This window comes from Polaromonas sp. (assembly GCF_029945925.1).
In the GTDB taxonomy this organism is placed as follows: Bacteria; Pseudomonadota; Gammaproteobacteria; order Burkholderiales; family Burkholderiaceae_C; genus Polaromonas.
Genome location: NZ_JAQSDN010000054.1, coordinates 119,138 through 166,708 on the forward strand (window position 1 = coordinate 119,138; position 47,571 = coordinate 166,708).

Genomic DNA, 47,571 nt, shown 5'->3' on the forward strand with positions numbered 1-47,571 from the left:
GCCTCCTGCCGAGCCGCCTCAAAGGAGGCATGCGCCCCCTCGGGGGGCAGCGAACCAAAGTGAGCGTGGGGGGTCATGATGTCTCCGGTTTTTGTGGGCTCGGCCCATGCAAAGATTATGGGTGTTGTGCCATGTCCTGTTGCAGTTACGGGTCAAGGGTTAACCCGGATCGCCGTGCGCTGACCGTCAACTGCTTTGTGCGCGCAAAGCAAAGCGCCCGGCCCGGTGTCTGCCTATCATGCGGGTTCCAACAGCCCTTCAGGGCGACTACACAGGAGACACCATGGTCCAGTCATCGAAGCGTCAATTGCTCAAAGGCGCCGCAGCCGCCGTCGGGGCCGCCGCCTTTGCCCCCTCCCTTTTTGCCCAGGCGGGCCCGGTGCGCATCGGCTATGCCATTGCCCGCACCGGCCCGTGGACCGGCGGCGCGCAGGTCAGCCAGGAGCCCAACTACCTGCTCTGGGCCGAGCAGGTCAACGCGGCCGGCGGGCTGGACGTCAAGGGCACCAAACGCCCGATCGAGCTGATCAGCTCCGACGACCGCAGCGACATCGAAACCTGCGTGCGGTCGTATGAAAAACTGATGGGCAGCGACAAGGTTGATTTGATCCTGCCGCCCTGGGGCAGCAATGCCAACTTCGCGATTGCGCCGCTGGCCAACCGCATGGGCTACCCGGTGCTGGCGCCGACCGCGCTGTCGCGCAAGCTGGTCGAGCTGAAGCTGCCGAACTTCTTTTTGCTGCTGCAGCAGCCCGACCGCATGGTTGGCGCGCTGGTGGACATGCTGGTGGCCAATGGCGTGAAGACGGTGGCCGTCATTTACGTGGACGACCTGTTCGGCCTGGAGAATTTCTCGGCGCTCAAGGTCGCGCTGCGCAGCACCGGCATCCAGGTGGTGGAAGAAAAAAGCTACCCCGGCGACATCAAGGATCTGTCGCCGGTGCTGCGCTCCATCAAGGACAAGAACCCGGAGGCCTTCATCGGCCTGAGCTACCCGCCCGACACCATCCTGGCCAGCAAGCAGTCCAAGGAAATCGGCTTCAACCCGCGCTTCTACTATGCCTCGGTCGGCACCGCCTTCCAGCTCTACCGCAACGTGATGACCCCGGCCGGCGCCGAAGGTGTGCTGGGCATGGGCTCGTGGAACAGCAAGACCAGCCCGGGCGCCAAGGCCTACTTCGATGCACACACCAAGAAGTTCGGCGGCAAGGAGCCGGACCGCTGGGCCAGCGGCCACTGCTGGGCCGGCCTGGAGATCCTGCAGGCGGCCGTGGCCAGGTCCGGTCTGGACCGCAAGGCGATCCGCGACTACATCGCCGGCAACACGCACAAGACCATCATCGGCGACGTCAAGTTCACCGGCAGTGAAAACACCGCCACGCCGGGCAGCGTCGGCCAGTGGCAGAACGGCGAGTTCGAGGTAGTGTGGCCGCAGAAGATGGCCACCGCCAAGCTCAGCCTCGTCAAGCCCGCCTGGAAATAACTACAAGAAAGTGTCATTGCGGGCCTGACCCGCAATCCATGCCTCATGCATCCATGGTGAGCGGGGCGCCATGGATGCCGGATCAAGCCCGGCATGACAGAACTGCGCCATCCCATGTCACTTTTTTCCTGGCTTGAACTGATTGCCTCCGGGCTGATTACCGGCGGCATCTACGCGCTGGTGGCACTCGGGCTGAACCTGCAGTACGGGTTGATGCGCATCCTGAACATCGCGCACGGCGAGTTCCTGATGCTGGGCGCCTACCTGACCTGGATGGCGCACACCACGCTGGGCATCTCGCCGCTGCTGATGGTGCCGGTGTCTTTTCTGGCGCTGATGGCGCTGGGCCTGGTGATCCACAAGCTGTGTTTCCGGCGGCTGACGGTCACGTCGCCGAACCTCGACATCTTCGAGGCGCGCGGCCTGATGGTGGCGTTCGGCCTGATGTTCCTGGTGCAGAACTTTGCCTCCTTCATGTGGGGCGGCGACCTGCGCGGCTACGACTACCTGGCCGAGCCGGTGAAAATCGGCGAGGCCCAGTTTGCCGGCAACAAGCTGCTGGTGTTCGGCCTGGCGCTGCTGTTCAGCGGCGCGCTGATTGCGCTCTTGCGTTTCACGCTGCTCGGCAAGGGTGTGCGTGCGCTGATGCAGTCGCCAACCGGCGCGCAGCTGGTGGGGATCGACACGCAGCGCCTGCACCCGCTGATGTTCGGCATTGGCCTGGGGCTGTCGGGTGTGGCCGGCTGCCTGCTGTCCATGGCCTACACCATCACGCCTTCGATGGGCGAGCCCTATACCGTCACTGCACTCATCGTCATCACGCTGGGTGGCTTCGGCAGCATGAGCGGCGCGCTGGCCGGTGGTCTGCTGCTGGGCGTGGTGGAAGCGCTGGGCATGCATTTCACGAATCCTTCGCTGAAAGCGCTGCTGTCCTACAGCGTGTTTATTGCGGTGTTGTTGTTGCGGCCGCGCGGCCTGTTTGCCAAATAGAAAAACACATGTCCACTACTCAGATCATTGCCGGCAACACGCGGTTCTTGCTCCCTCTCCCCCCGGGAGAGGGTGGGGGTGAGGGCGCGCAGCAGTCCACAACGTGCAACGGCCATTCCATGCACAGGCCGCAGCCCTCACCCCCACCCTCTCCCAAGGGGCGAGGGGGTCAAACCGACCCTTGCGACCTGTGGGTGCACCCGGCATGAAAGATCGCCAGATTCTTGTGCGCGACCTGTTGCTGCTGCTGGCCTTTGCCGGCTGGGCGCTGGCGCTGCCGCATTACGGCAGCGAGTTTGTCGTCTCGATGGCGCTGACCTGCCTGATGTACGTGGCGCTGTCCTCGAGCTGGGGCCTGTTTTGCGGCAGCACGCGTTACCTGTCGCTGGCGACCTCGGCCTTCTTCGGCATCGGCGCCTACACCAGTGCGATTGCGCTGGAAAAAATGGCCTGGCTCGAGTCGATTGCACTGGGCGCCGGCATTGCCACCGTGGTGGCCGTCGTCATGGGCGCGGCCGTGCTGCATTTGCGCGGCACCTACTTTGCGGTGCTGACCTTCGGCATGACCGAGCTGATCCGCCATGCGGTGACCTACTTTGAAAAGAAGGTCACCGGCACGGTGGGCCGGGTGCTGACCGTGGTGCCCGACCGCGACACGATTTACCTGACGGTGCTGGCACTCGCCGTGCTGGCGGTGCTGGTCTCCATCATCGTGCGGCGCAGCCGCTTCGGCTTGGCGCTGATGGGCATAGGCGCCGACGAGCAGCGCGCGCAGACGCTGGGCGTGAACACGCGGCTGATCAAGGTGGCCGGTTTTGCGATGACGGCGGCTTTTGCCGGCGCCGTGGGCGCGGCCATGGCCGTGCGCTGGACCTACATTGACCCGCACACGGTGTTCAACCCTTTCATCGGCTTCCAGACCGTGCTGATTGCGCTGATCGGTGGCGCGGTCACGCTGTGGGGCCCGCTGATTGCGGCCATTGTGTTCAGCGTGCTGGCCGAGACCCTGCGCCTGCAGGCGCCGCAGGTCTACATGATGTCGCTCGGGCTGCTGCTGATTTTGAGTGTGCTTTACCTGCCGGGTGGGCTGGCCTCGCTGCGCTGGGGCACGTTCATGCTCTGGTGGCAGGGCGGCCGCAGCTGGTTGCGTGGCTTGAGCCGCAAGGAGCGCAAGAATGGCTGAATTGCTGCTGCAGGCGCGTGACATCACGGTGCGTTTTGGCGGCCTGACGGCGGTCGATGCCGTCAGCGCCGACTTCCACGCTGGCGAACTCGTTGGCATCATCGGCCCGAACGGCGCCGGCAAGACCACGTTTTTCAATGCGATTTCGGGCGTGATCCCGCCGACCGGCGGACAGCTGCTGGCGGCCGGGCGCGACCTGGCCGGCCAGGGGCCGCACCGTTATGCCGCGGCCGGTGTGGCACGCACCTTCCAGACACCGCGCGTGTTTCCCGACATGAGCGTGGCCGCCAACATCGACTTCGGGCTGAAGTTTGCCGGGCGAACGCGCAAGGGCTCCTGGCATCTGCGCGACGAAACCAGCATTCTCGAGCTGATCGGCCTGCACGCCCAGGCGGCCTTGCCGGCGGGCGCCATCACCCCGTCGCAGCAGCGCCTGCTCGAAGTCGGCATGGCGCTGGCCACGCGGCCGCGTTTGCTGCTGCTGGACGAGGTGGCGGCCGGCCTGACCGAAGCCGAGATTGAAAACATGGCGCAGTTGATACGCCGCATGCGTGACGAACTGGACCTGACGGTGATCTGGATCGAACATGCGGTGACCACGCTGCTGCGCCACGTCGAACGCGTGATCGTGCTGCACCAGGGCCGCAAGATTGCCGACGGTACGCCGGCCGAGGTGGTGCGCAATGCCGAAGTGATTGAAGCCTATCTGGGAGATGAGATGGTGGAAGCCTCGGGAGTGCCGGCATGATGTGGTACGCCCCGTCTTTTGTGCTCGGCGCGTCAGGCCATGCACACCTCAAGGTCCAGGGCCTGAGCGCAGGATACGGCGCCTTCCTGGTGCTGCGCGATCTGACGCTGGAAATCAAACCCGGCCTGACGGTCATCCTCGGCCCCAACGGGGCCGGTAAGACCACCCTGCTCAAGGCGCTGTCCGGCCTGATTCCGCGTGGCGGCGAGGTGTTGCTCAACGGCCAGGCCCTGCCCGTCAAGACCAGCGAGATCGTGCAGCGTGGCATGGCCCTGGTGGCCGAGGGCCGGCAGCTGTTTCCGCAAATGACCGTGACGGAAAACCTGGAGCTTGGCGGCTGGTTGGTCGGCAAGGCCGAACGCACGCGGCGTCTCGAGCAGGCCTTCACCGATTTTCCCAAGCTGCGCGAACGCGCGCAGCAACTGGCCGGCACCATGAGCGGCGGCGAGCAGCAGATGGTGGCGGTGGCGCGCGCCATGATGAGTGCGCCGCGCCTCTTGATGCTGGACGAACCCTCGCTGGGCCTGGCGCCGCGCATGGTGGACGAGTTGCTCGCGATCACGCGGCGTATTGCCGACAGCGGCACCACGGTGCTGATGGTCGAGCAGAACGTGAAGAAGGCGCTGGCCGTGGCCGACCGCGGGTATGTGCTGGAGCGCGGCACGCTGGTGGCCAGCGGGCCGGCGGCGCTGCTGGCGCGGTCGACCGTCATTCGCGAAGCCTACCTGGGGGCGGCCCCGGCCCCGGTCTCATCCACCTCCAACTCCACCCCTTCTTCGCCCGTTCGTGCCTGATTTATTTTTCCATCAAGGAGTACCGCAATGTCTGACATGTCCATGCTGATCAACGGCCTGAAGGTCACCGCTGAAAAAGGCGCCACCTTCGAGCGCCGCAACCCGCTCGATGGCAGCGTCGCCACCCGCGCACCGGCCGCCTCCCCGGCCGACGCGGTGATGGCGGTGGAAGCCGCCGCCGAGGCCTTCAAGACCTGGAGCGAAACCGGCCCGAGCGCGCGCCGCGCCCTGCTGCTCAAGGCGGCCGATGCGCTGGAGGCGAAGACGCCGCAATTTATCGAAGCCGTGGCCGCCGAGACCGGCGCTTCCGGCATGTGGGCCGGCTTCAACGTGATGCTGGCCGCCGGCATGATCCGCGAGGCGGCCTCGCTGACCACGCAGATCAGCGGCGAGGTGATTCCGTCCGACGTGCCCGGCAGCCTGGCCATGGGCGTGCGCCAGCCGGCCGGTGTGGTGCTCGGCATTGCGCCATGGAACGCGCCGGTCATTCTCGGTGTGCGCGCGATTGCCACGCCGCTGGCCTGCGGCAACACGGTGATCTTCAAGGGCTCGGAAAACTGCCCGCGTACGCACCAGCTGATCGTGGAGGCTTTTGCCGATGCCGGCTTTCCGCCCGGTGTCGTCAACTACATCACCAACGCGCCGGCCGACGCGGGCGCCGTGGTCGAAGCCATGGTGGCGCACCCGGCGGTGCGGCGGGTCAACTTCACCGGTTCGACCAAGGTCGGCAAGATCATCGCGATGACCTGCGCGAAATACTTGAAGCCGGTGGTGCTGGAGCTGGGCGGCAAGGCGCCGCTGGTGATCCTCGACGACGCCAACATCGACGACGCGGTCAACGCCGCCGCCTTCGGCAGCTTTGCCAACAGCGGCCAGATCTGCATGTCCACCGAACGCATCATCGTGGACCAGAAGATCGCCGACGCGTTTGTCAAGAAGTTCGCGGCCAAGGCCAGCGCCTTGCCGCTTGGCGACCCGCGCAAGCCCGAGCCGGTGGTGCTGGGCTCGGTGATCGGCATGGGCACGGTCGAGCATTGCAATGCGCTGATCGACGACGCGCTGGCCAAGGGCGCGAAGCTGGCCTGCGGCGGCAAGGCCGAGAACACGCTGATGCCCGCGACCGTGCTGGACCATGTGACGCCCGCGATGCGCATCTACCACGAGGAGACCTTCGGCCCGGTCAAGTGTGTGGTGCGTGTGAGCGGCGTGGAGGAGGCTGTGGCCTGCGCGAATGACAACGCCTACGGCCTGTCGGCAGCAGTGTTCGGTGGCGACATCGCACGTGCCTTCAACGTGGCCAGACGCATCGACTCCGGCATCTGCCACGTCAACGGCCCGACCGTGCACGACGAGGCGCAGATGCCGTTTGGCGGCGTCAAGGGCAGCGGTATCGGGCGCTTCGGCGGCAAAGCGGGGGTGGCCGAGTTCACCGAGCTGCGCTGGATCACGATCCAGACGACGCCGCGGCACTATCCGTTCTGATCTGGCGTTCTCGCGCGCAGACGGGACCTTTGCATCACGCTGCGCCAGAGGTTCGCTCAGGACAGTGGGTGTAACTCCCCACTCCCACCCCTAGCCCCTCGCCCCGCTGGGCGATGGAGGGGGACTTCATGTGGCCGCGTGTGCTGCACCCGCGTGCAAACATGACGGCCGCTGGACTCCGACATGACGCGCTTTGCGCGTCATGTCTCCCCGCATTCGGCGAGGTTCTATGGTTCGCGTCAAGCAGGTTTTGCGTTAATTAGCAGTTTTGACGGCTCAAACGCCTGGCCTGACCTCCACACCGCAAAGCGCGAGTCAGCAAACATGGATCCCGTATCAGGTTCGGGATGACAGGCGGGGCGCCGTAGCCTGTTCGAGCAGGGTGAGCCAGGCCAGTGCCACAGGCGCACTGTCTCCACACATCTCCACCGACGGCATCAACTGCCCGCAGACGGCCGGGCGGTCCGGCTGTCCGAAGATGCGGCAGGCATTGGCCTCATCCAGCTGCACACAGCGCACGCCAGCCGGTTTGCCCTGCGGCATGCCGGGAATCGGCGAGCTGATGGACGGCGCGATGCAGCAGGCGCCGCAGCCGGGACGGCAGTTCATGCCAGGCCGCTATAAAAACAGGAGCTGTTTGCGCATGACTGGAGCTGGCTGGGGGCCGATTTAGTCATTCAATCGGCGGCTGGCGTCCAGCACCTGGGTGATCACCGCCTGCACGCTGCTGCGGTGTTTCTCATTGACCAGTTCACCTTGCGCGTCGAACGCATCACCCGCGTGGCCCAGCGCAAAGGCTTTGGGTGCGACCCAGCACTGCGCGTTGAGCAGCAGCGGCACCAGGTGGCTTTGTGACCGCAGGCCGCCCAAGGCGCCCGGCGAGGCGCTGAGCATGCCCACGACCTTGCCGCTGAAAGACTTGAAGCCTTCCTGCCAGGCCGGGTCGGCCTTGACCGGGCTGGAGACCCAGTCGATGGTGTTCTTGAGCAGGGCGGTGTAGCTGCCGTTGTATTCGGGCGAGCAGATGATCCACGCGGGATGCTCGAACAGGATCTGCTTGAGCTTCATGACGTCGGCCGGCGTGCCTTTGGCTTCGAGGTCGGCGTTGTACATCGGGATGTCGAAGTCCGCCAGCTCGATGTGGGTCACGTCGGCGCCGCTGGCACGCGCCAGATCGGCGGCCGCATGGGCCAGCTTGCGGTTCAAAGAGGCGAGCCGGGTGCTACCGGCGAAGATCAGAAGTTTCATGCCCCTATTGTGCTTGTGTGCCGGTGCCTTCGCCGTCTTGCCGGTCTGGGCGCTCCTGCTGCCACGTTTTATGGGTTGTTTTGGCCGTGAGCCCTTATGCAGCAAGCGCCAGCAGCTATTAAAATCATAGCAATCAGTTTGCCTTGCCGATAGAAGAAATGGCATTGACCTTGTTGGGGGCCGGCAGCACAAAAAAGAGGCACCCTGATAAAATCACGCTTTTCGTCCTGTGAAAGCGGCAAGCTGTTTGCTGACCTCTCCGGCCCGGCCGGTCTTTTCCAGGGCGTGCAGGCATCTCGCCTGACGACTGCTTTATTGAAGGAGGCGTGATGCACTCGCCTTATGTATATCCGCAAGAATTTGACGTGATCGTGGTCGGTGGCGGCCATGCCGGCACCGAGGCCGCGCTGGCTGCTGCCCGCATGGGTTGCAAGACCCTGCTGCTGACCCACAACATCGAGACCCTGGGCCAGATGAGCTGCAACCCCTCGATAGGCGGCATCGGCAAGGGCCACCTGGTCAAGGAGGTCGATGCCATGGGCGGCGCGATGGCGCTGGCCACAGACGAAGGCGGCATCCAGTTCCGCATTCTCAACAGCTCCAAGGGCCCGGCCGTGCGCGCCACCCGGGCGCAGGCCGACCGGATTCTGTACAAGGCCGCGATTCGCCGCAGGCTGGAAAACCAGCCCAACCTCTGGCTGTTCCAGCAGGCCGTCGATGACCTGATGGTCGAAGGCGACCGTGTCGTCGGGGCGGTCACGCAGGTCGGCATCAGGTTCCGCTCGCGCACCGTGGTGCTGACGGCCGGGACGTTTCTGGACGGCAAGATCCATGTCGGGCTCAACAACTATGCCGCGGGCAGGGCGGGTGACCCGCCGGCGGTGTCGCTGAGCGCGCGGCTGAAGGAGCTCAAGCTGCCGCAGGGCCGGCTCAAAACCGGCACGCCGCCGCGCATCGACGGGCGCAGCATCGACTTCAGCAAATGCACGGTGCAGCCGGGCGACGGCATGCCGGGCGGCACATCCGGGCCGGTGCCGGTGTTCAGCTTCATGGGCGGGCGCATCCAGCACCCGAGGCAGATGCCTTGCTGGATCACCCATACCAACGAGCGCACGCACGAGATCATCCGCTCCGGTTTCGACCGCAGCCCCATGTTCACCGGCAAGATCGACGGCGTGGGCCCGCGCTACTGCCCGAGTGTCGAGGACAAGATCAACCGTTTTGCCGGCAAGGAAAGCCACCAGATTTTCCTGGAACCGGAAGGTCTCTCCACCCACGAGATCTACCCCAACGGCATCTCGACCAGCCTGCCGTTTGACATCCAGTACGACCTGGTGCGCTCCATGGCCGGCATGGAGAACGCCCACATCCTGCGCCCGGGCTACGCGATCGAATACGACTACTTCGACCCACGCGCGCTGAAAACCAGTTTTGAAACCCGGTCCATTGGCGGGCTGTTTTTCGCCGGGCAGATCAACGGGACCACGGGTTACGAGGAAGCAGCGGCCCAGGGCATGTTTGCCGGCATCAATGCCGCGCTGCAATGCAGGGCACTCGGTGGCTTGCCCAACGATCATGGCGGTGCCTGGCTGCCGCGGCGCGACGAAGCTTACCTGGGTGTGCTGGTGGACGACCTGATCACCAAGGGTGTGACCGAGCCTTACCGCATGTTCACCAGCCGGGCCGAGTTCCGCCTGATGCTGCGCGAAGACAATGCCGACATGCGCCTGACCGAAAAGGGCAGGGAGCTGGGGCTGGTGGACGATGCCCGCTGGGACGCCTTCAACCGCAAGCGCGACGCTGTTTCACGTGAAACAGAACGGCTGCGTTCCGTCTGGGTCAACCCGCGCAGCCTGCCGCAGGCCGAGGCTGAACGTGTGCTGGGCAAGGCCATCGAGCGTGAGTACACCCTGCTCGATTTGCTGCGCCGCCCCGACGTGAGCTACGCGGCGCTGATGTCGCTGGATGGCGGCAAATATGCGAATGCCGAGCTGGCACCTCCCGCCGAGGGTGTTTCACGTGAAACAGAGGCGGCCGACATGGCGGCCAGCGTGATCGAGCAGATCGAGATTGCCGTCAAATACGCCGGCTACATCGACCTGCAGAAGACGGAAGTGGAGCGCGCCTCGCACTACGAAAATCTCAAGCTGCCCGCCGACCTGGATTACCTGCAGGTCTCGGCGCTGAGTTTCGAGGCGCGGCAAACCCTGGCCAAACACCGGCCCGAAACCCTGGGCCTGGCCTCGCGCATCTCCGGCATCACGCCGGCGACCGTGTCGTTGTTGCTGGTGCACCTGAAGAAGAACCTCTGGAAAAACACGGTTCCCCTGAAACCTGCTGAACAAGCCGAAGCCTGATGCGCAGCGGTGAACAGGATTTGCGCGCCGGCCTGAAGGTGCTGCAGCTGGACCTGGAGGATCATCAGGTCGGGCAGTTGCTGGACTATCTGGACCTGATTGCCAAATGGACCAAGGTCTACAACCTGACGGCCGTGCGTGATCCTGCGGAAATGATGACGCATCACCTGCTCGACAGCCTGGCGGCCATCGCACCGCTGCGGTGTCATTTGCAGCAGGCCGGGTTGGGGCAGGGGGCCAGTCTGCTGGACGTCGGTTCGGGAGCCGGTTTGCCGGGCGTGGTCATCGCCGTCTGTTGCCCGGCCGTGGCCGTGACCTGCGTGGACACGGTGGCCAAGAAGGCCGCGTTCATCAAGCAGGCGGCGCTGGCCTTGAAGTTGCCCAACCTGACCGGCCTGCATGCGCGGGTCGAAACGATAAACCGGCCTTTTGACGTGATCTGCTCGCGCGCCTTTGCGTCGCTGGTTGACTTCACGCAATGGTCGGCCGGGGCGCTGGCGCTGCAGGGCGTCTGGATGGCCATGAAGGCCAAACACCCGGCGGACGAAATCGCCGCCTTGCCGGCCACGGTGGAGGTGTTTCACGTGGAACAGTTGCAGGTGCCGGGGCTAGACGCCGAGCGTTGTCTGCTCTGGCTGCGACCCAAAACCGCGGCTTAGCCTTAGTCCCGGGCGAAAAAACTGCACATCGGGTGCCTATGACGGGCGCCGGCGGCTTTTCAGCCTGTGCGCTGACGTAAACTCAAAACCTCTGTTTCTGGAGGTCTCCATGTTGGGTTCATTTGTCGGTGTCGCTGATTACGGCGCTTTTGTTGTCGCCATCATTGTTTTTCTGCTGATTCCCGGCCCCGGCAACCTGGCGTTGATCACCTCGACCAGCAAGGGCGGCATTCCGGGCGGGCTCGGCGCCACCTTCGGTGTGATCGCTGGAGATCAGGTGCTGCTCTGGGCCGCGGTGGCTGGCGTGTCGGCCGTGATGGCCGCTTACCCGACCGCCTTTCATGCGGTGCAATGGGCCGGTGCGGTTTACCTGGCTTGGCTTGGGTTCAAGATGCTGATGGCCAAACCCGGCGATGCCCCCATCCTGCAGATCAAGCCGCGCCACTATTTCCGCCAGACCCTGCTGATCACCTTGCTCAACCCCAAGGCCATCGTTTTCTACATGGCCTTCTTTCCCCTGTTTGTCGACCCGGCCCAGCACCAGGGCCTGAAAACCTTTGCCGTCATGGCGACCACCATCGCCGGCTTGACCTTTCTGTATGGCCTGACTTCGGTGCTGATCACCTATTTTCTGGCTGCGCGTATCCGCGCCAACCCGAAAATTTCTGCGGTGCTGAACAAGGCGGCTGGCGTGTTCCTCATCGGCTTCGGCATCAAGCTGGCCATTTCCAAGTAAACCTCCCGATCTCCAGAACCCAAAGAACAACATGGCCAAAATATTCTGCGTTGCCAACCAAAAGGGCGGGGTGGGCAAAACCACCACCACGGTCAATCTGGCGGCGGGTCTGGCCAAGGTCGGCCAGCGCGTGCTGATGATTGACCTGGACCCGCAGGGCAACGCCACCATGGGCTCGGGTGTGGACAAGCGCAAGCTCGAACTCACGGTGTACGACGTGCTGCTCGAATCCGCGTCGGTGCTGGAGGCGCGGGTGCGCAGCGAGAAATGCGGCTACGACGTGCTCGGTGCCAACCGCGAGCTGGCCGGCGCCGAGGTCGAGCTGGTCGATGTCGAGCGCCGCGAAAAGCGGCTCAAGCTGGCGCTGGCCGACGTCGGTGAGCACTACGACTTCGTGCTGATCGATTGCCCGCCCTCGCTCTCGATGCTGACGCTCAACGGCCTGTGCTGTGCCCATGGCGTGATCGTGCCCATGCAGTGCGAGTACTTTGCGCTCGAAGGCCTGACGGATCTGGTCAACACCATCAAGCAGGTGCACGCCAACCTCAACAAGGACCTGGCCATCATCGGCCTGCTACGCGTCATGTTCGACCCGCGCATCACCCTGCAGCAGCAGGTCAGCGACCAGCTGAAAGAGCATTTCGGCGACAAGGTGTTCAACACCGTGATCCCGCGCAATGTGCGGCTGGCCGAGGCGCCCAGTTACGGCCTGCCCGGCGTGGTGTTTGACCCGTCGTCCAAAGGCGCGCAGGCCTTCGTCACCTTCGCCGAAGAGATGGTGCAACGCATCAAGGCCATGTGATGGTCCGGGTTTCAAGCCAAATTGGCCTCCAGCCCAGATACCACCTGAGCCGACAGCTATCAAAACCATAGTACATCTGCTTTTTTCGGCATGAAATCCTCGAACGTCCTGATCCTCCCCGGCTGGCAAAACAGCGGCCCCGACCACTGGCAAAGCCGCTGGGAGCGGGCGCACGGTTACCAGCGTGTGGAGCAACACGACTGGATGCACCCGCTGCGCGGCGACTGGATTGCGCGGCTCGAAGAGGTGCTGCTGTCCTGCGGCGAGCCCGCCGTGCTGGTCGCGCACAGCCTGGGCTGCGTGCACACGGCGGCCTGGGCCGCCCATTCGAAAAACACGCAGCGCGTCAAGGGCGCGCTGCTGGTCGCGCCGCCCGATGTGGAGCGTGAGGACATCCGCCCCATGCTCAGCAGCTGGGCGCCGGTGCCGTTGCAGCCGCTGCCTTTTCCGGCGGTGGTGTTTGCCAGCAGCAACGACCCGTTTTGCGCACCCGCGCGGGCGGCCCAGTTCGCCGCCGCCTGGGGCGCCAGGCCGATCGACGCCGGTGCACGCGGCCACCTCAATGCCGACAGCGGCCTGGCCGACTGGCCCGAGGCCCACGAACAACTCCTGCGGCTGATGTGTCTGTGACGCATCAGCCGCAGCAACCCCTTATCCGAACCTGAGAAAGACAAGACACCATGGTCACCAAAAAACCCAAAGGCCTGGGCCGCGGACTCGAAGCCCTGCTGGGCCCCAAAGTCAGCGAAGCCGGGGACGCCGACCAGGGCAACAGCAGCGCCACCAGCCCCGGCCAGCCGGCCTCGCTGCGGCTGACCGACCTGGTCGCCGGCCAGTACCAGCCGCGCACACGCATGGACGAGGGCGCGCTCTACGAACTCGCCGAGTCCATCAAGGTGCAGGGCATCATGCAGCCGATTCTGGTGCGGCGCCTGACCAGCGGCACCAACGACGGCAAGTACGAAATCATTGCCGGCGAACGGCGTTTCCGTGCGGCCAAAATCGCCGGCCTGGACAGTGTGCCGGTGCTGGTGCGCGACGTGCCCGACGAGTCTGCCGCGGCCATGGCGCTGATTGAAAACATCCAGCGCGAAGACCTCAACCCGCTGGAAGAAGCCCAGGGTTTGCAGCGCCTGATCAAGGAGTTTGGGCTCACTCACGAACTGGCCGCGCAGGCCGTGGGCCGCTCGCGCAGCGCCGCCTCCAACCTGCTGCGCCTGCTGAATCTGGCCGAGCCGGTACAGACCATGCTGATGGCCGGCGACATCGACATGGGCCATGCAAGGGCGCTGCTGGCGCTGGACCGGGCCACCCAGATCACCGCCGGCAACCAGATTGCGGCCAAAAAAATGTCGGTGCGCGAGGCCGAAAGCCTGGTCAAAAAGCTCAGCGCCGAGTTCTCGCTCAAGCCGCAGAAAAACACCAAGGAAAAGTCACGCGACACCCGCCGCGTGGAAGAAGAGCTGGCCGACCTGCTGATGGCCGACGTGGAAGTCCGCGTCAAAAAACAGGTCAAGCGCAATGGCCGGCGCGAGGACACCGGCGAAGTCGCCATCCAGTTCGCCTCCATGGACGAGCTGAACGGGCTGATCGAGCGCCTGCGCGGCAACAAATAGGCGCAGCCCTCGCTGAGCGGGCGTGAGCAGCTATAAAGTTTATAGCGACGGCCGCACCCGCAGTTCCGGCTCCGGGATGGCAACAAAGGGAAGGCGTTGGGCCAGCGGCAGGAAGTCGTCCGCAAACTGTTTCAGCAAGGCACACATGGCGCGCAGCGCCTGCGCTTCGTCTGCCGTGATCGGGCGGTCAAAGCCCGCCGCCTTGTCCAGGCCGGCCAGGTCGATCAGCGCCTCCCAATCGGTGGACGCGGGGCTTTGCGCCAGTGCGGCGCGCACCCCCGGCAGGCGTTTTTCCAGCATGCGCAGGAACACGTTCAGGCGCACCCAGCGTTGTTCGTCCCAGCCGGTGATGCGCGCGGGGTCGGCAGCCGGCAGGTAACGCCGGATCAGGTCATCGGCCGCCTCCAGGCCCCGGCTGGACACACTCGTGATGGTTTCCGTCGGCATGTTCAGGTTCAGCCCGCCTTCCTGCGGGTGCAGCCGCAGACGCACGACGCGGTCGCGCACGCCCGGCATGCGCGACAGGGTGTTGTCGTTCCACTCCTGCATGGTGTTGACCAGCGCGGCAATGAAACCGCCCATGCGGCTGCCGGGATGACCTTGCTCGTCAAAACGCTGCCAGCGTTCACCATAGCCGTAGTAGTAGCGGGTGGGCAGAAAGGTCATGTTCGTACGCCCGGGCAGTTTGGGCTCCAGGGTGATGCCAAACGTGGGCCACGCCGGCACCAGGCCGTCAAACATGTGAATCGGAAAGTTGGACGACAGGCCGCCATCCGAGAACCAGCAGCGCTTGAAGCTTCGCCTGCCCACGCCTTCCTTCGCGTCATAGTCGATGGCCCACAGGGGAACCGCCGCAAACAGCAGCGGAAAACTCAGGCTCATGCGGGCTGCCAGCACGACCGGAAAATCCTGCGGTGCCGGCAACTCCAGCAGCCCCTGGCCGTCGGTCGTGGCCGGGTCCCATAACGCCCGGTCGGGGGCCAGTTCGTAGGCCCGGCTGTGTCCAGTGAGCCAGGCAAGCACATCAGCGGGCAGGTAACGCGCCAGCTCCTCCCGGCGATAAAACAGCCGCTGCTGCGTGGCGGCATGCTGGCCCTGGTTGCGCTGCCGGTCGCCTTTCTCGAAGGGCAGCACGTAGGGCCGGCCATGCGACAGGTTGGTGGTGAACATCTGGAGATGGATCGACTTGGGCGGCACGGTGATTGGCAGCGTGCTGCCCTCGGGCGGAAAGCCGGGGGCGTTCCAGAGGTCGCCGAAGGTCAGGGGCGGGTCGCCCAGCGTGCGGCCCGCGGCCTCCTGGATGGTGTCGTGGAGCCAGGGCGTGAGGGCAGGGTCGGCATGACCGGGCTCGCTCATGCCCGTGCACAGCCCGAAGCCATTGGCCGTGACCTGGCGCGTGACATCGCGGTAAACCCCCCAGAGCACCAGCCCGGTACCCGCCAGCACGAAGGTCAGCACGCCGGCCAGCAAGCTGCTGTACCAGCCGGCCGCCACGGCCAGCACCAGCGCAACCAGGCTGGCCGCCCAGTAGGCCAGCAGCAGCCCGCGGACGATGTGGAGTACCCGGCGCCAGGTTCCGCCACGGTTCAGGGCCAGCACCAGCACCGAGAACAGCCGCTGCGTCGCCTGTTGCGGCTGGAACAGGCGCAGCAGGCGGCTGGCGCCCTGTGGGTCCGGCCGCTCTCCGAGTTCGTCCGGCAAGCGGGCGAGGCGCTCAAACCCGGCCATGCTGCCCGTGTGCCGCCGGCGGTACTCCGCGGCGGCGGTCACGGCCGCCGCAATGGCGCCGGCCGATGAGCCGCCTATGTTCTTGAAGTGGTAGTGCGCCGCCAGCCGGCTGATCGCCTTGGGGTAAACAATGCCGCTGGTGACGCCGCCTTTCATCACCAGGTCACAAAACCGGTCTTTGGGCGGGAGGGGGTGTTCGTTCATGGCGTCCTCGGGGTGTGCGGGAGGACGATCACCCTAACGACAAAACACGCGGCGCGCAACCTCGCATTGGGGGAGGTCGAGCCCCTGGTACTTTTGTGTTCGTTCTGATTTGCCCGCCATGAACAGGGCGGACAAGGGCAAGGCCGGGCGTCAGGCCGCTGCGGCGTTCACAGCGTGAAGATCTTGCCCGGGTTCATGATGTTGTGCGGGTCCAGCGCGCGTTTGATGGTGCGCATCATGTCGACCGCGCCATTGCCGGCTTCGGTCACCAGAAAGTCCATCTTGTGCAGGCCGACGCCGTGTTCGCCGGTGCAGGTGCCTTCCAGGCGCAGCGCGCGCGCCACCAGCGTGTGGTTCAGGGCCTCGGCTTTCACGCGTTCTTCGGGCTTGTCCGGATCGATCAGGTAGCCGAAGTGGAAGTTGCCGTCGCCCACGTGGCCGACGAGGAAGTAGGGGATGCCGCTGGCATCGGCTTCGCTGACCGAGTCGAGCAGGCAGTCGGCCAGGCGCGAGATCGGTACGCAGGTGTCGGTCGAGATCGCGCGGCAGCCGGGGCGCGACTGAATGGCCGCAAAGTAGGCGTTGTGCCGTGCGGTCCACAGGCGCGTGCGTTCCTCGGGGGTGCTGGCCCATTCAAAGGCGTTGCCGCCCATGTCCGTGGCGATCTCCTGCACGGTCTCGGCCTGCTCCTTGACGCTGTTGGGCGAGCCGTGAAACTCCATCAGCAGCATGGGTTCTTCGCGCAGGCCGAGTTTGGCGTAGGCATTGACCATGCGCACGGTGTTGGCGTCAATCAGCTCGACACGTGCAATCGGAACGCCAAGCTGGATGATCTGGATGGTGGTGCGCACCGCCGCCTCGATGCTCGGGAAGGAGCAGATTGCCGCCGAGATCGCCTCGGGCAGCGGGTAGAGCTTGACGGTGATTTCGGTGATCACGCCCAGTGTGCCTTCGCTGCCCACCATCAGGCGCGTGAGGTCGTAACCGGCCGACGATTTTTTGGCGCGCGTGCCGGTGCGGATGACTTCGCCGCTGGCGGTGACCACTTCCAGCGCCAGCACGTTTTCGCGCATGGTGCCGTAACGCACGGCGTTGGTGCCGCTGGCGCGCGTCGCGCTCATGCCGCCTATCGTGGCATCGGCGCCGGGGTCGATCGGGAAAAACAGGCCGGTGCTCTTGACCTCTTCATTGAGCTGCTTGCGCGTCACACCGGCCTGCACCGTCACGGTCAGGTCTTCGGCATTGATGGACAACACCTTGTTCATGCGGCTCACGTCAATGCTGATGCCGCCCTGCACGGCCAGCAGATGGCCTTCGAGCGAGGTGCCGACGCCAAAGGGAATGACCGGCACCTGGTACTGCGCGGCGAGCTTGACGACATCGGCCACGTCGGCCGTGCTTTCGGCAAACACCACGGCCGCCGGCGGCGGCGCCGCAAACGAGGACTCGTCGCGGCCATGCTGCTCACGCACCACCAGGGCGGTGGAGCAGCGCTCGGCAAACCTTGTTTTCAGGGCCTCGATCAGGGCCAGCGGCACGGCGCGCAGATTGAGTTGGGGCAACAGGTGGTCGGGGTGGGTGGGGGCGTTCATGGTGTCTCCGGTCTGAGGCTCCAGTTTACGACGAGTCCCAAGCCCGTGGGGGGCCTACCCGGCGCCACCCACGGACCGTCTGGCCACCCGCGTCAGGACTTCAGCGCGATTTCAAACTCTTCCCGTGACACCAATTTGTCCTTGTTCGTGTCGCTCTGGTCAAAACGCTGTTCCACGGCGGGCAAACGCACGGCCTCCTGCCGGCTGAGCTGGCCGTCCTTGTTGGCATCCGCGCGGATGAAGGCCGCGCCCACCTCCTGGTTGGTGGGGCCGGACGGCGAGGGTGCGCTCTGGGTGGAGGGTGTACCCGCGCCGCTGGGTGTTTTCAAGCCTGCGGTGTCGGCGCCCTGGGCATGCGCACCCAGCGCGGCGCCGACGGTCAGCGCGGCGAGCAGCGCAACGCTGCGAATTTCGAAGTTGGGAATAAAATGAAAAGCAGACGTCATCGAGACAGGTCCTTGAAGTTGAAGAAGCTGTCATTGCAACGCAGTGAGCCCGAGCCGGCCAGCACTCTTGCACGCTGTTGCCTCATTGACATCATCGGTCGCTCCACAACATATTCTTTCCCGGCGTAAGCTGCCGGATATTTACCCATGGCCAACCGACTCACACAGATCGCCACCCGCACGGGGGACGACGGCAGCACCGGTCTCGGTGACAACACCCGCGTGTCCAAGGACAGCCTGCGCGTGCATGCGATGGGCGATGTCGACGAACTGAATTCGCAGATCGGCGTGTTGCTGTGTGAAGAGATGCCGGCCGACGTGCGCGAACTGCTGGTCGAGGTGCAGCACCAGCTCTTCAACCTGGGCGGCGAGCTGTCGATTCCCGGCTTCGAACTGCTCAAGCCCGAAGCGGTGGCGCTGCTTGATGCGGCGCTCGAAAAATACAACGCGACCCTGCCGCGCCTGCAGGAGTTCATCCTGCCGGCCGGTTCGCGCGCCGCCGCGCTGGCGCATGTGTGCCGCACGGTGGCACGCCGCGCCGAACGCGCGGTGGTGGCCCTGGACAAGGCCGAGACGCTGAACGAGTCGCCGCGCCAGTACCTGAACCGCCTGAGCGACCTGCTGTTCGTGTTGTCGCGCGTGCTCAACCGCATGAACGGCGGTGACGACGTGTACTGGAAGAGCGAACGGCTGGCCCGGACGGCCGCGGACTGACCCACTCATTTGCTATTATATTAATAGCTGTTTGCGCCCGTCCAGTAAGGGCTGAGGGGCGATTTCGTTCTTAACGCGGAACCAGCATCGCCATCGTGATCCGCGAGACGCAGGTCAGCTCCCCGGCCTCGTTGGTCAGCTCGATGGCCCAGACCTGGGTGCTGCGGCCTATGTGCACCGGCCGGGTGGTCCCGATGACCCAGCCGCTGGTGACGCCCTTGAGGTGGTTGGCGTTGATGTCCAGGCCCACCGTGCGGTGGCCTTCGGCCGCCGCAAAGGCGGCGCCGCAGGAGCCCAGCGTTTCAGCCAGCACCACCGACACACCGCCGTGCAGCAGGCCATAGGGCTGGCGCGTGCGTTCATCGACCGGTACGCGGGCCCGGATGAAGTCGTCGCCGACCTCCAGGAATTCGATGCCCAGGTGCGTCACCGCGCTGTTGGCGTTGTTGAGGGTCAGCAGTTCGACAGAAATCGGTTGTTTCCAGATAGGCATCGCGGTTCCACAGGGCTTCAAAAGGGCGGGTAACCCAGACTATAAAGAGATTGCGGCCTACAAGTGCCGCGCGGCCAGCCTCTTAAGCTCAGGAAAGGCAGACGGCAGGTGGCAGGTGGCAGATGCAGATAACAGATGGTGCAACAACGGCGGAAGGCAGCATGGCACGCAGACAAACATGGATGGTGGCCGCAGGTGGCTTGGCGGCGCTGCTGGGGGCCTTGTGGCTGGCGCTGGTGTGGTTCATCCCCGGTGACGAGGACCTGGCCGCCCATGCCGCCGGTGAACTGCAGGGCCGGCTCGGCGTACCGGTGCGGCTGGGCGCGCTGCACTGGCGCCTGCTGCCGGTGCCGGCAGTGGTCCTTGAGGACGTGGCGACCGACCAGCCGCAGCCCATCACGGTCAAAAAGCTCACCGCCTACCCGGATCTGCTGGCCCTGCTGCAGCGGCGCGTGATCCTTGACCGTGTGGAACTCGACGGTGCGGTCGTGCCGCAGCTGTCCTTGCGGGCGCTGGACGCGACGCCACGCGGCGCCGCCGCGGAGGCCGGGGCCATGCCGCTGGCGCGTTTCGTGTTTCGCGACCTGACCTGGCTGTCGCGCCATGGCGTGGCGGTGGTGTACGACGGCGAAATCGACTTTGACCCGGGCTGGCGGCCCCGCCAGGCCGTGGTGCGGCGCCCCGGGTTCACGCCCGCAACCGACCTGACCCTGACCCGGCAAGGGCAGGAAGACCGCTGGGCCGCTCACATCAACGTCGGCGGTGGCACGGCCAATGGCGAGGTGCAGTTGCAGACCCGTGCCGACGGCCGCCTGGTGCTGGACGGGCAACTGCGGCCCAGCGGGGTTGACGTGGCGAGCGCGGTGGCCGCCTTCAACCGCAAGCCGGTCATCGCCGGCAAGGCCACGGGAAACACCGTGCTGTCGGCCCAGGCGGACACCCTGGTCGGACTGGCGCAGTCGCTGCATACCAAAACAGTGTTCACCATGGGCGCCTCCACCCTGCTGCGCTTCGATCTCGACAAGGCCGTGCGCAGCTTCGGCAAGGACCATGCTGGGCAGACCCCGCTTGACGCGGTGTCCGGCCAGCTTGCCACCCAGAACACGCCACGCGGCATGGTGACGAATTTCACGGGCATCAAGGCCAGGTCGGGGGCGCTGACTGCATCCGGCCAGGCCCGGCTGTCCAACCGGCAGATCGAGGCCGAATTTGCGGTGGATCTGGTGGACGGCATCGTCGGGGTGCCGCTGGTGCTCAGCGGGCCGGTGGACAAAGTGGCGGTGTCGGTCTCGGGCGGCGCTGTTGCCGGCGCGGTGCTGGGCACGGCGGTGCTGCCCGGCATCGGGACGGCGATAGGCGCGCGCCTGGGCGCCACCCTGGGCAGGCTGTTCGATTCGGGGCCGGACCGCCAGCCGGGCAAGGCCGCACCCGCAACGCCGGGAACGGCTCCCTAGGAGTCTGCGCGGCAGAAGGAGCGTCGGCTACAAGGCGACCGCAGCGGTCCATTTTTCACCGGCTTATTGCCCCATAGCGACGGCTGTGGCGCTGCAAATCCGGCAAAAACTCTCCTCGCCGGGGCCGCTTTTTGCTACGACGCCTTCTGCTGCGCAGACTCCTGGCGGCACCGGCCCGTCGCATCCGCCTTTTTTCAGCCGGCGCCTGAAGCCTGATGGCCGTGTGGGTATGTGTGGCCCCGGAAGGTGCACTTGGTTAACATAGGGGCTCCAGGCTTCGGGCGGCCCTGCGTCCCCCGGGCGTTTTGTGCTGCCAGATCCTTCCCGTTTTCCGTGAGGTGTTCACCATGTCCAAGTCATCCCAACCGTCCCCGCAGTCGGCTCCTTCTGCAGACACGCCACTGGAACGTGCGCTTGACCGGAACGAAACCGTCGAGAAAACCGTAAAACAGTCCAGCGCCGAGCTGTTTGTGATCAATGCGGTGCTCAAACAGGAAATTCCCGAGCATGTTCAAACCGGGGATGTGGCCCAGGCGCTGCAAAAGACCGGCGAACTCGAAGGCAAGATCCAGGAATCTGCCGCCGACCTCGCGCATGTCAACGAGCTGCTGGAGCAGGAAATCGGCGAACGTGCCGATGTGGAACGTGAGCTTGCCACCACCAAGGTGGCGCTCGCCAAAGCACAGGCGAAATAGGCCCCGCTCAGGCGGGGCACTGGCTGCCTTGCTTTACTTCCTGCGGTTGAGCAGGGCGTACAGCAGGATGGCGCCAAAGGTGGCGGTGCCGATGCCGCCCAGCGCGAACTGGCCGAACTTCAGCGTGAAGTCGCCGGTGCCCAGCACCAGCGTGATGGCGGCGACCAGCAGGTTCTTGTTGTCGGAAAAATCGACCTTGTTGTCGACCCAGATTTTGGCGCCGGCCACCGCAATCAGGCCAAACACCACGATGCTGACGCCGCCCATCACCGGCAGCGGAATCGCCTGGATCAGCGCGCCGAACTTGGGGCTGAAGCCCAGCACCACCGCGATCAGGCCGGCGACCACAAACACCGCTGTCGAATAGATCTTGGTGGCGGCCATCACGCCGATGTTTTCAGCATAGGTGGTGACACCGGTGCCGCCCGCAGCGCCCGAAACCATGGTGGCCACGCCGTCACCGATGAAAGCCCGGCCCATGTACTGGTCGAGGTTTTTGCCGGTCATGGCGGTCACGGCCTTGATGTGGCCGAGGTTTTCCGCAACCAGGATGATGGCCACCGGCGCAATCAGCAGCATGGCATTGGCGCTGAACACCGGGGCGGCAAAGCCGGGCAGGCCGAACCAGGCCGCATTGGCAATCGGTGAGAGGTCCACTGGCTTGCCCAGCCCCATGCCGTTGGTGAGCGCCGCATAAATCAGCGTCGCGACGATCAGGCCGACCAGGATCAGCAGGCGCTGCACCATGCCGCGCGTCATCACGGCAACCAGCGCCACGCTGACAAAGGTCACGACCTGCATCCAGGAATCAAAGTTGCTGGCGGCCATGTTCTTGATCGGGATGCCGGCCAGGTTCAGGCCGATCACCGCCACCACGGCGCCGGTGACCACCGGCGGCATGAAACGTTCAATCCAGCCGGTGCCGACGGCCTGCACGATGGCGCCAATGACCGTGTACAACAGGCCGCAGGCAATGATGCCGCCCAGCGCCACGCCGATGTTGGGGTTGGGCCCCTTGCCGGCGTAGGCGGTGGCGGCGATCACCACACCGATGAAGGCAAAACTCGAGCCGAGGTAGCTGGGCACCTTGCCGCCGGTCATCAGGAAAAAGATCAGCGTGCCGATGCCGCTCATCAAAATCGCGATGTTGGGGTCAAAGCCCATCAGGATGGGCGCCAGCACCGTGGCGCCGAACATCGCAATCACGTGCTGCACACCCATCACCGCCGTTTGCGGCCAGGGCAGGCGCTCGTCGGGGCCGATCACCCCGCCTTGCTGCAATACCGCGCTGCTCTTTTCTGTCCAGTCCAGCATCCCCATGGCATTCCCTCCAGTTTGTTAAGTGGGGCAATGCTAGGGGCAATGGAGGGCCTGCACAAGTTATTTGATGGCGGCGCCCGCCCCGAAGCGGTGGCGGGGTTTCAGGCGAAGGTCTGCTGAAACAGCCGGGTCGCGTAGAGGCCCGCCGGTGTCCAGTGCGCGCTGGGCGACATGGCCTCAACCAGCAGCTGCGCAACATCTTGCGGATCCGGCATGCTTGCGAAGCGCTGCTTCAGTTGCTGCAGGTCGGGGTCGAGGAGTTCAGCGTCCTGGGGCAGGCTGGCTATGCCGGCCGCGCGGGCTTGCCGCTGCGCCGCCAACCGCGCCGTCGCCCGAAAGTGCGCACGGCGCGGGTTCGCCGGTGTGGCTTCCGTGTAGGCCTGCCCGTCGGCGCTCGCGGCGCCGCGCAGCCAGTCATGCAGCACCTGCAGCTCATAGGGGCTGAACACGCCGAACATCTCGGCCCGTTCGCCTTGCAGCAGCCCCCAGAAGCGGCTCTCGCCGATGGGCGCGCCGCGTTTGATCCAGCCCGCTTCCTGCAGCGCCGCCAGAAAGCCGGGAATGTGCGCGGGCTGCGACAGCCAGTCGTTCACGCTGCGGCCGGCTACGCGGCAGTAGTCCGAATGCGCGCCTTGGCCCGCCACACTTTTCTGCGAGAGGATGCGCAGCACTTCGGCACCGATGTCGAAATTCGCAATGACTTCGTGCGTGCCGGTGCCGACGCCGCTGAGCTGGCAACCGTTGCGTACGCGGCGCCAGAAATCGCCGCTGCCGCCCAGCTTGGGCAAGGCCTCGTGCACCGCCTGCACCGCGCGTCGCGCATGGCCGCTGTCGTTGTTGTCCACCGTGACGTGCAAGGTGAAGTAATACGGGTCGATGCCGAGCTCGTTGAGTTCATGGGCCGTGATGAGGAGGTGCAGCGGCAGCTGTTCATAACCGAGGTTGAAGCCGATCACCTCGGGCAAAAGTTCCTCCGCGCTCCAGCCCAGCGCCAGTTGCAGCGCGCCCTGCCGGTAGGCGTCGTCGTCCAGCCCGCTTGCCGGTTCCAGTCCGTGCTGCACCAGCAGTTGGCGGTACAGCAGCACATGATTCTTGTCGGCCACGCCGTCGCCGAGCTCTTCCAGGTAGGTGAGCACCAGGTCGCTGAAACGCGGGTTGCGCCGGTGGCGCAGCAGGCCGTAGAGCCAGGCACCGTCGACCAGCTTGGTCGGTGCGACGCCGCGCAGGAAATACAGTGCATGCGCGCGGTTGCCGAAATAGCGGCGCGGCGCGCCGGCTTTTCTTTCTTCGAGGTAAGCCAGGTATTGCGCACGGGCCAGCTGGGCGCCCTGGTGCATCCAGCCCAGCAGGTCATGCGGCGACGCCGGCAGCTCGCAGTCCTGGGCCTGCACCGCTTCCAGCTCGCCCTGCAGGAAGGCGTGGGCGGTGTTTCGCAGCGCATCATCGGGTTCGCCTTGCAGCAGCGCTTCGTACAGATGCTGCAAGCGTCCTTCGTGCGAAGCGCGAGTAAGCTCGCTTGGCGTCGACGTGCTGCGCAGACCGGGGGCGAGGTTTTTCGCGTTGCGCGGGGGTGACCATTCGTGGGCAGCAACAAACATGGAGAGGCTTGAAGGAGTTGAAGGACAGGCCAGTATTTGCCGGCCGCCTGCGCAGCCGTATAGGGCATTAGCGCCGGCGCCCGTGGGCGCTTTCCTACGGTCCGGGGTTCAGCAGGACCCGACCCGATTGCAACCAGCGTCCTCGAGCCAGCCCCACTCGGCGAGCCGGCGCAGGTCGCTGCGCTCCACGCGTTCGCCGATGTCGGTGCGGTAACGCAGGTTGGGCAGCACCACCTGGCGCGCCAGCGCATAGGCCGCGTCCCGCGCCCCGGCCACGGTGGGGCCGGTGCCGGTGGCCACGCCGACGTAGCCGGTATGGCCGCTGGTGACCAGGTGTTCGCCGTGGCGCGCCACCTCTGCGAAGTGCAGCGCAGCGTGATCCGCTGCCGTCATGCCCCGGCGGAAACTCAGGGGCTCGCCCTTGGACAATTCCTCATAGCCGTGGCTGTAGGGAAAAGGCGGCACCGTCAGCACCACGCCCGCCGCGTAGCCGGCGCGGGTGGCGATCTGCAGGCCGTCCTGCCTGAGCATGCGCTGGAAAATCCGCTCCCAGCCTTCTTCATGCAGCGCCTCGCAGATCGCGAAACCCGGGTAGCCGAAGCGGCTGGTGAACTCCAGCGGCCACAGGCCTTGTTCATTGACGATCATGTTGAGGTTGATGTAGCCGCAATAGCCGCCATCGCGCAGCAGCGGCGCCATCTTGGCGAGCGAAGCGGCAAACAGTTTTTCCGAACCGCGGTAGCTCACGATGGTGCCCATTTCGCCGGTCAGCTCGCCGAGCTCGCCCGGGAAAAACCGCTTGTGTTCGAAGTCAATGCAGGCCGGCGACAGAAACTCCCGGCCGTTGAAGTAGGCGCCGATCCCCATCTCGACGCCTTGCACGAATTCCATGAGTACGAAATCGGGTGGCTCGCACGTGGCCGGATGCGCCGCATAGGTGGTCAGCAGTGCCAGCATGTCCGAAGCGTCGTCCAGCTCACCGATGTAGTTGCGCGAGCGCGGGCTGTCCGCGCCGTTGAACTTGAGCACGTAGCGCCCGCCCTGGCGCTGCAGGAAGTCCAGCGCCGGCGCGTAGGCAGTGAAGCCATGGATCGCCGCCAGCCGCAGGCCAAAGCCCTGTAGCACCTGCTGGCCGAAAGCGCGGTCGGCCTCCAGCCGGTCGCCGAAGGCGCTGCCGCCTATCACCCGGAAGCCGTCGCGCCGCAGCGTGTCCTGCGTCTGGCCCTGGGTGGCCGATTCAAACAGTGCGATGCCGTCTTCGCCGGCTTCGCGCAGCCAGCCGAGTTCGGCCTGCCAGTCGTCCGTGAAGTCCAGCATGCCGCCGTAGACGTCGCTGTAAGACGGGTTCGCGACAGACACACGCATCTCGTGGCCGCGTTGCGCCAGCCCGTAATACATCGCGCCCAGGTCGTTGTAGTCGCCGATGCCGAGAAACCTCATGGCCTTGTCTTGTCTTGCCGGGTCAGTGTTGTTGCACGGTCAGGGCGACTGCGGCGATGCGGTCGGCGCCAGCATATGCCGGCATCTCGAGTTCCTCGCCGAACACATCCGGGTCGAGTTCGCGGTAGTCGAAGCGGCAGCCGGCGCGCCGGAGCACCGGCCCTACGGCCGCCAGGAAAGGGTCGCGGCCTTCAAGAACGGGCACGCCGGTGTACAGCAGCAGTTGCCCGCCGGCGCGCAGGCGTGGCAGGCCCTCCGCGACGATGCGCTCTCCCAGGCCGGTGCCGAGGCTGCCACCACCGTTGCGGTAGACGCGGCCGGCCGGGTCCACCAGGTAGGGCGGGTTGGCAACGATGAGGTCGAACAGCCCGTCAGCCGCGCCGTACAGGTCGCCTTGCCGGCACTGCACGCCCGCCACGCCGTTGAGTTCGGCATTGGCGCGCGCATACGCCAGCGCCTGGGGGTTGATGTCGGCCAACACCACCTCAGCCCGAGCGCCGGTTTGCCTCGCAGCGACGAGCCCGCCCGGCCCCGCGCCGCAGCCCACGTCGAGGATGCGGGCCTGCTCCTGCAGCGGCTGCTGGCGCAGCGTGCTTTCAATCAGCGAAGCAAAGCGGCAGGTGTCCGGCCCGAAAAACACCGCGTCCGCGCCCTGGGTGGGGTAGGCGCTGTGCGCGAACAGCATGCTGCCCAAGGTCGAAAAACGCACCTTGCTGCGAAACAGTCCGGCTTGCGGCTCCAGCAGCTTGCCTGCCTGCATCGCCTCCAAGGCTTCGACGGGCAGCAATGAAGAATCGAAGGGCCGGCTCCAGCCGAACACATCGCGCAGCGTGCGCGCCTTGCCAGCGCCAGGCCTGGCATTGACACGCGCATGTGTGGCCGGTGTCACGGTGGTGAATTCGTACTGCGCATGGCGCAGCCAGGCGCCGAGATGGACAAGGGCCATGTGTAAAGGTGAGGTTGAGGGCATCGGCAAGGACAGCAAGGAAAAGGAAAGCGGTAAGCCGCCGGAATGTCCCATTACTGTCTTTTCCCTGGCGCGCCGCCGTTGTGGGACGCCGCTGCCGTGCGCCGTAGGACGGCTGCGCGGCGCGGCCCGCCCTGCTCAGCGCCGGCTTCCCGGCGGTACACGCCAGCCTCGGCCGGGAGGGCAGAGGTGACCTGGCGTGTCAGCGCCTCAGCCAGCACCCCGGTATCAGGCCAGGAACGCGGCGAGTTCGCGCAGCACGCCGGCGTCTTTCAGGATGCGCCGGTGCCCGAGATCCTGCGTGGCCAGCAGCCGGGCGCCGGTGATGGCCTGGCTGTAGGCCACGCCGTCGGCAAAGCGGTTGATGCTGTCGTGGCGGTCATGCACCACCAGCGTGGGCTGGGGGATGCGCGGGCCGACGGCGGCAGGTTCGAACTGCGGCATCAGGATGCCTTCGCGGGCTTCAATGCGCCGCTGCATGGCCGCACGTGTGGACTCGCGCAGGCCGAACACATGCGCAAACAGCCGCGTGTATTCATGCGGCGAGGCTGGGGGCGCCAGCAGCACCAGCTTGCCGACCGGCAGGCCGCGGCTGGCCGCGTAGGCGCCGGCATTGGCAGCCAGCGAATGCGCGACCAGCGCCTGCACCTGGTAGCCCGCCTGCAGCAGGCGCGCCACGGCGTAGTCGATGGCACGCGCAAACTGCGGCAGGTTGCTGGTTGACCCGCTGCTGCGGCCATGGGCCGGCATTTCAAGAATCACCGGCCGCAGGCCGTGCGCCTGCAGGGTGTCGGCCAGTGCCACCATCTGGCCGGCGTGCCCGCCCCAGCCATGCACCAGCAGCACCAGCGGGCCATGCGGCGCCGCCGGGCGTTCATAAATCGTCAGGCTGGCGTTTTCGAAGGACCAGTTGCTGATGCGCCAGTCCGGTCCCCAGGCGCGCCGGCGCCCCAGCCAACGGGGCGGCAGCGGCGTGCCAAACAGGCGGGAGGCGGCGCGCACGGCCAGCGCCGGCCAGAGGCGCTGCGAGGCGCCCAGGCCCCAGCGGAACAGCCGGGTCACGGGGCTGGCGTTGTAGTAGGCGGTGGTGGCTTCAAGTGATGTGCGTGTCATGACAGGCTCCTTTGGTGCTTCCAGGATCAGTACCAGATCCAGTCGTCATTGCTGCGCGGCAGGGAGCGCAGCGAGGCAAGGGCGGTGCGGACCGCATGGACGCCGGCAAACACGGCGATGACTACAAACAGGAACAACATGGCACTTCCCTTTCTTCGCACGGTTGTGCGAAACATGGACCAACAAAAAGCCCTTGTAGGGCTGAAAAAACTCATGGCTGGTAACTTTTTGCCAGGCGCTGCCAACTGGCCTGCGCACGTTCGGCGGCACGGGGGTCGCGCAGGAAGCGCGTGTCGTGGATCAGGCCCAGCATCAGGGCGTAGATTTCGGCCACGAGCTGCTCGGGGTCGGTATCGGACCGGAGGTCGCCCTTCTCGACGGCCTGCACGATGGTACGGCGCAGGGCGGCGCGCCAGCGCGTGATCTCGCCGTGCAGGTGGTCGCGCAAAGGGCCTTCGCGGTCGTCCAGCTCAAAAGCGCCGGCGCTGTACACGCAGCCGGTATGCGCCTCCACGTCCCGCGTGCGCACAATCCAGCGCTGCACAATGGCGTCCAGCCGCGGCAGGCCTTTGGGCTGCTGCACGGCGGGTACAAACACATCGGCCAGAAAACGCCTCCCGAACTCGTCGATCACGGCTTTCTGCAGGGCCTCGCGCGAACCGATGCGTGAAAACACCCCGCTCTTGGACAGACCAAGGCGGTCGGCCACGGCCTGAAGCGTGATGGCCTCCAGTCCCTCGGCCGAGGCGAGGTCCAGCGCCGCACCCACAATCGCGGCGCGGGTCATCTCGCTTTTCTGGGTTTTGGCATCCATGGCGTGGATATTAGCACGACTGTGCGATTTATGTTGTCGAGCACATTTTTGCCTGATTCGCGACACCCGGGAGCCGACAGACCCTGACGGTCACCACGGTGTTCATCCTACAGCTGGGGTATGCCGGCCAGACAAAGATGACTTTGAGCACATCGCTCTTACATTTTTTGGAGCCCCCATGAAAAAGCAATCCCTTGTCCTGACCCTGGCCGCCCTGGCCTGTACCGCTGCCTTTGCCCAGGCACCCGCCGGCGTGGTTACAACGCCTTCTGCTCAAGCCAGCCCGACCGCTTCAGGCGGCACACCCGCGGCCAAGGCCGAGATGAAGGTCGACACCAAGAAGGCCAATGGCTCCACCCTGTCCGCACCCAACCCGGTGGCTGGTTCGGGCGGCGCTGCTGCCAGCGCCCAAATCAACCCGTCCGCTTCCGGTGGCGCACCCGCCGCCAAGGCCGAGATGAAGGTCGACACCAAAGTCAGCAACACCGCCATGAACAGCATGGACACCAACGGCGACGGCATGGTTTCCTCCAGGGAGTGGAACCGTTACCAAACCGCCATGTGGAAAAGCATGAAGCCGGGCAAAAACGGCATGGTGCCGATGACCGACGTTGAAATGATGATGAAGGGCACGCCCAAATAAGGGACGTGTATTGCGGCGGTTGCATCGGGCGTTACTCACGCCGGGTGTTGCCGTGCAGCGGATCCTGACCCGCCCCAAGGCTGCCTGCGGGCGGCCTTTTGTTTTTGCGGTGGCGGTACCCCCGCGCCTGTCGCCAAGGCGGATGCTTGCGCGAGGGGTGGCCTGCTAAGCTTTCGCCTCATGAGCGCCCCTTACATCCCCCAGATCCGCCTGTACCAGAACTGGCTGCGCGACACGCGCCAGCTGTCTTTTGACAATTACGACGCGTTGTGGCGCTGGTCGGTGACGGACCTGGACGCCTTCTGGCAGAGCATCTGGGACTACTTTGAACTGCAGTCGCCCACGCCCCCTACCGACGTGCTGGTCGAGGCAAAAATGCCCGGTGCGCGCTGGTTTCCCGGCGCGCAAGTCAACTACGCGCAGCAGGTGTTCCGGCATGTCGACAGCGCCCATGCGGCGGGCTTGCCTGCACTGCTCAGCCACAACGAAAAAAGCCTGGAAAGCGCCCCGGCGCGCGAGCTGAGCTGGCCCGAGTTGCGCCGCCAAGTGGCGTCGCTGGCGCTGCACCTGCAAGCCCAGGGCGTGGTGCCGGGCGACCGCGTGGCCGCTTACCTGCCCAACATTCCCGAGGCCATGGTGGCTTTCCTTGCGGTGGTCAGCATAGGCGGCGTGTGGAGCATCTGCGCGCCCGACATGGGCACGAATGCCGTGCTGGACCGCTTCCGGCAGATCGAACCCAAGGTGCTGATTGCCTGCGACGGCGTGACTTACGGCGGGCGCGACATCGACCGCATGGCGGTGGTGGCGGAGATCCGCGCGGCCTTGCCTTCGCTGCAGCACGTGATTGTTCATTACAACCTCGATGCCAGCAATTCAATAGCTGACAGCGACCGTTTTGAAAGGGCTACAGCCCGAAATGACGCAAAAACCGCGACCTTTGAGCCGATGTGGCTGCCGTTCGACCATCCGCTGTGGATCGTCTATTCCAGCGGCACCACCGGCTTGCCCAAACCCATCGTGCACGGCCATGGCGGCACCGTGCTGGTGGCGCTGGCGCTCAAGACCCTGCACAACGACATCGGCTGCAGCTACGAAGCCAACTCTTTCGGTGAGCGTTACCACTGGTACAGCTCCACCGGCTGGGTGATGTGGAACGCCCAGGTCAGCGGCCTGCTCAACGGCACGACCTGCTGCATTTACGACGGCAACCCCGGCGGCGGCAAGGACAAGCCGGACTGGACCACCTTGTGGCGTTTCGGCGCGAAACTGGGCGTGACGTTTTTTGGCGCCGGCGCGGCGTTTTTTGCCAACTGCCTGAAGGCCGGCGTGGACCTGTCGACCTGCGGTGACCTGTCGTCCGTCCGCGCGCTGGGCACCACCGGCTCGCCGCTCTCGCCCGAGGCGCAGACCTGGGGCACGGCGCAGTTCGGGCGCATTGCCACAACCGAAGCGCAACAGGACATCTGGTGGTGCAACATCTCGGGCGGCACGGACTTCGCGGGCGCCTTCATAGGCGGCAACCGCGAGCTGCCGCAGGTGCCGGGCGAGATGCAGTGCCGTCTGCTCGGTTGCGCGGTCGAGGCCTGGAACGAGCAGGGCCAGCCGGTGACCGGCGAGGTCGGCGAGCTGGTCTGCAGCCAGCCGATTCCCTCGATGCCGCTGTACTTCTGGGGCGATACCGGCAACGCGCGTTATATCTCGAGTTATTTCGACATGTACCCAAACGTCTGGCGCCACGGCGACTGGCTCAAGATCACGCCCTCGGGCAGCTGCATCATCTACGGCCGCTCCGACGCCACCATCAACCGCCACGGCCTGCGCATGGGCACCAGCGAGCTGTACAGCGCGGTCGAGGCGCTGCCGGAGGTGATCGACTCCATGGTGGTGGACCTGGAGTACCTGGGGCGCGAAAGCTACATGCCGCTGTTTGTGGTGCTGCGCGAAGGCGTGCCCCTCGACGAGGTCATGAAGGCCAGGCTCAACAACGCGATCAAGACGGCGTTGTCCCCGCGTTTTGTGCCCAATGAAATTTTCCAGGTGCCGGAGATTCCGCGCACCCTGTCGGGCAAGAAACAGGAGCTGCCGATCAAGAAGCTGCTGCTGGGCCAGCTCATCGACAAGGTGGTCAATCGCGACGCGATGGCCAACCCCGGTTGCCTGGACTGGTACGTTGCGTTTGCGCAGCGGCGTGCCAGCGTCGCCTGAGGCTCACTGCGAACGCTGCTCAGGCCGGCTTGCGGTTGACCAGCACGATGCCCAGCGCCACCAGCACCAGCGCCGCCAGCAGGCTGGGCGTGGCGGCTTCCTTCAGCCACAGCGCACCGAACAGCAGCGCAAACAGCGGCGTGAGGAAAACAAAGACGGAAATCTTGGTCGCCGGATAACGGCCCAGCATCCACATCCAGGCCAGGTAGCTGGCGAAAGCACCGACCACCGTCTGCAGGAACAGCGAGGTGAGGGCAAACGGGCTGAAGCTCCAGGACCAGCGTTCGCCAAGCGCCAGCGACAGCAGCGGCAGGGTGACGGTGCTGACGGCGACCTGGTAGAACAGCAGTTTTTCCGCCGAGACCCGGGCCAGCGACGAAGCGCGGATGACCACCGTGGTCAGACCCCACAACATGCCGGCCACCAGCGCCATCACGTCGCCAACCCAGGTCGGCGCGCCGACGGCGTTGAAACCCTCGCGCAGCGCAAAGGCCACCGCCGCAAAAGCGCAGGCCAGCCCCACCCACTGCACCGGCCGCAGTGTTTCGGACTTCACCCAGATCGGCAGCAAGGCCGCTACCCAGAACGGCGAGGTGTAGAGAAACACCGTGAGCCGCGACGCGCTGGTGTACTGCAGGCCCACATACAGGCAGGCAAACTCGCCCGCGAACAACGAACCCGCCAGCAGCCCCGCGCGCAGCGAACCATCTGCGCTGAACAGCTTGACGCCGCGCCAGGCGCACCACAGCCAGAGCAGCACGGTGGCGCCGGCAAACCGGATGGCGGCCTGGAAGGCCGGCGCCACTTCGGCCAGCGTGGCCTTGACCAGCACCTGCTGGAAGCCCCAGAACAGGCAGCAGGCCAGCAGCAGGGAAATGGAGAGGGTGTCGAGATGGGTTTTGCGTGGCGTCATGCGTGGCGGTGGGTTGCAGCAGGTGCTGTCAGAGCGGGTGCTCGGTGTAGAAGCGGCCGCCATGAAACAGCAGCGGTGCGGCGCCGACGCGGTGGCTGCAGCGTTCGACCTCGCCGACGAAGATCACGTGGTCGCCTTCTTCGTAGCGGCTGCGGTTGAAACATTCAAAGGTGGCTGCTGCACCCGCCAGCAACGGCGAGCCGCCGGCACCTTCGGTCCAGGCGACGCCGTCCCAGCGGCCTTCGCGTTTGGCTGCAAAACGCTCGGCCAGCCCTTTCTGGTCGGCCGCCAGGATGTTGATCGCGTAGTGCGAACCCGTGCTCAGTGCCGGCAGGGAGCCGGCCGCCCGCGCCAGGCTCCAGAGCACCAGCGGCGGCTCCAGCGAGACCGAGTTGAAGGAGTTGGCGGTCAGCCCGATCAGATCGCCGCTGGCCGCACGCGCGGTGACGATCGTGACGCCGGTGGCAAACATGCCCAAGCAGGCGCGGAACTCGCGCGGTGAAAAACTGGGGTGGCTGGCCCGGCGCAAGGCAGTGGGAGGCGTCATGGGGCTAATTTACCCCAATGCTCCGCATCCGGCGGCCGGTCGGCCGGCCGTCAGGCGCCGCGCGTAAAATCGCGGCATGCGTTTAACCTGCACCGCGGCCTTTCTGATTGCTTCTTTTTTAATAGCGGCTGGCGCACAGGCTGCGGGGCCTTGCGATGATTTTGTTCGCAAACTTCCGAACCTCAAGCGCAGCCTCTGCGACGCCGCGCAGCTGCAGGCCACGGCCGCCCGCTCGGTCAAGGGGCAGACCCTGTGGAAGCGCGATGTCAAGCCCGAGGATGTGCGCCAGCGCGTGCTGGTGCTGGGCGCGATTCATGGCGACGAGTTGTCGTCGACCTCGGTGGCCCTGCACTGGATTCGCCTGGCCGAGGAAACCACGGCGCCCTGGTCGCAAGCCATCCACTGGCGTTTTATACCGGCCCTCAATCCCGACGGGTTGCTGGCCAGCCCGCCGCGCCGCGTCAACGCCAACGGCGTCGATCTGAACCGCAACTTTCCCACGCCGTTCTGGGAGCGTGACGCCAAGGTGTACTGGGAAAAACGCACCCGCAAGGACCCGCGCCGCTGGCCGGGCACCAAGCCTCTGTCCGAGCCGGAGTCGCGCTTTCTGCACCAGGAGATGCAGAGCTTCAAGCCCCACCTGATCGTCAGCATCCATGCGCCCTACGGCGTGCTCGACTTTGACGGGCCGTCGGTCCCGCCCTCCAAACTGGGGCGGCTGTACCTGGACCAGGTCGGCATTTTTCCGGGCTCGCTGGGCAATTACGGCGGTGTGCACAAAGGGGTGCCGGTGGTCACCATCGAACTGCCCAATGCGATGCGCACACCGCTGGACGCCGAGATGCGGCAGATGTGGCTGGACCTGTTGCGCTGGATGACCGAGCGTGTGCCGGCGGGCGCCCCCGAGGCGTCGTCGCGCACGCCCTGACGCCGCCTGCCGGGTTCGATGGCGCGTATCGCCGCCCCATCATTCATGATGAAAATGGGCTCCAGCCCTTTTGCAGTGGGCGCTAGCGGCTATTAAACCAATAGCAATCGCTCGCCCCCGGAGGTTTGTCCTCAGCGCTTGAGCCTGTCGTAGGCCTTGTCCATGGGCGCGCTTTTGCCGGTGTCCTGCAGGCCCCGGCGCAGGTCGCGGCTGGCTTGCTGCACTTGCGGGTCGGGCTGTGTATCGGTCATGTCGGTGGACTGGTCGCGCTCATGCGGCAGCGCGAGGCTGGCTTCGTCCGACGCATCGGCAGGCGTTTCTGCGCGCCCGGGCCGCGGGCGCCCTGCGGCCGGTGTCCTGGCGGGCATGCCCTCACTCTGGCCGGGTTGGTCGGCGCCCTGCCTCTGCGCGGGCGGGACGGGCTGGTTAGACGGATTGGAAAGGGGGCTGGCCACAGGCGTTCTTTCTGTTGCAACAAGGGATTCAGCGGCCACTGTGCCGCTTCACCCGCAGGCGCTTTGTCAGCCTGTTCAGCGTTCGGGTGTAGGAGGGCGGCGGGCGGGTGACCGGGTCCGCGCCGGGGCACGGGGCCGCGTTCTATTTCACCTTGGGTGACGCGCCGGCCGGAGGCCTGGACGCCTCGTGAGCGTCCTGCGGCTGCAAGGTCTCACGCAGCTTGTCCGCCTTGGCGGCATCAAATGCGCCTTCGGCGCGGGCCGGCACCTCGCCCTGCCGGTTGATCACCACCGCGTAGACCTCATCGGTTCCGCGCAGGCCAGCGGAGCGGACAAAGCGCTCGCGGTCGGTGAACACCGGCATCAGCCTCGCATGCTCGGTATCGGGGGCGCGCTGGCTGCTGTGGACAGTGATGAGGGCCAGTGTGCGCTCGGCCGGCAGGCCGCCGGGCACCGCCACGGCCTGCTGGAACAAACAGGGTCACAAACAGGATCCGAACGACGCAAGATGCATGCGCGCCACCAGGCAAGGCGCAGTGATTGGAAAAAAAGTATCCGAAACCGCATGGTTCTATTGTGACCACGAGGTAGAAAATAACGCGGCTACTACCGATTCAGACGCGAGCGGCTAAAATATCGGCATGAGCACCACCCCTTCTACCGCGCCGACCCTCAAGGCCAGGCCCGCCGCGCATGGCGGCCCCAAAATTTCTTTCAAGGCGCAAATGCTGGCCGCCCGGGAGGACGCCATCGTGCAGGCGGTCAACCGGCTGCTGGCGGAAAAAGGCTTTGACCTGATGACGGTGGACGAGGTGGCTGCCGATGTGGGCATTGCCAAGGCCAGTCTTTACAAACATTTCCCCAGCAAGGAAGACCTGGCTGCGGCGGCCATGGTGCGTGTGGTGGGGCAGGCGCAGGCCTTTCTGGCCGGCTTGCCCCCGGACGCCCAGCCCCTGGCGCAACTCAAGGCGATGGTGCGCTGGATGCTGCAGCTGCAGCTGGCCGGCGAAATGCCTTCGCTGCCGCACCAGAACTCCAGCCTGCGTACCACGCTGATGAACAACAAGGCCTACCTCGACGGGCTGGTGCTTGTCAGCGACCAGATTGGCGGCTGGATAGAACGTGCGCAAAAAGACGGCTCCCTGAGCACCGGCATTCCGCCGATTCTGGTGCTCTACACCTTGTACGCCCGGGCCTGCGATCCGGTGCTGGAGTTCCTGCGGGCCGGCGGCCAGCACAGCGATGAAGAGATCATTGAGCTGGTGATTCGTACCTGCTTTGAGGGGCTCTGCGCGCGCTAGGGTTCAGTAAAACCGGCTGTCCCGACGGTATTCGCAAAAGCCGGGATTTGAATTACATTGCGTAACTCTTTTGTGTCTCTTGCTCCCCATGGGCCAGCCTTCCTGCCGGGGGAAACTCCGTTCCAACCCATGAAGTCGTCCGCTTTGCGCATGAAACCGGCCCGACCGGTGCCCGACAGGCGCCTGGGCGCCCGCGTCTCCCGGGCGTTGCCGGACCGGCCATGACCCGTCAGCTGGCGGCCACGGACGCCCAGTCCCTGCGGAGCCAGCGTCTGGCGATGGCCATGGCGGGGCTGGCCTTGATGCTTGGCCTGCTTTTTACCGGGGCCGGCGTTTTCTGGGTGAACAACACGTTTCAGAGCCAGGCCAGGGAGCGTTTCGACCGGCTGGCAGACCGTGTCCAGACCGATGTGCAGGACCGCCTGAATGCCCCGCTGCTTGGGCTCCGCGGCGCCGCCGGTGTTTATGCGGCCAGCAACTCGGTCGAGCGGGCCGAGTTTCGGGCCTATGTGCAGTTCAGCCAGCTGGGGCGCGATTTTCCGGGCGTGCGCGGGTTTGGTTTCATGGCCCGGGTCCTGCGGGAGGACCTGGACCGTTTTATTGCCGCCGAACGAGCCGACGATGAACCGGCCTTTGCCGTCAGCGCGATGCCCGGCTCGCCGACCACCCCCAGTACGCCCGACCTGTATGTGGTGAAGTTCATGGAACCCCAGGCCCGCAACCAGGCGGCATTGGGCCTGGACGTCGGGGCAGACCCCTTACGCCGCGAGGCCATCGAACGTGCGGTGGCGACGGGCGAGCCCACCCTGACCAGAAAAACCACCCTGGTGCAGGACCAGCAGCAAAGCCCGGGGTGGGTTTATCTGTTGCCGGTTTATCGCCCGGGGGCGGACCTCAGCACGCCGGCGCAACGCCAGGCGCTCCTGATCGGGGTGCTGTTTGCGCCCATGCTGGTCAGCGAGGTGTTGCAGGGGGCGGCCGAGGCCACCCAGGGGCAGGCGGATTTCGAGCTTTTCGACGCTGAACCGCTGAACGCACAGACCCGGGTGTACGACCTCGACGGGCATCTGGCGGCGGGCCGCGGTGACCCCGTGACGGACCACGCCGCCCAGCGCCTTTTTTCTACCTCCCGGCCGGTTTTGGCCGGTGGCCGCACCTTGACCCTGCGTGTCAGCACCACGCCTGCGTTTGAAGCCGAGGCGGCCAGCCTCATGCCGGCCTTGCTCGGACTCAGCGGGGTCCTGCTGAGCCTGCTGCTGGCCTTGTGCCTCTGGCTGCTCGGCAGCAGCCGGGCCCGGGCGCTGTCCGTGGCCCAGCGCATTACGCTGGACCTGGCGCACGAGCAGCAGCGCCTGCTCAGCATCGTGGAGGGGACCAATGTCGGCACCTGGGAGTGGAATGTGCAGACCGGGGAAACCCGCTTCGACGAACGCTGGGCTGCCATCACCGGCCACACGCTCGATGAGATGCTGCCCCTGAACATCCAGACCTGGCGCGACCTGACCCACCCCGGGGACCTGCTCCACGCCGATGGACTGCTCAAGCAGCATTTTGCCGGCAGGACGCCTTACTTTGACTGCGAGGTGCGGCTGCGCCACAAGGACGGCCGCTGGATCTGGGCGCTGTCGCGCGGCCGCGTCTGTGCATGGGGCGGCGACCGCCAGCCGGCGCTGATGGCGGGCACCCTGATGGACATCACCGAACGCCAGACCGCCCAGCTGGCCCTGCGCAACAGCGAGGAGCATTTTCGCCAGCTGTTTGAAACCAGCCTGGAGTGCATTTTGCAAACCCGTCCGGACGGACAGGTGCTCAATGCCAACGCCGCCGCCTGTGAGTTGTTTGGCATGAGTGAAGAGGAGTTGCGCGAGCGCGGCCGGGGCGGGCTGGTGGACCCCGGCGACACCCGCTTGCAGGCCCTGCTCGACGAACGCCAGCGTGAAGGGAAAACGCGCGGCGAGCTGCGCATGCTGCGCGGTGACGGGACGGCCTTCGAGTGCGAGCTGTCGTCGTCGATATTCCTGGATTCGAACAACACGCCCTGCGCCAACATTGTTTTGCGCGACATCACGGTGCGCAAGCGGTCGGAGGCGCGCATTGCACTGGTCAACGCCGAACTGGAACAGCGGGTGGGGCGGCGGACCGCCCAGCTCGAAGCGTCCAACCGGGACTTGCAGGAGTTTGCCCATTCGGTGGCCCATGACCTGCGCCAGCCCTTTATTGCGATTGGCGGCTTCAGCGGTTTGCTCGAGCGCCGGGTGACGGACGACCGCGCCAGGCATTACATCAACCGCATAAAGGCCGGCGTGCGGCAGGCCGGGGAACTGACGGAAGCCCTGCTGGCACTGGCCAACCTGTCGCGCGTGCAGCTGCGCGTGCAGGCGGTGGACCTCAGCGCCGTCGCGCACAGTGTGATGGACAGCCTGCAGCTGGAAGAGCCCGCGCGCGCGCGCCGCATCCGCATCCAGGAGGGCCTGGTGGTGCAGGCCGATGCGATGCTGCTGCGGCTGGTGATGCAGGAGCTGCTCGGCAATGCCTGGAAATTCACGTCGCGGCAGACACACACGGAGATCAGTTTTGGCCTGCAGTCGGCGCCGGCCGCAGGCGTGGAAGCCGTCTACGTGGTCAGCGACAACGGCGAGGGCTTCGACATGGCCCATGTCGACAAGCTGTTTCGCAGTTTCCAGCGCCTGCACGCGCCGCAGGAGTTCCCCGGTGCGGGGGTGGGGCTGGCCAACATCCAGCGCATCATTACGCGCCATGGCGGGCAGATCTGGGCAGAGTCGGCCCGCGGCGAGGGGGCCCGCTTCTTCTTCACGCTGGGCAGCCCCGGGGTGTGAGTTTCTTCCCGGGATTGCGCTATTGTTTTGATAGCTGGTTGCGCCCGCCGGATATGGGCTGAGCTCCGATTTCGATCAACAAATCGGGCTTGAATCCGTCCTGCTCGCCCTTGCGGGCATAACCGAGCGGATTGGCCACCACCCGGCAGCCGTTTTTGACGTAGTCGTTGGGGCAATGCAGGTGGCCGTGCAGCCACAGCTGCGCCTGCGCCAGCAGATCGTCCAGCGCATTGCAGAACCCCGCCGTGCCGGGCGCCAGGCCGTAGCGCGGGTCGCCGCTGAGCAGGCTGGGCGCAAAGTGCGTGACAACCACGGTCGGGCCGTCAAAGGGGAGTGCCAGCGCCTGCCGCAGCCAGGCCTGGCTTTGCAGGCCCAGTTCGCGCACGGCGTCGGCCAGCATGGGCTGGCCATCCCGGAAGGCGTGGTTTTTGCGGAGGTAAAAATTGGCGGCGCGAAAGGCCTTGTCACGCGCCTTGAGGACATCGCCCGTAGTCAGGCTGCCGTCGGCCGCCTGTGCGGTGGTCAGGGCATCAAAGTCGGTCCACAAGGTGCAGCCGACAAAACGGATGCCCTGCCACTGCACAGTCTCGCGTTCCAGCCAGACCAGGCCCAGCCGTTCACAGGTCTCGCGCAGGCGCGCGTGGGTGGCCTCGAAGTCCTGCCCATCGTACTCGTGGTTGCCGGGCAGGAAAAAAACCGGCGTGGGCCAGGCCGCGCCGCCCTGCGCCACCGGCAGGGGGGAAAAGCGGGCGAGTCCGAAGTCGCCGTCATTCAGCATGTCGGTCAGCAGCGATCCCGGCTGGTAGGAGCCGATATCGCCCGCCAGCACCAGCAGGTCGGCCCCGGGGGCGGGTTGGGCCACGAAATGCGGGTTGGATTCAAGGTGCAGGTCGGACAGAAGCTGGATGTTCACCTGTCGATTGTGCAGGAAGCCTGCTTCGGCACCGACAACCGGCGCGTTTCAGCCCGCGAGCATGCCCGCAAGGCCCCAGGAAGGCCGAAACGACCGCTATGCGGGCTGGCAGGCTAACTATGCGCTAAATGCATGAGGCTGGCGGTGTTTTGGGCGTGCAACCCTAGGGAAAACCCTTAATGTCGGGGTGTCGCAATTTTTCGCCCCTGGCTGGCACCCCTGACATGTACACCCTTCTTTCGCAGGTTTTCCGTTTTCTCCCCTTGCCCCGTGCCGTGGCGCCGGTTCATGGGGTGGCACACAACCTGATGGAGCGTGCCGAAGCCCGCGCCGGACGCAACCCGCAGCAGGCCCAGGAGCTGCGCCGTGCGGCGCGCGCTTACCTCAGCGTGGTCCGCTGATACGTCCTGAAGGTTCACGCCGGCGACCCGCGGTGGTGGCCAGGGCTGGCCGAGGGATGCCCCGTCCGGCGGCCTCAGCCTGAAAAGGCCTTGTCGGCGGCGCGTACCAAGGCCTGGCGCAGCCAGACATGGGCGCCGTGCTGCTGGGAGCGGCGGTGCCACACCGCATCGACATGCACCGGCGACACGTCAAAGGGCAGGGGCCGCAGCACCAGCTGCTCGGCAATGCCTGTGACCCGCACAAAGTGGCGGGGCAGCACGGTGAGCAGGTTGGAGTTGGCGACCACCCGGCCGGCCGTGAAAAACTGGTTGACGGTCAGCACCACCTTGCGTTTGCGGCCCAGCGAAGCCAGTGACTCGTCAATAAATCCGTAGGGCCGGCCGGAAAAACTCACCAGCATGTGGCGCGCAGCGCAAAACCGGTTCAGCGTGAAAGGGCCGCTGGCCAGCGGGTGGCCGGCGCGCATCACGCACACATATTCGCCGTCATACAGTCGCTGGTGCAAAAAAGGCATGACCTCGCCGCTCTGGGCGCGGGCCGTCAGGTCCGCCAGCACGGCGGGAAAGTAGCCGATCGCCAGGTCGCAGGCTTCCTCGTCAAGGAGTTTGCGCGGGTCGCGTGTTGTCAGCGGCACCACACGGATGGACACCCCCGGCGCCTCGTGTTCCAGGATGTCCACCAGCCCCGGTATCAACTCGGCGGCGGTTGCGTCGGCCATGGCCAGCACAAACGTGGAATGGGCCTCGCCGGGCACAAACGTGCTGGGAATCAGCGACTCCTGCAGCTGTTGCAGCGCTTCGCGCACGGCCGGCCAGATCGCGAGTGCGCGCGGCGTGGGCGCCATGCCCTGGCCGCTGCGCTGCACCAGCTCGTCGCCCAGCGTCTCGCGCAGGCGGCGCAGCGCATTGCTGACGGCGGGCTGCGTCAGCGACAGGTTGCGAGCCGCCCGCGTCAGGCTGCGTTCTGCCATGACCTCGTCAAACACGCGAAGCAGGTTCAGGTCCAGGGTGCGGAAGTTAGGCGGCGTCACGATTTTTTCTGATCCAGTGCAAGTTATCACCATTGTGAATAGATTGCATCATAAAGATAAAGTTGAATAACATCAGTGTTAACCCTAATATCCCTCTGTGCCCAAACCAATACCGGTGGTGGCACTCATCAGGGGAACCATCATGACCAGTTTTGTCAACATCAAATATCCCGCCGAACATCCCGGTGTGGCACGCTTTGAGTCTGCCGTGGGTGCGGCTCGCCAACTGCGCAAAGGTTTTGACAGCACCCGGGGCTTGGCGGGCCTGTTGCTGGCGGCCATCGTTGCAGCCATGGTGGTGGTGGCCGACCAGCTCGTCGAGAACTGGGCCGAAGGCCATTTGCTGGTGGCTTGGGTCGCCATGTGGGTGGTCGCCTTCTGCGTGATGGCCCTTTTTGCCGGCACCGCACGCCGGCTGGCAGCGCGTGTGCTCACGGCACTGGACGCCTGGTCCAGCGCCATTGCCCAGGCGCGTGCCGATGTCCGGCTGTGGGAAGCCGCCAAGGCGGACCCCCGTGTGATGGCCGACCTGCAGGTCGCCATGGCACGCCAGGAAGCCACGGACGAAGCGGCTGGTGTGCCGCCCGTCGTTGCCGCAGCAGCGGCCAAGGCGCGGGAAGACAAGCCCATCGACTTGGGCAGCCGCGTGTTGCGTGCTTACCCCAGCTACTACATTTGAGTTGCCAGGCGCGCTTCCTGCGCCTGCGTTGCCACAAAAAAAGCCACCCGGTCGGGTGGCTTTTTTTGCGTCCGGGCGGCTTGCCCACAACGCCCGGGGTGCAACGCAGATCATGCGCCGCGCCCAGACTCTTCCAGGGGCCGGTCAGGCCGCCAGACGGCGCTCAATCGCGGCTTTGGTCTCCCCCAGCTCTTTCGGCAGGTGATGTTCGAGTTGCTTGAACAGGTCGGCGTGCAGTTTCAGCTCTTCGGTCCAGGCCGCCTTGTCGATGCTGGTCACGGTGTTGAACTGCTGGGCGCTGAAGTCCAGGCCGGTCCAGTTGATTTCGGCGTATTGCGGCGCAATGCCGAAAATGGTGTCCTGGCCCTGGGCCTGGTCTTCGAGGCGGTCGATCATCCACTTGAGCACGCGCATGTTCTCGCCGTACCCCGGCCAGACAAACTTGCCGGCATCGTCCTTGCGGAACCAGTTCACGCAGAAGATCTTGGGCAGGGTGTGGCCCAGGCTTTCGAGCTTGTGCTCCATGTCCAGCCAGTGCTGGAAGTAGTCGCTCATGTTGTAGCCGCAGAAAGGCAGCATGGCAAACGGGTCGCGGCGCACGACACCCATCTGGCCGACGGCGGCGGCCGTGGTTTCCGAGCCCATCGTGGCGGCCATGTAAACCCCTTCCATCCAGCTACGGGCCTCGGTGACCAGCGGCACGGTGGTGGAGCGGCGGCCACCGAAGATGAAGGCGTCAATCGCCACGCCGTCCGGGTTGTCCCATTCCGGGTCGAGCGCCGGGTTGTTGATCGCCGCCACCGTGAAACGGGCGTTGGGGTGCGCGGCCTTGGCACCGGTTTCTTTCGCGATCTGTGGCGTCCAGTCCTTGCCTTGCCAGTCGATCAGGTGGGCCGGCAGGCTGCCGCCGTCTTTTTCCATGCCTTCCCACCACACGTCGCCGTCGTCCGTCAGCGCCACATTGGTGAAGATGACGTTCTTGTCCAGGCTCGCCATGCAGTTCGGGTTGGTGTGGAAGTTGGTTCCGGGGGCCACGCCAAAGTAGCCCGCTTCCGGATTGATGGCGTACATCCTGCCGTCGGCATGGGGTTTGATCCAGGCGATGTCGTCGCCAATCGTGGTGACCTTCCAGCCGTCAAAGCCGGCGGGCGGCACCAGCATCGAGAAGTTGGTCTTGCCGCAGGCGCTCGGGAACGCCGCTGCCACGTGGTATTTCTTGCCCTGGGGGTTGGTCACGCCCAGGATCAGCATGTGCTCGGCCAGCCAGCCTTGGTCGCGGCCCATGTTCGAGGCAATCCGCAGCGCAAAACATTTCTTGCCCAGCAGCGCGTTGCCGCCGTAGCCCGAGCCGTAAGACCAGATTTCCCGCGTCTCCGGGTAATGCACGATGTACTTGGTCTTGTTGCAGGGCCAGCTCACGTCCTTCTGCCCTTCGGCCAGCGGTGCGCCCACGGTGTGCACGCAGGGCACGAACGCGCCGTCGACGCCGAGCACGTCGAACACCGCCTTGCCCATGCGCGTCATGATTTTCTGGTTCACCGCCACATAGGCGCTGTCGGTCAGTTCAATGCCAATGTGGGCGATGTGCGATCCCAGCGGACCCATGCTGAAGGGCACCACATACATGGTGCGGCCCTTCATGCAGCCGTCAAACAGCGGCTGCAGCGTGCTGCGCATTTCGGCCGGGGCCATCCAGTTGTTGGTCGGGCCGGCGTTTTCCTTGTCGGCCGAGCAGATGTAGGTGCGGTCTTCCACGCGTGCGACATCGCTCGGGTCGGAACAGGCCAGGAAGCTGTTCGGCCGCTTGGCTTCGTTGAGCTTTTTGAAGGTGCCGGCGTCGACCAGTTGCTGGCACAGGCGCTGGTACTCGGCATCGCTGCCGTCGCACCAGTACACGTTGTCCGGTTTGCACAGTGCAGCCATGTCGGCCACCCAGGCAATGAGCCTGGCGTTCTTGACATAACCGGGTGTGTTCAGGTTCAGCCCTTGCATCGCGGGGTGGTTCATCGAAAAGCTCCAAAGTTAAAAAGCGTCATTTCGGAAAACGCCGGGGAGACAGCAGGGCTGTGGCCGCGAGGCGTTTACCGAAATAAGGCTTGCGGGCGCGCATCACGCAAGGCTTCGACCAGCCGGACAGAAGGCAAGGCCTGCGATCGGCAAGTCCTGGTCTGCAGGCGGGCCACAGTCTGGATGTACTGTGGGGTTAAAGTCTAAAAGGCAGTTTGTGGCGTGCTTTTCAGGCTTCCACGGGCCTGCCGGAAAAGCCATTTTAAGAACATCGGCATGGGTTACATGGGCGTTACAGGCAAAAGATATGCAGAACCTGCATGACTTTATGCATATCAACCGGAAGGGTTCGAGCAGTCGTGACCTGGAGGCGCTGAATGCAGTCGCTGAGGTGTTGCTTGGGCCCGCCGGAAAAACACGGGCTCGGGCATGCCGGCGCGCTACGCCGGTGGTGCCGCCTGTGGTATCTGTGCCTGCCCGGCGGAGAGGGCCGCAAGACAGGACGGAAGGTCAGCGACGAGGTTCGTCGTACAGCAGCAAGATCTTTTCAGCAATTTCCTGCGGGGGCGCGTCGTTGATGTCGGCCGAAGTCGAGCAGATGGCCATGGTCGCCGGACGCGATGGCAGTCTCCATTGAGGCCGGATGGCAGAGCTGAAAAGACCAATCAGGGGTGCCTGGGTGGTCGCCGCAAGGTGCATCAGGCCTCCGTCTGCACAAACAGCGACCCGCGAGGCTGCCAGAAGGCAATGGCTTTGCTCAAGCGAGCTTTTGCCCACGTAGTTGTGCACGTGCGCTGAATCACCAAACTCCCGTTCTATCTGTCCCGCTTCAGCCATGCCGTTATCGCCGCCGACGAGAAGGAAGTCACGTTTTCCCCGCCGCATCAATTGCTTCATCACTTCGGGCCAGCGTGTATAGGTGCGCAACGGGTCTACACCTCCGACCGAGAGCGCAATGGCTTGCTCCAGTTGTGAGGTCTGCTGTTCCAGACCGGCAGAAGCCTCGCAGGGTTTGAGCTTCTGGCAGGCATGCTGTGAAAACTCGGCGGGGCTCAGTTCTAGTCCCAGCAAGTCGGCCAGACGCTGGGTTGCGTAGCCGGACCTGTCAAAATTGGGCCCTGTGAAATCCTCTAGGATAGACGCCCAGGGCAATCCGCGAAAATATCGGGTCTTGGGCTGAAGGGACCGCCGTTTGTGGCTCAGAACAATCACAAAGTCGTAAGGTACACCGGCCACCACAGAAACGTCGCCGGTGACGGTTGCAAGCCAGGGATCACCGTGAAACAGGCGGGCAAGGGCCTTGTCGGTCAACAGATCCATGCTGAACCCTTGCGCATGCAGAAGAGACCGCGGCGCCAGATCCATCAAGGCGTCGCCTATCTGCCCTTCGCCAAAGTAAAGCCAAAGCCCGCGTTTGCCGATATTCTCCAGCGAGTTGATCTTGAATTTCGCCTGGCCCGACAGCCTGAAAACCAGGCGCCTTCTCAAGGCCCTCCACCCGAGTTTTCTGTAACCTGCTTCGGCTATGTATTCCTGTGAAGAGGCGGTGCTGACGGGCTTTTTCAATGGAGGCGTTGTCGTTGCAATGGCCGCCTGCTTCAGTCGACCGTCGAGCGCAGAAAGAAGCTTCGAGAGCATGAATTCAAGCCGTGGCGTTGTCGGATGGGCGAAGATTGGCCAGGCACGCCAGCAGAACAAAAGTCCAGCCCTCCGATTCGTTGTTCAGCGAGGAGTCTGTAGCGGCGCTGATCAGGAAAATGACGAGCCCCAGGCTCACCACACCTTTGAGCCACGGGTCCTGACGCCCGGCCTGTCGATAGATTTCACGAACCAGAAGCGTGAACAGGAGCAGCGCAAGCAGGCCGTGCTGGGACAAGAGGGTCAGGTACTCGTTATGGGCATGTTTGTGCGTTTCGGCGCGCAGGGGGTTGTCGGGCCGGACGAGACTTTCACGAAACGCACCCGGCCCCTTGCCGAACAGGGGTGCTTCGATGAACAGCTTCACGCTCATTTTCCAATAATGAAGCCGAATTCCTCCACTTGTCCTGACATCTGAATCCGTCATGTAATTGCGGGCTTCTTGCGCGACAGAGCTTACCCGCGCGTGGATTTTTTCTGAAAACTGGTACGCGAAGATGCTGGACGCAAAGATGACAACCACCAGAAAGATTCGGAGGCGCAGGTTGGCGATGTAGCTGATGGCCAGTAGCAGGCTGACGGCCAGCAAGGCAATTAACGCCGTTCGTCCGTGGATGAAAAACACGATGTTGACCAGGCAGATTGCTGCGACAGGGAGGAGTAGCCACGCCAGCTTGCGGCGGCCAATGACCGAGAGGATACAAATGGCAAACAACATCGCGGCATGGAAGCCGTGAACAATATGGTTGCGCCAATAAACCCGCGTTTCTGCGCTGTAGCCAACGTTTTCAAACCGGGATAAATTGAGCGACAAAAATCTTGCCACCCCTGTTCCATCCAGCATTGTTGGCAACAGCAGGATGAATACGCCACAGCCATAGGCCGCGATCATTCTTTGCGCCCACTTGCCGTCGCGGTAGATCATCAAAAATACCGGAATCAGCAAGAGTTTTCGATATTTCTTCACATCGTGGATGGCCAGTTCCATCGGTGCGTGTGTATAGAGCAAGCCCACTGCGATATAGGCGAAAAGCAGAATGGCTAGCAGCGCGATGTTTTCCCGGCAAGCAGCGATGAAGTGCTTATAGTGAGTCGGTGAAGCAAGCAGGCAGGCAAGCATTCCCACCAGCCCGATGTAAAAAAATGCATGCGACCAAGGAATGCCGAAAAGCATGACCAAGCCAAACCAGGCGGCCTTGGGGTAGGCGAAATCGGAGACTCTCTGAAGGATCTGGTTCATCGTGTGAATTTGGCTGGTCTGGCCGGTTGAATGGGGTGTCCGTGAGCGGGTCTGGTATCCTTCGCGCGCATGAAAGAGTCAAGTAAAACTATAAATATTCGCGGACTCGCGCCCCTTCAGGAATTCCTGCAAGGGCGCGTGATTGACATTGGTGCGGGCAACGACTTGATCTGCCCTTCGGCCGAGGGCTTTGATGTTTCGCAGGGTGATGCAAACTATATTACGAAATTCAGGCCCGTCGGCGCTTACGACGCCGTTTGCAGTTCGCATTGCCTCGAGCATATGTTCAATGCAGTTCATGCCCTTACTGAATGGTGGGCCTTGGTCAAGCCCGGCGGCTATCTTTTGCTGACGGTGCCAGATGAAGACCTGTACGAGCAGGGATTTTTCCCAAGCCGCTTCAATCCTGATCATAAGATGACCTTCAGGTTGCGAAAGCCACAGTCCTGGAGCCCGGTATCCCATGAGCTTGAGAGCATGGTCTCGTCATTGCCCGGAGCCCGGATTGTCTCCGCCGAGTTGCAGAGCGATAACTATGATTTTTCCATCCAGTTCAAATTCGGCGACCGCGTCGGTAGCAGCAAACTGTTGAACAGGATTTACTTGAAGCTGGAGAGAAAGCTGGGATATGACCAAGGCATCGTCAACACGCTAAGGCGCCGTCTGTTCCTGGCGGGGGTGCCCGTGGATCAGACTCACGGCAACGTGCTGGCCCAGATTCAGATTGTGGCTCAGAAGGTGGATGGTTCATCCCGTCCTTGACGGCCTGAGCCTCCGGCCATGTATCCAAGAAGGATTCGAGGCCGATTGCCTGGATGGGAGAGAGCGTGCCCTTCAGTTCACTGCGGCGGGCATCATCCAATGGCTCAAGCCATGTAAATGGCGATAAAGGCCAGCAGGAACATCAAGACGGCGCCAGCAACGGGCAGCACGATGGGCATCAGCGGCACAATGGCTTCTACGGCGTCCTGTTCCTGGGCGGGCGTGGGGCTGCTGTGGGCGGCGTTGGTGGAGCGATCAGCGGGGCTTGACATGGTGGTTCCTGCAAACGGGGGAAAGTAAGTTGCACGATTTTACCTTTTTGGCCCGGACGGCCGCAAGCCGCAGCCTTGTCCAACGAGGTATGAGCCTGAAGGAGGCGCGTATTTCCAACGAAA

45 protein-coding genes are annotated in these 47,571 nt (G+C 64.7%); 23 read left to right on the forward strand and 22 right to left on the reverse strand.

Features of this window, described 5'->3' with window-relative positions; genetic code table 11:
- The first annotated feature begins 283 nt into the window (after positions 1-283).
- From PSV40_RS19000 to PSV40_RS19025, 6 genes are all read left to right on the forward strand, one after another.
- Positions 284-1,483 (forward strand): amino acid ABC transporter substrate-binding protein, encoded by a 1,200-nt coding sequence (locus PSV40_RS19000; RefSeq protein ID WP_300540786.1) that lies wholly within the window; start codon positions 284-286, stop codon positions 1,481-1,483.
- Positions 1,484-1,597: 114 nt separating this feature from the next.
- On the forward strand, positions 1,598-2,473 hold the full coding sequence (locus PSV40_RS19005) for a branched-chain amino acid ABC transporter permease (protein ID WP_096698334.1): 876 nt from the start codon (positions 1,598-1,600) through the stop codon (positions 2,471-2,473).
- Between the two features lie 205 nt (positions 2,474-2,678).
- Positions 2,679-3,656, forward strand: a complete 978-nt coding sequence (locus PSV40_RS19010) for a branched-chain amino acid ABC transporter permease (protein WP_300540790.1) — start codon at positions 2,679-2,681, stop codon at positions 3,654-3,656.
- Entirely contained in the window at positions 3,649-4,404 is a 756-nt protein-coding gene (locus tag PSV40_RS19015; RefSeq protein WP_300540793.1) for an ABC transporter ATP-binding protein, read from the forward strand. Before PSV40_RS19010 ends, PSV40_RS19015 begins: the two co-directional genes overlap by 8 nt.
- Positions 4,401-5,198 (forward strand): ABC transporter ATP-binding protein, encoded by a 798-nt coding sequence (locus PSV40_RS19020; RefSeq protein ID WP_300540796.1) that lies wholly within the window; start codon positions 4,401-4,403, stop codon positions 5,196-5,198. The genes PSV40_RS19015 and PSV40_RS19020 overlap by 4 nt, the downstream gene beginning before the upstream one ends.
- A gap of 27 nt (positions 5,199-5,225) precedes the next feature.
- Positions 5,226-6,680 carry an aldehyde dehydrogenase gene (locus tag PSV40_RS19025; protein WP_300540798.1) on the forward strand — a complete coding sequence of 485 codons (1,455 nt, stop codon included), beginning with the start codon at positions 5,226-5,228 and terminating at the stop codon, positions 6,678-6,680.
- A gap of 336 nt (positions 6,681-7,016) precedes the next feature.
- On the opposite strand, the gene PSV40_RS19030 is transcribed toward PSV40_RS19025, so the two are convergent.
- Together PSV40_RS19030 and PSV40_RS19035 are read right to left on the reverse strand one after the other, a co-directional pair.
- Positions 7,017-7,289 carry a YkgJ family cysteine cluster protein gene (locus PSV40_RS19030; protein WP_300540801.1) on the reverse strand — a complete coding sequence of 91 codons (273 nt, stop codon included), beginning with the start codon at positions 7,287-7,289 and terminating at the stop codon, positions 7,017-7,019.
- 60 nt (positions 7,290-7,349) lie between these two features.
- Positions 7,350-7,928: an NAD(P)H-dependent oxidoreductase gene (locus PSV40_RS19035; protein ID WP_300540803.1), complete on the reverse strand. Its 579-nt coding sequence runs from the start codon at positions 7,926-7,928 to the stop codon at positions 7,350-7,352.
- A gap of 329 nt (positions 7,929-8,257) precedes the next feature.
- Between PSV40_RS19035 and mnmG the strand changes: the two genes are divergently transcribed.
- The 6 genes from mnmG (at position 8,258) to PSV40_RS19065 (ending at position 14,098) form a co-directional block, all read left to right on the forward strand.
- Positions 8,258-10,285: a tRNA uridine-5-carboxymethylaminomethyl(34) synthesis enzyme MnmG gene (gene mnmG / locus PSV40_RS19040; protein ID WP_300540806.1), complete on the forward strand. Its 2,028-nt coding sequence runs from the start codon at positions 8,258-8,260 to the stop codon at positions 10,283-10,285.
- Positions 10,285-10,944: a 16S rRNA (guanine(527)-N(7))-methyltransferase RsmG gene (rsmG, locus tag PSV40_RS19045; protein ID WP_300540809.1), complete on the forward strand. Its 660-nt coding sequence runs from the start codon at positions 10,285-10,287 to the stop codon at positions 10,942-10,944. The genes mnmG and rsmG overlap by 1 nt, the downstream gene beginning before the upstream one ends.
- Positions 10,945-11,053: 109 nt before the next feature.
- A complete protein-coding gene (locus tag PSV40_RS19050) occupies positions 11,054-11,680 on the forward strand; it encodes a LysE family transporter (protein ID WP_300540811.1) in 627 nt (208 codons plus the stop codon).
- A 31-nt stretch (positions 11,681-11,711) separates the two neighbouring features.
- The gene (locus PSV40_RS19055; RefSeq protein WP_096698324.1) at positions 11,712-12,482 is read left to right on the forward strand and encodes a ParA family protein; all 771 of its coding nucleotides are present in this window, start codon (positions 11,712-11,714) and stop codon (positions 12,480-12,482) included.
- A gap of 90 nt (positions 12,483-12,572) precedes the next feature.
- Positions 12,573-13,112: an alpha/beta fold hydrolase gene (locus tag PSV40_RS19060; protein WP_300540815.1), complete on the forward strand. Its 540-nt coding sequence runs from the start codon at positions 12,573-12,575 to the stop codon at positions 13,110-13,112.
- Between the two features lie 50 nt (positions 13,113-13,162).
- The gene (locus PSV40_RS19065; protein ID WP_300540818.1) at positions 13,163-14,098 is read left to right on the forward strand and encodes a ParB/RepB/Spo0J family partition protein; all 936 of its coding nucleotides are present in this window, start codon (positions 13,163-13,165) and stop codon (positions 14,096-14,098) included.
- Between the two features lie 39 nt (positions 14,099-14,137).
- Here PSV40_RS19065 and PSV40_RS19070 read toward each other — a convergent pair whose 3' ends face one another.
- The 3 genes from PSV40_RS19070 to PSV40_RS19080 form a co-directional block, all read right to left on the reverse strand.
- Positions 14,138-16,030, reverse strand: coding sequence for a patatin-like phospholipase family protein (locus PSV40_RS19070; protein WP_300540821.1), 1,893 nt, complete (start codon positions 16,028-16,030; stop codon positions 14,138-14,140).
- A gap of 167 nt (positions 16,031-16,197) precedes the next feature.
- Positions 16,198-17,622: an FAD-linked oxidase C-terminal domain-containing protein gene (locus PSV40_RS19075; RefSeq protein ID WP_300540824.1), complete on the reverse strand. Its 1,425-nt coding sequence runs from the start codon at positions 17,620-17,622 to the stop codon at positions 16,198-16,200.
- Between the two features lie 92 nt (positions 17,623-17,714).
- Positions 17,715-18,068 (reverse strand): EF-hand domain-containing protein, encoded by a 354-nt coding sequence (locus PSV40_RS19080; protein ID WP_300540827.1) that lies wholly within the window; start codon positions 18,066-18,068, stop codon positions 17,715-17,717.
- 147 nt (positions 18,069-18,215) lie between these two features.
- Between PSV40_RS19080 and PSV40_RS19085 the strand changes: the two genes are divergently transcribed.
- Positions 18,216-18,782, forward strand: a complete 567-nt coding sequence (locus PSV40_RS19085) for a cob(I)yrinic acid a,c-diamide adenosyltransferase (protein WP_300540830.1) — start codon at positions 18,216-18,218, stop codon at positions 18,780-18,782.
- A gap of 70 nt (positions 18,783-18,852) precedes the next feature.
- On the opposite strand, the gene PSV40_RS19090 is transcribed toward PSV40_RS19085, so the two are convergent.
- The gene (locus tag PSV40_RS19090) at positions 18,853-19,275 is read right to left on the reverse strand and encodes a hotdog fold thioesterase (RefSeq protein ID WP_300540833.1); all 423 of its coding nucleotides are present in this window, start codon (positions 19,273-19,275) and stop codon (positions 18,853-18,855) included.
- A gap of 161 nt (positions 19,276-19,436) precedes the next feature.
- Between PSV40_RS19090 and PSV40_RS19095 the strand changes: the two genes are divergently transcribed.
- Positions 19,437-20,729: an AsmA-like C-terminal region-containing protein gene (locus tag PSV40_RS19095; protein ID WP_300540836.1), complete on the forward strand. Its 1,293-nt coding sequence runs from the start codon at positions 19,437-19,439 to the stop codon at positions 20,727-20,729.
- Positions 20,730-21,076: 347 nt separating this feature from the next.
- Complete coding sequence (locus PSV40_RS19100) at positions 21,077-21,424, forward strand: hypothetical protein (protein WP_300540838.1); 348 nt, start codon at positions 21,077-21,079, stop codon at positions 21,422-21,424.
- Positions 21,425-21,457: 33 nt separating this feature from the next.
- Here PSV40_RS19100 and PSV40_RS19105 read toward each other — a convergent pair whose 3' ends face one another.
- From PSV40_RS19105 to PSV40_RS19130, 6 genes are all read right to left on the reverse strand, one after another.
- Positions 21,458-22,744, reverse strand: coding sequence for a solute carrier family 23 protein (locus PSV40_RS19105; protein WP_300540840.1), 1,287 nt, complete (start codon positions 22,742-22,744; stop codon positions 21,458-21,460).
- 101 nt (positions 22,745-22,845) lie between these two features.
- Positions 22,846-24,342, reverse strand: a complete 1,497-nt coding sequence (locus PSV40_RS19110; protein ID WP_300540843.1) for an iron-containing redox enzyme family protein — start codon at positions 24,340-24,342, stop codon at positions 22,846-22,848.
- Positions 24,343-24,450: 108 nt separating this feature from the next.
- Entirely contained in the window at positions 24,451-25,782 is a 1,332-nt protein-coding gene (locus tag PSV40_RS19115; RefSeq protein ID WP_300540846.1) for a phosphoribosylamine--glycine ligase, read from the reverse strand.
- A 22-nt stretch (positions 25,783-25,804) separates the two neighbouring features.
- Entirely contained in the window at positions 25,805-26,728 is a 924-nt protein-coding gene (locus PSV40_RS19120) for a methyltransferase (protein ID WP_300540849.1), read from the reverse strand.
- 249 nt (positions 26,729-26,977) lie between these two features.
- Complete coding sequence (locus PSV40_RS19125) at positions 26,978-27,862, reverse strand: alpha/beta fold hydrolase (RefSeq protein WP_300540851.1); 885 nt, start codon at positions 27,860-27,862, stop codon at positions 26,978-26,980.
- Between the two features lie 211 nt (positions 27,863-28,073).
- Positions 28,074-28,676, reverse strand: coding sequence for a TetR/AcrR family transcriptional regulator (locus tag PSV40_RS19130; RefSeq protein ID WP_300540853.1), 603 nt, complete (start codon positions 28,674-28,676; stop codon positions 28,074-28,076).
- Between the two features lie 178 nt (positions 28,677-28,854).
- Here PSV40_RS19130 and PSV40_RS19135 point away from each other — a divergent pair, with 178 nt between their 5' ends.
- Both PSV40_RS19135 and PSV40_RS19140 read left to right on the forward strand, forming a co-directional pair.
- The gene (locus tag PSV40_RS19135) at positions 28,855-29,319 is read left to right on the forward strand and encodes a hypothetical protein (RefSeq protein ID WP_300540856.1); all 465 of its coding nucleotides are present in this window, start codon (positions 28,855-28,857) and stop codon (positions 29,317-29,319) included.
- Positions 29,320-29,499: 180 nt separating this feature from the next.
- On the forward strand, positions 29,500-31,524 hold the full coding sequence (locus tag PSV40_RS19140) for an acetoacetate--CoA ligase (protein WP_300540859.1): 2,025 nt from the start codon (positions 29,500-29,502) through the stop codon (positions 31,522-31,524).
- Between the two features lie 19 nt (positions 31,525-31,543).
- Here the strand turns inward: PSV40_RS19140 and PSV40_RS19145 are convergent, their stop codons facing one another.
- Both PSV40_RS19145 and PSV40_RS19150 read right to left on the reverse strand, forming a co-directional pair.
- The gene (locus PSV40_RS19145) at positions 31,544-32,437 is read right to left on the reverse strand and encodes a DMT family transporter (protein ID WP_300540862.1); all 894 of its coding nucleotides are present in this window, start codon (positions 32,435-32,437) and stop codon (positions 31,544-31,546) included.
- Between the two features lie 28 nt (positions 32,438-32,465).
- Positions 32,466-32,984 (reverse strand): flavin reductase family protein, encoded by a 519-nt coding sequence (locus PSV40_RS19150; RefSeq protein ID WP_300540865.1) that lies wholly within the window; start codon positions 32,982-32,984, stop codon positions 32,466-32,468.
- A gap of 76 nt (positions 32,985-33,060) precedes the next feature.
- Between PSV40_RS19150 and PSV40_RS19155 the strand changes: the two genes are divergently transcribed.
- Positions 33,061-33,912: a M14 family murein peptide amidase A gene (locus tag PSV40_RS19155; RefSeq protein WP_300540868.1), complete on the forward strand. Its 852-nt coding sequence runs from the start codon at positions 33,061-33,063 to the stop codon at positions 33,910-33,912.
- 131 nt (positions 33,913-34,043) lie between these two features.
- Here the strand turns inward: PSV40_RS19155 and PSV40_RS19160 are convergent, their stop codons facing one another.
- Both PSV40_RS19160 and PSV40_RS19165 read right to left on the reverse strand, forming a co-directional pair.
- Positions 34,044-34,280 (reverse strand): hypothetical protein, encoded by a 237-nt coding sequence (locus PSV40_RS19160; protein WP_300540870.1) that lies wholly within the window; start codon positions 34,278-34,280, stop codon positions 34,044-34,046.
- 229 nt (positions 34,281-34,509) lie between these two features.
- Complete coding sequence (locus PSV40_RS19165; RefSeq protein ID WP_300540873.1) at positions 34,510-34,842, reverse strand: hypothetical protein; 333 nt, start codon at positions 34,840-34,842, stop codon at positions 34,510-34,512.
- Between the two features lie 250 nt (positions 34,843-35,092).
- Here PSV40_RS19165 and PSV40_RS19170 point away from each other — a divergent pair, with 250 nt between their 5' ends.
- Together PSV40_RS19170 and PSV40_RS19175 are read left to right on the forward strand one after the other, a co-directional pair.
- Positions 35,093-35,668, forward strand: a complete 576-nt coding sequence (locus PSV40_RS19170; protein WP_300540901.1) for a TetR/AcrR family transcriptional regulator — start codon at positions 35,093-35,095, stop codon at positions 35,666-35,668.
- A 221-nt stretch (positions 35,669-35,889) separates the two neighbouring features.
- Positions 35,890-38,505 carry a CHASE domain-containing protein gene (locus PSV40_RS19175; protein WP_300540876.1) on the forward strand — a complete coding sequence of 872 codons (2,616 nt, stop codon included), beginning with the start codon at positions 35,890-35,892 and terminating at the stop codon, positions 38,503-38,505.
- Positions 38,506-38,524: 19 nt separating this feature from the next.
- Here the strand turns inward: PSV40_RS19175 and PSV40_RS19180 are convergent, their stop codons facing one another.
- Positions 38,525-39,418 carry a metallophosphoesterase gene (locus PSV40_RS19180; RefSeq protein WP_300540879.1) on the reverse strand — a complete coding sequence of 298 codons (894 nt, stop codon included), beginning with the start codon at positions 39,416-39,418 and terminating at the stop codon, positions 38,525-38,527.
- Positions 39,419-39,642: 224 nt separating this feature from the next.
- Between PSV40_RS19180 and PSV40_RS19185 the strand changes: the two genes are divergently transcribed.
- Entirely contained in the window at positions 39,643-39,819 is a 177-nt protein-coding gene (locus PSV40_RS19185; RefSeq protein WP_300540881.1) for a hypothetical protein, read from the forward strand.
- Positions 39,820-39,893: 74 nt separating this feature from the next.
- Here PSV40_RS19185 and PSV40_RS19190 read toward each other — a convergent pair whose 3' ends face one another.
- On the reverse strand, positions 39,894-40,883 hold the full coding sequence (locus PSV40_RS19190) for a LysR family transcriptional regulator (protein ID WP_300540883.1): 990 nt from the start codon (positions 40,881-40,883) through the stop codon (positions 39,894-39,896).
- Between the two features lie 109 nt (positions 40,884-40,992).
- On the opposite strand from PSV40_RS19190, the gene PSV40_RS19195 reads away from it, so the two are divergent.
- On the forward strand, positions 40,993-41,529 hold the full coding sequence (locus tag PSV40_RS19195) for a hypothetical protein (RefSeq protein ID WP_300540885.1): 537 nt from the start codon (positions 40,993-40,995) through the stop codon (positions 41,527-41,529).
- Between the two features lie 144 nt (positions 41,530-41,673).
- On the opposite strand, the gene PSV40_RS19200 is transcribed toward PSV40_RS19195, so the two are convergent.
- The 3 genes from PSV40_RS19200 to PSV40_RS19210 form a co-directional block, all read right to left on the reverse strand.
- Entirely contained in the window at positions 41,674-43,536 is a 1,863-nt protein-coding gene (locus PSV40_RS19200; protein ID WP_300540887.1) for a phosphoenolpyruvate carboxykinase (GTP), read from the reverse strand.
- Between the two features lie 510 nt (positions 43,537-44,046).
- Positions 44,047-45,174 carry a glycosyltransferase family 9 protein gene (locus tag PSV40_RS19205; RefSeq protein WP_300540889.1) on the reverse strand — a complete coding sequence of 376 codons (1,128 nt, stop codon included), beginning with the start codon at positions 45,172-45,174 and terminating at the stop codon, positions 44,047-44,049.
- 4 nt (positions 45,175-45,178) lie between these two features.
- Positions 45,179-46,414, reverse strand: coding sequence for an O-antigen ligase family protein (locus PSV40_RS19210; protein ID WP_300540891.1), 1,236 nt, complete (start codon positions 46,412-46,414; stop codon positions 45,179-45,181).
- A gap of 69 nt (positions 46,415-46,483) precedes the next feature.
- Between PSV40_RS19210 and PSV40_RS19215 the strand changes: the two genes are divergently transcribed.
- Positions 46,484-47,176: a methyltransferase domain-containing protein gene (locus tag PSV40_RS19215; RefSeq protein WP_300540893.1), complete on the forward strand. Its 693-nt coding sequence runs from the start codon at positions 46,484-46,486 to the stop codon at positions 47,174-47,176.
- Between the two features lie 104 nt (positions 47,177-47,280).
- On the opposite strand, the gene PSV40_RS19220 is transcribed toward PSV40_RS19215, so the two are convergent.
- Entirely contained in the window at positions 47,281-47,448 is a 168-nt protein-coding gene (locus PSV40_RS19220) for a hypothetical protein (protein WP_300540895.1), read from the reverse strand.
- Positions 47,449-47,571 lie beyond the last annotated feature (123 nt).

What these genes read in the sequence shown, in the direction of transcription:
- PSV40_RS19065 (WP_300540818.1), top strand. Translation starts at nt 13,163, where the DNA reads ATGGTCACCAAAAAACCCAAAGGCCTGGGCCGCGGACTCGAAGCCCTG.
- PSV40_RS19025 (WP_300540798.1), top strand. Translation starts at nt 5,226, where the DNA reads ATGTCTGACATGTCCATGCTGATCAACGGCCTGAAGGTCACCGCTGAA.
- PSV40_RS19120 (WP_300540849.1), bottom strand. Translation starts at nt 26,728, where the DNA reads ATGGCCCTTGTCCATCTCGGCGCCTGGCTGCGCCATGCGCAGTACGAA.
- PSV40_RS19105 (WP_300540840.1), bottom strand. Translation starts at nt 22,744, where the DNA reads ATGGGGATGCTGGACTGGACAGAAAAGAGCAGCGCGGTATTGCAGCAA.
- PSV40_RS19185 (WP_300540881.1), top strand. Translation starts at nt 39,643, where the DNA reads ATGTACACCCTTCTTTCGCAGGTTTTCCGTTTTCTCCCCTTGCCCCGT.
- PSV40_RS19210 (WP_300540891.1), bottom strand. Translation starts at nt 46,414, where the DNA reads ATGAACCAGATCCTTCAGAGAGTCTCCGATTTCGCCTACCCCAAGGCC.
- PSV40_RS19075 (WP_300540824.1), bottom strand. Translation starts at nt 17,622, where the DNA reads ATGAACGCCCCCACCCACCCCGACCACCTGTTGCCCCAACTCAATCTG.
- PSV40_RS19190 (WP_300540883.1), bottom strand. Translation starts at nt 40,883, where the DNA reads ATGGTGATAACTTGCACTGGATCAGAAAAAATCGTGACGCCGCCTAAC.
- mnmG (WP_300540806.1), top strand. Translation starts at nt 8,258, where the DNA reads ATGCACTCGCCTTATGTATATCCGCAAGAATTTGACGTGATCGTGGTC.
- PSV40_RS19020 (WP_300540796.1), top strand. Translation starts at nt 4,401, where the DNA reads ATGATGTGGTACGCCCCGTCTTTTGTGCTCGGCGCGTCAGGCCATGCA.
- PSV40_RS19200 (WP_300540887.1), bottom strand. Translation starts at nt 43,536, where the DNA reads ATGAACCACCCCGCGATGCAAGGGCTGAACCTGAACACACCCGGTTAT.
- PSV40_RS19130 (WP_300540853.1), bottom strand. Translation starts at nt 28,676, where the DNA reads ATGGATGCCAAAACCCAGAAAAGCGAGATGACCCGCGCCGCGATTGTG.
- PSV40_RS19030 (WP_300540801.1), bottom strand. Translation starts at nt 7,289, where the DNA reads ATGAACTGCCGTCCCGGCTGCGGCGCCTGCTGCATCGCGCCGTCCATC.
- PSV40_RS19195 (WP_300540885.1), top strand. Translation starts at nt 40,993, where the DNA reads ATGACCAGTTTTGTCAACATCAAATATCCCGCCGAACATCCCGGTGTG.
- PSV40_RS19015 (WP_300540793.1), top strand. Translation starts at nt 3,649, where the DNA reads ATGGCTGAATTGCTGCTGCAGGCGCGTGACATCACGGTGCGTTTTGGC.
- PSV40_RS19070 (WP_300540821.1), bottom strand. Translation starts at nt 16,030, where the DNA reads ATGAACGAACACCCCCTCCCGCCCAAAGACCGGTTTTGTGACCTGGTG.
- PSV40_RS19155 (WP_300540868.1), top strand. Translation starts at nt 33,061, where the DNA reads ATGCGTTTAACCTGCACCGCGGCCTTTCTGATTGCTTCTTTTTTAATA.
- PSV40_RS19115 (WP_300540846.1), bottom strand. Translation starts at nt 25,782, where the DNA reads ATGAGGTTTCTCGGCATCGGCGACTACAACGACCTGGGCGCGATGTAT.
- PSV40_RS19000 (WP_300540786.1), top strand. Translation starts at nt 284, where the DNA reads ATGGTCCAGTCATCGAAGCGTCAATTGCTCAAAGGCGCCGCAGCCGCC.
- PSV40_RS19125 (WP_300540851.1), bottom strand. Translation starts at nt 27,862, where the DNA reads ATGACACGCACATCACTTGAAGCCACCACCGCCTACTACAACGCCAGC.
- PSV40_RS19205 (WP_300540889.1), bottom strand. Translation starts at nt 45,174, where the DNA reads ATGCTCTCGAAGCTTCTTTCTGCGCTCGACGGTCGACTGAAGCAGGCG.
- PSV40_RS19090 (WP_300540833.1), bottom strand. Translation starts at nt 19,275, where the DNA reads ATGCCTATCTGGAAACAACCGATTTCTGTCGAACTGCTGACCCTCAAC.
- PSV40_RS19060 (WP_300540815.1), top strand. Translation starts at nt 12,573, where the DNA reads ATGAAATCCTCGAACGTCCTGATCCTCCCCGGCTGGCAAAACAGCGGC.
- PSV40_RS19150 (WP_300540865.1), bottom strand. Translation starts at nt 32,984, where the DNA reads ATGACGCCTCCCACTGCCTTGCGCCGGGCCAGCCACCCCAGTTTTTCA.
- PSV40_RS19095 (WP_300540836.1), top strand. Translation starts at nt 19,437, where the DNA reads ATGGCACGCAGACAAACATGGATGGTGGCCGCAGGTGGCTTGGCGGCG.
- PSV40_RS19080 (WP_300540827.1), bottom strand. Translation starts at nt 18,068, where the DNA reads ATGACGTCTGCTTTTCATTTTATTCCCAACTTCGAAATTCGCAGCGTT.
- PSV40_RS19005 (WP_096698334.1), top strand. Translation starts at nt 1,598, where the DNA reads ATGTCACTTTTTTCCTGGCTTGAACTGATTGCCTCCGGGCTGATTACC.
- PSV40_RS19135 (WP_300540856.1), top strand. Translation starts at nt 28,855, where the DNA reads ATGAAAAAGCAATCCCTTGTCCTGACCCTGGCCGCCCTGGCCTGTACC.
- PSV40_RS19050 (WP_300540811.1), top strand. Translation starts at nt 11,054, where the DNA reads ATGTTGGGTTCATTTGTCGGTGTCGCTGATTACGGCGCTTTTGTTGTC.
- PSV40_RS19055 (WP_096698324.1), top strand. Translation starts at nt 11,712, where the DNA reads ATGGCCAAAATATTCTGCGTTGCCAACCAAAAGGGCGGGGTGGGCAAA.
- PSV40_RS19140 (WP_300540859.1), top strand. Translation starts at nt 29,500, where the DNA reads ATGAGCGCCCCTTACATCCCCCAGATCCGCCTGTACCAGAACTGGCTG.
- PSV40_RS19220 (WP_300540895.1), bottom strand. Translation starts at nt 47,448, where the DNA reads ATGTCAAGCCCCGCTGATCGCTCCACCAACGCCGCCCACAGCAGCCCC.
- PSV40_RS19145 (WP_300540862.1), bottom strand. Translation starts at nt 32,437, where the DNA reads ATGACGCCACGCAAAACCCATCTCGACACCCTCTCCATTTCCCTGCTG.
- PSV40_RS19160 (WP_300540870.1), bottom strand. Translation starts at nt 34,280, where the DNA reads ATGCCCGCCAGGACACCGGCCGCAGGGCGCCCGCGGCCCGGGCGCGCA.
- PSV40_RS19175 (WP_300540876.1), top strand. Translation starts at nt 35,890, where the DNA reads ATGACCCGTCAGCTGGCGGCCACGGACGCCCAGTCCCTGCGGAGCCAG.
- PSV40_RS19110 (WP_300540843.1), bottom strand. Translation starts at nt 24,342, where the DNA reads ATGTTTGTTGCTGCCCACGAATGGTCACCCCCGCGCAACGCGAAAAAC.
- PSV40_RS19170 (WP_300540901.1), top strand. Translation starts at nt 35,093, where the DNA reads ATGCTGGCCGCCCGGGAGGACGCCATCGTGCAGGCGGTCAACCGGCTG.
- PSV40_RS19035 (WP_300540803.1), bottom strand. Translation starts at nt 7,928, where the DNA reads ATGAAACTTCTGATCTTCGCCGGTAGCACCCGGCTCGCCTCTTTGAAC.
- PSV40_RS19215 (WP_300540893.1), top strand. Translation starts at nt 46,484, where the DNA reads ATGAAAGAGTCAAGTAAAACTATAAATATTCGCGGACTCGCGCCCCTT.
- PSV40_RS19100 (WP_300540838.1), top strand. Translation starts at nt 21,077, where the DNA reads ATGTCCAAGTCATCCCAACCGTCCCCGCAGTCGGCTCCTTCTGCAGAC.
- PSV40_RS19085 (WP_300540830.1), top strand. Translation starts at nt 18,216, where the DNA reads ATGGCCAACCGACTCACACAGATCGCCACCCGCACGGGGGACGACGGC.
- rsmG (WP_300540809.1), top strand. Translation starts at nt 10,285, where the DNA reads ATGCGCAGCGGTGAACAGGATTTGCGCGCCGGCCTGAAGGTGCTGCAG.
- PSV40_RS19010 (WP_300540790.1), top strand. Translation starts at nt 2,679, where the DNA reads ATGAAAGATCGCCAGATTCTTGTGCGCGACCTGTTGCTGCTGCTGGCC.